Source organism: Aeromonas sp. 600527, from assembly GCF_049175415.1.
GTDB classification, from domain to species: domain Bacteria; phylum Pseudomonadota; class Gammaproteobacteria; order Enterobacterales; family Aeromonadaceae; genus Aeromonas; species Aeromonas veronii_A.
The window spans coordinates 53,413-110,723 of the sequence record NZ_JAAKVA010000009.1 but is presented as its reverse complement, the minus strand read 5'-3'; the positions used below and the strand labels follow the sequence as shown (position 1 = coordinate 110,723).

Here is a 57,311-nt window from a genome sequence, read left to right as displayed (position 1 = left end):
GTTGGCAAAGAGGTCGCCGCCTCTTTGGCGGCCAGCCCCTTGAGATCGTCCGGAGTGCCGAGCGCCAGCAGCTTGCCGCGATAGATGAGGGCGATGCGGTCGCAATACTCCGCCTCATCCATAAAGTGGGTGGTGACCAGTACGGTGACGCCGTGGTCGGCCAGCGCGTTGATGTGCGACCAGAACTCGCGCCGGGTCACCGGATCGACCCCGGAGGTGGGCTCGTCGAGAAACAGCAGCGGCGGCTCGTGCAGCAGGGCGCAGGCCAGCGATAAGCGCTGGCGCAGGCCGAGCGGCAGGGATTCCGCCTTCTGATCGAGCCAGGGGGCGAGGGCAAAAGCGGTCACCATGGCATCGATCCGCGTCTGCTGGTGGCGGCCGAACAGGCCGTAGATACCGGCGAAGAAGGAGAGGTTCTGGGCCACGGTGAGCTGCTTGTAGAGGGAGAACTTCTGCGCCATGTAACCGAGGCGCTGACGTGCCGCCGAGGGGCTGTGGGCCAGATCGATGCCGGTCACCAGCGCCTGCCCCTCGCTCGGGCGCAGCAGGCCGCACTCCATCTTGAAGGTGGTGGACTTGCCCGCCCCGTTGGGGCCGAGCAGGCCGAAGATCTCGCCGCGGCGCACCGCAAAGCTGACATCATCGGTGGCGGCGAAATCGCCGAAGCGCTTGGTGAGGTGGCGCGCCTCGATCACTGCCTCGGGAGAGACCCCCTGCGGCAGTTCGGCTTCCCGCATCCCGGCCGCCAGACTCGACTCTCCGCCGGGGCCGCCACCGAGCAGGTCGATAAAGGCATCCTCCAGCCGGGGCTGGGCCGGTTGAAAGGCGCCGTTGGCGAGATGCAGCTCCGCCAGCGGCGGGGGCGTCATGCCCGGGTGCAGCAGCAGGCGAACCCGCTCCCCCGCCACCGCGCCATCCATCACCGCCGGGTGAGCCAGTGCCCGGCGCAGCAGGGCGCGCCGCTCGCGGCCATCCAGTTGCCCCGCCTCCAGCAGCCAGCAGCGGCTGGCCATGGCCCCCATCAGAGCGGCTGGCGTGCCACTGGTGCGCACCTCGCCATCTGCCATCAGCAGCACGTGGTCGCACAGCTCCGCCTCGTCGAGATAGGCGGTGCTCCAGAGCACCGTCATCCCCCCCTTGGCCAGCTCGCGCACCATCTGCCAGAGGGCGCGGCGGGAGATGGGATCGACCCCGACCCCAGGTTCGTCCAGCAGCAGCACATCCGGGGTGCCGAGCAGGGCGCAGGCCAGCCCGAGTTTCTGCTTCATCCCGCCAGAGAGCTTGCCTGCCGGCCTTGCGGTGAAGCGGGCAAGATCGGTGAAGGCGAGCAGCCGCGCGAAGGTGGGCGTGCGTTCGGGCTCCAGTACGCCGCGCAAGTCAGCGTAGAGGGTGAGGTTCTCCAGCACGCTGAGATCCTCGTAGAGGCCGAACTGCTGGGGCATGTAGCCGAGGCGCTGGCGCAGCAGATCCCCCTCGCTTACCGGATCCAGCCCCAGCACCCGGATGGTGCCCGCTTCGGGGATCAGCAGACCGGCCAGCAGGCGCAGCAAAGTGCTCTTGCCCGCGCCGTCGGGGCCGACCAGCCCGGTGATGCCGCCAGCCGGAATGGTGGCCGAGATGGCGTTGAGGGCGACCCGCTCGCCAAAGCGTTTGGTGAGCCCCTCAAGGGAGATGGCGCAGCTCATGGCACCAGCCTGACGGTGACCGGCATCCCCTGGCGCAGGGCCGGGTCGGGGTCCTGCACCACGATGCGCAGCCGGTAGACGAGGTGAGTGCGCAAGTCAGGCGTCTCCACCGATTTCGGGGTGAACTCGGCGGTCGGCGAGACAAAGCCCACCACCCCGTGATAGGGCTGATCAGGCCGCGAGTCGGTGGTGAGGGTGACTTTGGCGCCGCTCGGGAAGTGGCCGAGCCAGGGCTCCTCCACATAGGCGCGCACCCAGACCGGCGCGGTCAGGGAGAGGTTGAAGGCGGTCGCTCCACTCTGGACCATGCTGCCGTTCTCGATGGCGCGACTGATGATGATGCCATCGCTGGGGGCGGTCAGGTTGGCATCTGCCAGCGCCAGTTCGGCACTGGCGAGCGCCGCTTTGGCCCCTTCCAGCTGGGCATCGGACTGGGCAATCTCTTCCGGGCGGTAGCCGGTTTCGAGCTGGGCGAGCTGCTCGCGGGCGGAGCGCACTTGTGCCTGGGTCTGATCTCGCTGGGAGCGGGCGGTATCGAGCTGACCGCGGGAGATGGCGCCGGTGGCTGCCAATGCGCTCTGGCGGCGCCACTGCTGGTCGGCTTCCAGTGCAGCGGCTTCGGCGGCGGCCAGTGCGGCCCGGGCGCGGTCGGTCTCTTCGCTGCGATAGCCTTTGTGGATCAAGGTGTTGGCGGCGGTGAGCGCAGCCAGATTGGCGCGGGCGCTGTCGCGGCTGTGGGTGAGGGGAATCGGATCGAGGCGGGCCAGCAGTTGACCGGCTTTTACCCTATCCCCCTCATCGACCAGCACCTGATCGACGCGACCGCCGACTCGAAAGGCCAGATTGACGTCGCGAATATCGACATTGCCGTAAAGGATGGAGCCGTCGGCGGGGCGCCCCTGCCACCAGAGGTAGCCACCGATAACGGTTAGCAGCAGGGCCACGATTGCAATGCGTTGCTTCATACCGTTTCTCCTTGAAGAGGACACTGCAACCAGAAGTAACCACTGAGAGCGGCCAGCAGCAGAGCTGCCATCGCGATGCGTTGTTTCATGCAGCGTCTCCTTCTTTGATGTCGGTGGGGCGCAGGCCGCGCAGGGCCCATACCAGCCGCTGTCTGGCGGCCTCGGGGTTGTCTATCTGGCTCAGAAACGGGGCGGCCTGTTCGGGCAGCCAGCCGAGCTGACGATCGCTGCCGGCGATCACCAGCGGCAGGCCGACCGACCCCATGATGAAGATCATCAGCTGGAGCGGGTGACCCGCGACCAGCGACCCTTCCGCCTGTGCCATCCGTACCTGCTCGATCAGCAGCAGGGGATGACGGCGCGGCAGGCTGAGCAGAAAACGCTGGGCCGCCCCTTCGCCTGCCAGCGCATCGCCAAACAGGTGGTTGATAAAGCCGCGCTGGCGCGCCACCAGCCCGATCAGCGCCTCCATGGTCGCCTCGAACATGGCGATGGCAGAGGGGTAGGAGCCTTTGGCTGCCACCGATTTGAGCTCGTCATAGAGGGGGGCGTACCAGAGCTCGACCAGCTCGTCGATAAAGGCGTCGCGGTTGCCGAAGTGGTAGACGAAGGAGCCGAGGTTCACCTCGGCCGCCGCCGCCAGCTCGCGTACCGTCAGGCCGCGCAGCCCCTTCTCGGTGGCGATGGCGAGGCCGGTATCGAGCAGTTTCTGCCGGGTTGGATTCATCTTTCTGGTTCCTGCTGCACAGATTTCGATCTGATTTATACATATGTATAAATCAACCGCACAGAAGTAGACAGATCTTTTTATGAGCAAATTTCAGCAGAGATGAAAAACGGCGGGCGTTCGAAAGAGATGGTTTGAAAACGTCTTTGGATTAAATGGGTTGTCGCAGATAAGGGTCAGAATTCGGGCGATGGGGGTGAGATGGAGGAGGCGATTGAGAAATAAAAACGCCTCCGCGAAGGGAGGCGTTTTATCGGGAGGGGCGCGTTTACAGAATAAAGCGGCTCAGATCCTCATCCTCGACAAGCGCACCGAGGTGGGCGTTGACGTAGTTGGTGTCGATGACAAAGGTCTCGCCGGACTTCTCGGAGGCGTCGTAGGAGATATCTTCCATCAGGCGCTCCATCACGGTGTGCAGACGACGGGCACCGATGTTCTCGGTACGCTCGTTAACCTGCCACGCCGCTTCGGCCAGACGGCGGATGCCATCCTTGGTGAACTCGATATTGACCCCTTCGGTGGCCATCAGCGCCTTGTACTGATCGGTCAGGGAGGCGTTCGGTTCGGTCAGGATACGCTCGAAGTCATCGGTGGTCAGTGCGGTCAGCTCGACGCGGATCGGCAGACGGCCCTGCAGCTCGGGGATGAGATCGGACGGCTTGGCGATCTGGAAGGCGCCGGAGGCGACAAACAGGATGTGGTCGGTCTTGACCATGCCGTGCTTGGTGTTGACGGTGCAACCTTCAACCAGCGGCAGCAGGTCGCGTTGTACCCCTTCACGGGAGACATCGGGGCCCGAGCTCTCGCCGCGCTTGCAGATCTTGTCGATCTCGTCGAGGAAGACGATGCCGTTGTTCTCGACCGCAGCGATCGCTTTCTGCTTCAGCTCTTCCGGATTGACCAGACGGGCCGCTTCCTCTTCGATCAGCGCCTTCATGGCCTCTTTGACCTTGATCTTGCGCTTCTTCTTCTGGTTCTGGCCCAGATTCTGGAACAGCCCCTGCAGCTGGTTGGCCATCTCTTCCATGCCCGGCGGGGTCATGATTTCGACGCCCATCGGGGAGGCGGAGAGCTCCAGCTCGATCTCCTTGTCATCCAGCTGACCTTCCCGCAGTTTCTTGCGGAAGATCTGGCGGGTGTTGGAGTTGTCGGCTTTCTCTTCCTCACCCCAGGTGTTGCGCGGGTTGGGCAGCAGGGCGTCGAGAATGCGCTCTTCGGCGGCTTCCTCGGCGCGGTATTTCATCTTCTCCATCTCGGTTTCGCGCACCAGCTTGATGGCGGCATCGGTCAGATCGCGGATGATGCTGTCCACTTCCTTGCCGACATAGCCCACTTCGGTGAACTTGGTCGCTTCCACCTTGATGAAGGGGGCGTTGGCCAGCTTGGCCAGACGACGGGCGATCTCGGTCTTGCCGACACCGGTCGGGCCGATCATCAGGATGTTTTTCGGGGTCACTTCATGGCGCATCTCTTCGTTGAGCTGCATCCGGCGCCAGCGGTTGCGCAGGGCAACGGCAACGGCGCGCTTGGCATCGGCCTGACCAATGATGTGACGATCCAGCTCGTGGACGATTTCTCTCGGGGTCATCTCGGACATGATGGTGTTCCTGTATCCGGGGCGGGCAGTGCCCACCCCTTGGGAAATTGGGTTTGGCTGGTGGCCTTATTTGGCGGCGTAGTCCAGCACTTCGATGGTGTGGTTGCCGTTGGTGAAGACGCAGATGTCGCCCGCAATCTTGAGGGACTTCTCGACAATGCTCCTGGCATCCAGCTCGGTGTTTTCCAGCAGGGCGATGGCGGCGGACTGGGCGAAGTTGCCGCCGCTGCCGATGGCGATGAGATCGTGCTCCGGCTGGACCACGTCACCGTTGCCGGTGATGATGAAGGATTTGTGTTCGTCGGCCACGGCCAGCAGCGCTTCAAGGCGGCGCAGGGCGCGATCGGTGCGCCAATCTTTGGCCAGCGCCACGGCGGCGCGCTCCAGATTACCCTGATGGGCCTGCAGTTTTGCTTCGAAACGCTCGAGCAGGGTGAAGGCGTCGGCAGTACCGCCAGCAAAACCTGCCAGCACCTTGCCGTTATAGAGACGATGAACCTTGCGGGCGTTGCCCTTCATGACGGTGTTGCCAAGAGAGACCTGGCCATCGCCACCGATGACGACCTGACCGTTGCGGCGAACTGAAACTATGGTAGTCACTTTACTTACCTCGCTTGAGCCGAATAACGGCCTGACTGTGCATGGCAAGAAAGATGGGGATGGCAAACGGGCTTTTCAACCCTGCCTTTGGTCGGGATAAACGGGGTAGCAATCAGGGTGGGTGCGAGTGACATCAAAAGAACAGGGCCGGGTGTTGCCACCCGGCCCTGCGTCATCGGTAATCGGATTACCCTTTCTTGGGAATGCAGCCGCTGATGCCGGAGCTCTGCAGCTTGCCGTTGGCCGCGTCGGCGGCCGCCTTGCCGTTGAAGGGGCCCACCATCACCTTGTAGACGGTGCCGTTGGCCGTGTTGACCACCTGCAGGCTGGAAGAGAGACCGGCGGTGAAGGCGATACGTGCCTTGAGCGACTCTGCGGAATCCTGCGAGCGCAGAGCCGCGCACTGCATCATATAGCGACTGCTGTCGGCGGCTGCGGTCTGGGCTGGTGGGGTAGCCGCTTTGGCCTTGGCTGCTTCGGCCCGCTCCCGCTCCAGCTCGGCACGGATCTCCCGCTCCATCCGTTCCCGTTCGGCCTGGCGATCGATCACCTGTTCCCGAGCGCTGGCAACGGGCGCACCGTTGTCAGGCGTTGTCGCCGGATTGGTCTGATAGGGTTTGGACTGGCCGATGGGCGTCCCCGGTTGGGGAATGTCGGTCGGTACCGGTTGCGGCAGCTTTTCCGGCTGCAGGGTCAGAGTATCGGCGGGGGGCGGTGGCAGTACGCCCGGCTGGGGCGGTGGCTCGATAACATCAACCTGCTTGTTCTCAAGCCGTTCGATGTAGCTCCACTTCTCCTGTGGCAACCCGTTGTTCTGTGGTTTTGGCTTGTTGGCCTTTACCTGCTCTTCGATGGTGGGGGCGTCGCTGCCCTTGCCATTGATCATGTAAAGGAAGCCACCAAAGCCTGCCAGCAGTGCCACGACCAGCAGCACTGGAATAACAGGAAAGCGGCGAGGGGCCGCTTTCTTGGTATTGCGGCCACCCGCCCGACGTCGCGGGCGGCTGCCGACATAATCCCGGGTTGCCATCTATTACATGCGCTCCAGGGTATGGATGCCCAGTACGCCGAGGCCCAGTTTCAGTACCTTGGCGGTGGCGGCGCACAGCAGCAGACGGCTCTGACGGGTTGCCTCGTCCACGCCATCCTTGTTGATCGGGCAGGCTTCATAGAAGGTCATGAAGTTGCCGGACAACTCGTACAGGTAGGTACAGAGCAGGTGCGGCATGCCTTTGTCTGCCACGCAGTTGACCGCGTCGGAGAACTGGATCAGCTTCTGGGCCAGCACCTCTTCGGCCTCTTCGTTCAGGGTCACGTTGCCGGTCAGCGTCTCGGCATCGATGTTGGCCTTGCGGAAGATGGACTGGATACGGGTGTAGGCGTACTGCAGGTAAGGGGCAGTGTTGCCTTCAAACGACAGCATCAGATCCCAGTCGAAGATGTAGTCGGTAGTACGGTTCTTGGAGAGATCCGCATACTTGACCGCGCCCATGGCGATGGCATTGACCACATTGGCCTTCTCTTCGGCAGAGAGGTCGCTGTTGCGGCTCTCCAGCAAGGCTGCGGCGCGCTCTTCCGCTTCGTTCAGCAGGTCAACCAGCTTGACGGTACCACCGGAGCGGGTCTTGTAGGGACGACCATCCTTGCCCAGCATCATGCCGAAGGCGTGGTGCTCAAGCGGTACGGATTCCGGCACATAGCCCGCCTTGCGGGTGATGGTCCAGGCCTGCATCAGGTGCTGGTGCTGACGGGAGTCAATGAAGTACATGACACGGTCGGCGCCCAGGGTTTCATAACGGTATTTGGCACAGGCGATGTCGGTGGTGGTGTAGAGGAAACCGCCATCGCTCTTCTGGATGATGACGCCCATGGCCTCACCATCCTTGTTCTTGAACTCGTCCAGGAAGACAACGGTGGCGCCTTCGCTCTCGACCGCCAGCCCCTTGGCTTTCAGGTCGGCAACGATCTCCGGCAGCATGTCGTTGTACATGGACTCGCCCATGATGTCCTTGTTGGTCAGGGAGACATTCAGGCGGTCGTAGTTGATCTGGTTCTGTTCCATGGTCATGTCGACCAGCTTCTTCCACATGGTACGGCAGTACTCATCGCCGCCCTGCAGCTTGACCACGTAGTTACGGGCGCGCTCGGCGAAGGCTTCGTCTTCGTCGTAGCAACGCTTGGCCTGGGTGTAGAAGGCTTCCAGATCCTTGAGCGCCATGTCGCTGGCGTGTTCGTTGGACATCTTCTCCAGATAGGCGATCAGCATGCCGAACTGGGTGCCCCAGTCGCCGATGTGGTTGGCACGGATCACTTTGTGGCCGAGGAATTCCAGCGCGCGTGCAGCTACGTCACCGAGTACGGTGGAGCGGATGTGGTGCACCGCCATCTCTTTGGCCACGTTGGGGGCGGAGTAGTCCACCACCACGGTTTGTGGCGCGGGCAACCGTACGTTGGCGTTGGCAGAGGTCACCATGGCCTCGACCTGACCGGCCAGCCAGCGCTGGTCGAAGAAGAAGTTGATGAAGCCGGGACCGGCGATCTCGACCTTGGCGATCAGGTCGGAGGCAGGCAGGTGCTCGATGATGGCCGCTGCCAGCTCACGGGGATTCTTGCGGGCCGGTTTGGCCAGCAGCATGGCCAGGTTGGTAGCCAGGTCGCCGTGAGCTTTTTCCTTGCATCGGTCTACTTGCACGCGGGCTTCCAGGTCCGCCGGCAGGACGCCTGCTGACTTGAGATTGGCTACCGTTTGTTCAAGTAGATGATGAATATGCTCTTTCATAACTGACCACCAAGGTTGCGCGTCGAAAAATGACTGATATATAAGGGCGTGAATTTTACCCGCATCGGCCCAAGAAAACTATAGGGATGACCCGCCGCTCGCTGTCGGGCGGATATTTCACTGCGTTTGGCGCCATATTCCAGAATATTGGGCGGAAATTACGGTGCTTATCCATTTCTACTGCATATCGAAGCGGCTTGTCCAGGCTATTTTCCCCTGATTGTTAAGGGTTTTTCCTTTCCGCTGACGGGAATGATCTCCTCCCTCTGGCCCGGCGTATCAACAGAGGTTCCCAACCGAGGAGTTTGCGATGCGACTGGCGCTGTTTCCCCTATCTGCTCACCTGCTGCCAGGCGGTGTCATGCCGCTGCGGATCTTCGAACCGAGATACCAGCGGATGATCGCCGAGGCGGGGGAGTCCGGCTTTGCCCTCTGCATGGTGGACCCTCGCCAGCCCGACGCCCTGCGCAACATGCTGCCCATCGCCACCCGGGTTACCATCATCGATTTCGACCGGCTGCCGGACGGCATGCTGGGGATCACGGTGCAGGGGGTGGAGCGGGTGCAGATAGAGGATCTGTGGCAGGAGCAGGATGGCCTGCGTATCGGCGAGGTGACGCCGCTGACGGCCTGGCCGCCCCGCCGGCTCCATCCCGATCAACTGCCACTGGTTGATGCGCTGCGGGAGGTGTTTGCCGATTATCCCGACTATGCCGCCCTCTATCCTGCCCCCTGCTGGGACGATGGCAACTGGGTGGCCCAGCGCTGGCTGGAGGTGTTGCCGATCCCCCCCGAGCAGAAGCAACTGCTGCTGGCTGCCGCCGACAATCAGCCCGCCATCGCCCTGCTCAAGGGGGTGCTGGTGGCCAGCCACTGATTTTTTCTGACCCGCTGATCCGCCAGCGCCGCAGCGCCGTACCAGTCATCACCACAGCATGTTCGACAGCACACCAAAGGGATGGCGCAATGGCATATACTGGCCAACCACACTCGACCATACGCAGGACCTCGCCCGTGATGGATAACCCGGATGGCGACCTCAAATCTCTGCTGATCAGGGTGGCTGAGCAGGCCGACAAGGCTGCTTTTGCCCGCCTGTTCCAACACTTTGCGCCGCGCATTCGCAGCTATGGCCTGCGCCACCTCGGCAGCGAAGCCAACGCCATGGAGCTGGTGCAGGAGACCATGCTGCTGGTGTGGCAAAAGGCGCGCCTCTACCACCCTGACAAGGGAGCGCCGACCACCTGGATTTACACCGTGATGCGCAACCAGTGCTTCGACATGCTGCGCCGTCGTCGCGCCAGCAAGGAGGATCTCTGCGCCGAGGAGCTGTGGCCCGTGCTGGAGTTTCAGGCCGAAGAGGAGCATCTGAGCGGGGGTGAGGATGCGGTGCTGACCCGTCAGATGGCCCACTATCTGGGCACCCTGCCGGAGCCGCAACAGCAGGTGGTGCGTGGCATCTATCTGCAGGAGTTCTCCCAGCAGGAGCTGGCGGAGCGACTCGGCGTGCCGCTCGGCACCATCAAGTCCCGCCTCAGACTGGCGTTACAGAAATTGAAAGAGCAAGTGGAGCAAGGCCATGATTAAAGCCCATCCGACCGACCCTATGCTGCGCGCCTTCGCCGCCGACGAGCTCCCTCTGCCGCTGGCGGTGGGGCTCTCCGCTCACTGTGAACTCTGCCCCGATTGTGCTGCCCGACTGAAGACATTCGAAGAGGAGCTGGCGCAGCAATATCTTGCCTCGCCAACAGAGCCCGAGGTGGACTCCCGCGATGACGTGGGACTGGACGCCGGATTCGACGCCATGCTGGCGGATATTCTGGCGCAGCCGCTGGCAGAGCCCCTCTCCGAGCCAACACATGACCAGCCCCGAGCCCAGCCCGGCGAGCTGGAGGTGGCCGGTCACGCCTACCGTTTGCCGCGGGTGTTGGCTCGCTACCGTTCGCCCAAGTGGCGCCATATCGGGGCCATTCGTCAGCAGAGTCTGCCGCTGGACGAGATGGGGGCTCGCGCCAGCCTGCTCCATATCGAAGCGGGCGGTCGCATCCCCGAGCACACCCATCAGGGCTATGAGCTGACCCTGCTGCTGGCTGGCAATATTCAGGATGGCGATACCCTTTACAAGGCGGGAGATTTCATCTGGCGCGATGCCAGCCACTCCCACAGCCCGCATACGCCGGACGGTTGTCTCTGCTACACGGTGCAGGATGCGCCGGTGCAGTTCACCAAGGGGCTGTCGCGGCTGCTGAACGGCATCAGCCAGCACCTCTACTAAGCACTCTGACGCCATAGAAAAAGGGACCAAGTTGGTCCCTTTTGTCATTTCATTGCAGGCTGCCTGTCAGGCGACAAACACCAGATAGACGGCGAATGCCACGATAAAGCGGTAGATGGCGAACGGGATAAAGTCGATGCGGCGGATCAATGTCAGGAAGGTCTTGATCGCAAACATCGCTACCACGAAGGCGGTGATAAAGCCCACTGCAAACATCGGGAAGTCGGCCATCGAGAGGAAATCGCGGCTCTTGTAGAGATCAAGCCCGCTGGCCGCCACCATCATGGGCACTGCCATGATGAAAGAGAACTCGGCGGCGGCGTGACGGCTGATCCCCATCAGCATGCCACCACTGATGGTGGCGCCGGAGCGTGAGAAGCCTGGCCACAGCGCCAGACACTGGAACAGACCGATGCCGAACGCCTGTTTGTAGCTGATGTCATCCAGAGTTTCGGCTGTAACGGCGGGGCGGAACTTCTCGGCGATGATGAGCAGGATGCCCCCCGCGACCAGTGCGTACATTACGGTTTGTGGGCCAAACAGGTTGGCCTTGATCCAGCTGTGGATGGCCAGACCGACCACGATGGCGGGCAGCATACCGAGGATGACATGCACCAGCGACAGGGTGGCGTGATCCCGGGACTGCTTCTGGCCGAAGTGGATGCCAATCAGGCCAAACAGGCGGCGCCAGAAGACGGCGACCACGGCGAGGATTGAGCCAAGCTGGATCACCACTTCGAAGGTGGCGGCCTTGGGCCCTTCAAAGCCCAGCAGATGGCCGACGATAATCATGTGGCCGGTGGAGGAGACGGGGAGGAACTCGGTCAGCCCCTCGACGACGCCCAGAATAAAGGCGACCAGCAGGCTATAAGTGTCAGTCATCGAACAGAATCCTTGCTACGTTGATGCAAAAACGTCCCGGAAGGAGCTCGGGGCGGCTTATCTTGCTCGAATGTTGCTGGCGCTGCTACGGAAAAATTGTGAAACCTTTAAGTCAGTCGCGGATAAAACGGTAGCGGGTCTGATGGTGATAGCGCTCGCCCGGCAGCAGCCAGGGGTTGCCCAGCTCGGGGCGATTGGGGCTGTCCGGCAGCTGTTGTGCCTCAAGACAGAAGCCGTCGTGATCCCGGTGCGCCAAACCCTGGCGATTCGGGGTATTGGCCAGCCAGTTGCCGGTATAGAGCTGCAGCGAGGGCTGGTTGGTGTAGACCTCCATTGCCAGCTGTCTGTCACCCGATACCACGCGAGCAGCCCACTCCTGCGGCGGGCCGTTTAGCACAAAGGCGTGGTCGTATCCCTTGGCTTGTTGCTGCTGGGGATGGCTCAGCCAATCCAGCCCGACAAGGCGCTCTTGGCGCAGATCGAATGGCCCCTCCACCGGGGTGATGGCGATCGGCAAACCGCTCGGGTCGGTCGGCAGGAAGTGGTCGGCATTGATGCTGATGAGGTGGTCACGCACATCGCCGCCGTCGGGTTTGTCATCGAGATTGAAGTAGGCGTGGCTGGTGAGGCTGACCGGCGTAGCGGCATCCGTGCTGGCGATGAAATCCACCACCAGATCGCTCTGCTCCAGCCGGTACTCCAGGGTTACCCGCAGATTGCCGGGAAAGCCCTGATCCCCCGCCCGGGAGAGCAGCACCAGCTTGACCCGATCCGCTTCCAGCTCTTTGATTTGCCACCGCTGGCGATGAAAGCCCGCCTGCCCGCCATGCAGGCAGTTGGGTGCCTGATTGGCATCCAGCGGCCAGCGCTGGCCATCGCGTAGCAGCTCGGCGCCGCCGATGCGGTTGGCAAAACGTCCCGCCACCGCGCCCAGCCACACCTGTTGGGCTGGATAGGCGTTGTCGGCACAACCCAGCAGCACTTCGCGCCGTTTGCCCGCCACCGGCAGGGTGAGGGATGTGAGGGTGGCGCCGAAGTCGAGGCCGCGCAGGCGCAGCCCCTCCTCGTTTTCCAGTTCGAATGGTGTCATGGCTCTGCTCATAGCTTGCCTGCACCGGCGCTGGCAGAGCAGACGTAGCAGTCAGCCTTGAGGCCGAAGCGGGTCGGATACTCGGCTTCAACCGCGGCGATCACCTCGGCCACCTTCTCGGGGCGCAGCAGGGCGACCACGCAGCCGCCGAAGCCGCCGCCAGTCATCCGTACGCCGCCTTCGGTGCCGATCCTGGCCTTGATGATCTCCACCAGACCGTCGATGGCGGGCACTGTGATTTCGAAGTCATCGCGCATGGCGGCGTGTGAATCGGCCATCAGCTCGCCGAGACGAACCAGATCCCCTTGTGCCAGCGCATCGGCGGCGGCCAGGGTGCGGGTATTGTCGCCTACCACGTGGCGCGCTCGGCGGTAGCAGACCTCATCCAGTCCTGCCTTGCCTGCTTCGAGAGCCGCCAGATCGAGATCGCGCAGCGCCTTGACCCCGTAGTGGCGGGCGGCCGCTTCGCACTGCTGGCGACGGGTGTTGTATTCGCTGTCTACCAGACCGCGGCGCACATTGGAGTTGACGATCAGCACCGCCAGATCGGTAGGCATGGGGATGAGGCGGGTCTCCAGCGAGCGGCAGTCGAGCAGCAGGGCGTGATTGGTTTTGCCGCTGGCGGATATCATCTGATCCATGATGCCGCAGTTGCAGCCGACGAACTTGTTCTCCGCCTGCTGACCGTTGAGGGCGATCTCCGCTTGGTTGATATCGAGCCCCAGCGCCTCCTTGAAGGCCTGACCGATGGCCACTTCCAGCGAGGCGGAGGAGGAGAGCCCAGCCCCCTGCGGCACGTTGCCGGAAACCACCAGATCGAGGCCGCGCAGGGCATAACCGCGCTCCTGCAGATATTTCACCACGCCGCGGATGTAGTCGCTCCAGCGCTGGCTGGGGTGGTGCTCGATGGGCTGGTCGAGGTCGAACTGGTCGCGCTGGTTGTCGTAGTCGGCGGCGATCACCTGTACTTGCCGGTCATCGCGCAGGCCGATGGCAACGCAGGTCTCGTAGTCGATGGCGCAGGGCAGTACGAAGCCGTCGTTGTAGTCGGTATGTTCACCGATGAGGTTGACGCGGCCGGGGGCGCGCACCAGCAGATCGGGCGCTTTGGCAAATTGCTCGGCAAAAACGGTGCTGACGCGTTGGCTCGGGGTCATAGGGCCTCCTCATTGGTTTGATTGGTCTGGTTGTAGTGAATGGGGCTCAGCGCGCGCAGCCGCTCGGCGGCCTGCTCCGGAGTCAGGTCGCGCTGGGTTTCGGCCAGCATCTCGAAGCCGACCATGAATTTGCGTACGGTGGCGGAGCGCAGCAGGGGCGGATAGAAGTGGGCATGCAGCTGCCACGCCTCGGGGCAATCCGATTTGGGCGGCGCAAAGTGCCAGCCCATGGAGTAGGGGAAGCTGCACTCGAACAGGTTGTCGTAGCGGCTGGTGAGCTCCTTGAGCGCCACCGCCAGATCCTGTTGCTGGGCCTTGGTCAGGTTGAGCATGGAGGGGACGTGCGCCTTGGGCAGCAGCAGGGTTTCGAACGGCCAGGCGGCCCAGAAGGGAACTACGGCGAGCCAGTGCTCGGTCTCAACCACAATGCGCGAGCGATCCGCCAGCTCCCGCTCCACATACTCCAGCAGCATGGGACGGCCATGCTCGGCCAGCCAGTCACGCTGGTGCTGCTCTTCGCGGGCGATCTCGTTGGGCAGGAAGTCGCTGCCCCAGATCTGGCCGTGGGGGTGCGGGTTGGAGCAGCCCATGACGGCCCCTTTGTTTTCAAAGACCTGCACCCACTCCCACTGGGCCGACAGCTCGGCGACCTGATCCATCCAAGTGGTGATCGCCCCTTCGATGGCGGGCAGCGGCAGCTCGGGCAGGGTCTTGCCGTGATCCGGCGAGAAGCAGATCACCCGGCTGGTGCCGCGGGCGGCTTCCAGCTTCAACAGGGGATCGCTGGCACTATCGGCGGCCGGGGTATCTTGCATCAGAGCGGCGAAGTCGTTGGTAAAGACGAAGGTGCCCTTGTAGTCGGGGTTGATGTCGCCAGTGACCCGGGTGTTGCCCGCGCAGAGGAAGCAGTCGGGATCGTGGGCCTGTTTGGGGGCCTGACTCACCTTCTCTACCTGTCCCTGCCAGGGGCGTTTGGCCCGGTGGGGGGAGACCAGCACATACTGGCCGGTCAGCGGGTTGAAGCGGCGATGGGGATGATCGACGGGGTTGAACATCATCTCTCCTGAATAAGGTATTGAAAAATAAGGTCGTCTATTAACAGGGAGCAGGCAGGCCTACTCCTCGTAACCGTTCGGGTTGGCGGATTGCCAGCGCCAGCTGTCGGCGCACATGGCGTCTATGTCCCGGGTTGCCTGCCAGCCCAGCTCGCGCTCGGCCTTGGCCGGATCGGCCCAGCAGGCGGCGATGTCGCCCGGGCGGCGCGGTTCGATGCGAAACGGCAGCGGCTTGCCGCAGGCATTGGAGAAGGCGGCGACCAGCTGCAATACGCTCTGGCCCTGGCCTGTGCCCAGGTTGTAGGTGTGCACGCCACCCTTGCCGGCGCAGTGTTGCAGTGCCTTGACGTGCCCCTCGGCGAGATCCATCACGTGGATGTAGTCGCGCACGCCGGTGCCATCAACAGTTGGGTAATCGTTTCCAAAGACCGACAGGCAGTCGCGACGGCCGATGGCGACCTGAGTGATATAGGGCATCAGATTGTTGGGAATGCCTTGTGGATCTTCCCCCATAGTGCCCGACTCGTGGGCGCCGACCGGGTTGAAGTAGCGCAGCAGGATCATGCTCCAGTGCGGCTCGGCCAGCTGCAGATCCTCGAGGATCTCCTCGATGATCAGCTTGGAGCGACCGTAGGGGTTGGTAGCGCTGCGGGGGAAATCCTCACGGATCGGCAGACTGGCGGGATCGCCGTAGACGGTCGCCGAGGAGCTGAACACCAGATTGTGCACCCCGGCCCGTTTCATCGCCTGCAGCAGGGTGAGGGTGCCGCCGAGGTTGTTCTCGTAGTAATCCAGTGGAATGCGGGTCGACTCGCCGACCGCCTTGAGGGCGGCAAAGTGGATTACTGCGTCGATCTGCTGCTCGGCGAAGATCCGGTCCAGCAGGGCGGCATCGCGAATATCCCCTTGATAGAACACGGGTTGCTGGCCGCTGATAGCGGCGACTCGAGTCAACACGCTGCGCTTGCTGTTGCAGAGGTTGTCCACCACGACTGGGGTCATGCCTGCGGCTTGCAGGGCCAGAGAGGTATGGCTGCCGATATATCCGCAGCCGCCGGTGACCAGAACCTTCATCTTGCTCTCCACTGAAAATGACGCTGCAAGCAGTCTAGCCGAGGGGTTGGCTTGCAAACTGTGAACTTGCTTGCAAAACAGTGTAAACGATTACACAATTTTTGTGATCGCTTCTCTGGCAGATCGTGCGTTATCCCCTGTTTTCAATGGGGTTGGTCGGTATAATGGTCCATCTGTCGCAGAGTGAAATAAGTGAAAACAGCATGAGTACCATCAAGGATGTCGCCCGTTTGGCCAATGTATCGGTGGCAACGGTTTCACGGGTGATGAACAACTCCCCCAAGGCCAGCGCCGCATCTCGCGAAGTGGTGCAGAAGGCCATGGCCGAACTGGGCTACACCCCCAACGCCAACGCGCGGGCACTGGTCAGCCAGACCTGCGACACCATGGGGGTAGTGGTCGGTGACGTGGCGGATCCCTTCTTCGGCGCACTGGTGAAGGGGGTCTCCGGCATCGCCGTCGAGCAGAACCTTCACCTGCTGATGGGTAACGGTTTTCACAAGGCGCGTCAGGAGCGTGAAGCGATCGAGCTGCTGATCGGCAAGCGTTGCGAGGCGCTGGTGGTGCACAGCAAGGCGCTGAGCGACGAGGAACTGTGCGATTACGCCATGCGGGTGCCCGGCATGGTGTTGATCAACCGCGATATTCCTGCCCTCAAGGGGCGCTGCATCGCCCTCAACAACCGGCTTGGTGCGGCCACGGCAACTCGCCACCTGATCGAACTGGGTCACCGCCATATTGCCTTTATCAGCTCGGATCACGCCATTGAGGATGCCACCTTGCGCCTGCAGGGTTATCAGGATGGACTGATGGAAGCGGGTCTGGCAGCCGATCCCGAGCTTATCGAGAGCGGCACGCCGAACGAGGAGGGGGGCGAGCGCGCCATGCTCAACCTGCTGGCCAAGGGGCTCAAGGTGACCGCCGTGGTAGCCTATAACGATGCCATGGCGGCGGGCGCCATCTCAGTGCTGGCGGATAACGGCCTGCGAGTGCCGGAGGAGGTCTCGGTAGTGGGCTTCGATGACATCATCTATGCCAGATATTTGCGCCCCAAGCTCTCCACCATGCGCTATCCCATCGAGCTGATGGCGGCCCAGGCGGCCAAGCTGGCCATTCAGCTGGCGGCGGGGGAGAGTGACGCGACCCAGAGCCGGATCTATACCCCCACCCTGATCAATCGCCACTCGGTGGCACCGGTTCGGGCCGGATAGCCCCCTTTTGCGGCCCTGTTCGGGGCCGTTTCTTGCACAGTTATTGTTTTACCTATTTTTAATCATTTTTACTCCGCTTTACTTAACAAAATTGGTGTAATCGTTTACATCTGTGTGAGCGAGATCGCCGTTCCCTGCGTCATACTTCTCTAGACTGAATACGTTTTCCAATCAGCAGGGAGAGAGTGAATGCTCAGGGAGATAGTGGCGCGTCAGGATTGGCAGACTCAGGCCATTACATCGGTAAACCGGCTGGCTGCCCATACCCCCATGTTCAGCTGGCGCAGCGAAGCGGATGCCAGGGGGGATCTGGCCTCTTCCTCCCGTCTCTTGCTCGATGGCGAGTGGCGCTTCTCCTTCTTTGCCGCTCCCGAATTGGTGCCCGAGAGCTGGCTGGCGCAGGATCTGGTGGATGCTTGCCCCATTACAGTGCCGGGCAACTGGCAGCTGGATGCCGCCTATCCAGCTGCGCGGCCGCTCACCGATGGCCCCATCTACACCAATATCAAGTACCCCTTTCCCTGCGATCCACCCCGGGTGCCGGCAGAGAACCCCACCGGTTGCTACTCCCGTGAGTTCGAACTGCCCTCCGACTGGCTGGCAAGCGGCCAGAGCCGGATCATCTTCGACGGGGTTAGCAGTGCCTTCCACCTCTTCTGCAACGGCCGCTGGGTAGGTTACTCTCAGGACAGCCGGCTGCCCGCCGAATTCGATCTGACCCCATATCTGCAGAGCGGTCGCAACCGGCTGGCGGTGCTGGTGCTGCGCTGGTCCGATGGCTCCTATCTGGAAGATCAGGATATGTGGTGGCTGTCGGGGATCTTCCGCTCCGTCAGCCTGCTGCACAAACCGTCCCGCCATCTTATGGATATGCGGGTGACCCCCGAGCTGGACGCCTGCTATCGGGATGGCCGTCTCAAGATTGCCCTGCAAGCGGCCAATGGGGCCGGTCTGTCGTTAGAGGCCAATCTCTATGACGGTGGCGAGCGCGTCGCGACCCTGCGCCAGCCGATAGGCTCCCAAGCCATTGATGAGAAAGGGGCTTATGACGATCGCGCTGAGCTGGAGCTCGATGTGGCTGCGCCGCGCAAGTGGAGCGCCGAGACGCCCCATCTCTATCGCCTGACCCTGACCCTGCTGGACGAGCAGGGCAAGGCCATCGAGAGCGAGGCGTGCGATGTGGGCTTTCGGGTAGTGGAGATCCGTGGTGGCCTGCTGCGGGTCAACGGTCAGCCGCTGCTTATTCGTGGTGCCAACCGTCATGAACACCATCCCGCCAAGGGTTATGCCATCGATCGCGCCACCATGGAGCGGGATCTGCTGCTGATGAAGCGGCACAACTTCAATGCGGTGCGCTGTTCCCACTATCCCAACCACCCCGACTTCTATCGCCTCTGCGATCGACTCGGTCTCTATGTGGTGGACGAGGCGAATCTGGAGACCCACGGCATGACCCCCATGGGGCGGCTGGCGCGGGATCCCGCCTGGAGCAACGCCTTTCTGGAGCGGGCTACCCGCATGGTGGCACGGGATTTCAACCACCCCTCCATCATCATCTGGTCGCTGGGCAATGAGTCGGGGTACGGCCCGGCCCACGATACCATGTATGGCTGGATCAAGCGCAGCGATCCAAGCCGTCCGGTGCAGTACGAGGGGGGCGGGGCCGATACCCCGGCCACCGACATCATCTGCCCCATGTATGCCAGAACCCATCAGGATCAACCCTTCCCGGCGGTGCCCAAATGGGCGCTGGCCAAGTGGATCGGCCTGCCTGGCGAGCACCGGCCGCTGATCCTCTGCGAATATGCCCACGCCATGGGCAACAGTCTGGGGGGCTACGCCCACTATTGGCAGGCGTTTCGCGATCATCCACGTCTGCAAGGCGGGTTTGTCTGGGATTGGGTCGATCAGGGGCTCGACAAATACACCGCCGATGGTCGCCACTACTGGGGCTACGGCGGCGACTTCGGTGATGTGCAAAACGATCGCCAGTTCTGCTGCAACGGCCTGCTGTTCCCGGATCGCACCCCCCATCCAGCCCTGTGCGAGGCAAAGCGTGCCCAGCAGCCGTTCCGCTTCACTCTGCTTGAGCACACCCCGTTGCGGGTGCGGATCGAGAGCGAATACTTGTTCCGCTCCACCGATAACGAGCGGCTTTGCTGGCAGCTGTGCGAGAACGGCCATGTGCAGCAGCAAGGGGAGGTTTCCCTCATGCTGGTGCCGCAAGGGGTGGTCGAGTTGACCCTGAGCGAGGCGTTGCCCACCTTTGCGGCAGGCTCACTGGCCTGGCTCGATCTGGCCATCGTTCAGCCACAGGCCACCCTCTGGTCGCAGGCGGATCACAAGGTCGCCCGTCAGCAGTTCACCCTGCCGACCCCCCTTGCCCTGCCTGCTCCTGCCGCTGCCGCCACCCTGAGCGAACAGCCGGATGGCTGGCGGATCACTGCCGCCAACAGCCAGTGGTGGCTCGACAAGCAGAGCGGCCGTATCACCAGTTGGCAAAAATTGGGGCAGGAGCAGCTGCTGGCGCCGATCATGGATCACTTCTACCGAGCGCCGCTCGACAACGACATCGGCACCAGCGAAGCGGATCACGCCGACCCCAACTCCTGGATTGCCCGCTGGCAGGGCTGTGGTCTCGGTCAGTGGCAGCACCGCTGTCTGGGGCTCGCGGTCGCCGGAGGGGATATCCGTGTCAGCCATGGCTACTTCCACCGCGATGAGCTGCTGCTGGTGAGTCACTGGCATCACCGCTTTACCGACGATGGCGCCATGAGCCTGGAGATAGAGACCGAGCTGGCGCAGGTGCTGCCTTCGCTACCGCGGATCGGTCTGTTGCTCCATCTGGCCGAGGTACCGGCGCGAGCAGAATGGCTGGGGCGTGGCCCTCATGAGAACTATCCGGATCGCCTGTTGGGCGCCGATCTGGGGCGCTGGAGTTTGCCGCTGGAGGCGATGCATACCCCTTACATCTTCCCGAGCGACAACGGCTTGCGCTGCGATACCCGCCAGTTGCAGTTGGGCAGCACGACGGTGAGCGGCAGCTTCCATTTCAGTGCCAGCCGCTTCAGTCAGCAACAGCTGGCCGCTGCTCGTCACCAGAGCGATCTGGTGGCAGAGGAGGGGCTGTGGGTCTGTCTCGATGGTGCTCACATGGGAGTGGGCGGAGATGACTCCTGGAGCCAGAGCGTGCGTCCCGAGTATCAACTGCTCGAGCATCGTTACCGTTGGGGCTGCACCCTTCGTTGAGCCATTTTGACAACAGGCCAGTAACGACTAGCCTCAATGCTGTGGAAATGATTGAGTCTCAAAACTGATTTTTATTCATATGCATTTGAAAAATAAAAACAAAGTTTCAATGTAACAGAGTGTAATCGTTTTCATTTTGTCGTCATGATCACAGAAGAAATGACAACAAACTGATTACATTGATTGGCGCTTGCTCAATTGCTCGCCACCCTACAACACAGATAGACACATCGGAGCACACATAATGAAAAAACTGACCACAGTTGCCGCCCTGCTGATGGGCATGATGGCTGGAGCCAATGCCCAGGCTGATACCCGTATCGGGGTGACCGTTTACAAATATGACGACAACTTCATGGCGGTCGTGCGCAAGGCCATCGAAAAGGAGGCTGCAGCCACTCCGGGGGTGGAGCTGCTGATGAACGACTCCCAGAACGACCAGTCCAAGCAGAACGACCAGATCGATGTGCTGCTGGCCAAAGGGGTGAAGGCGCTGGCCATCAACCTGGTTGACCCGGCGGCGGCGCCGGTGGTGATTGAGAAAGCCCGTGGTGAAGATATCCCGGTTGTCTTCTACAACAAGGAGCCGAGCGCTACCGATCTGGCCAGCTACGACAAGGCCTACTACGTGGGCACCGACTCCAAGGAGTCAGGGATCATCCAGGGTCAACTGATTGCCAAACACTGGAAAGCCCATCCGGAGTGGGATCTGAACAAGGATGGCGTGATCCAGTTTGTGTTGCTGAAAGGGGAGCCGGGCCATCCAGATGCCGAAGCACGTACCTCCTACGTGATCAAGACCCTGAACGACGGTGGCGTCAAGACTGAGCAGCTGCACATGGATACCGGTATGTGGGATACCGCCATGGCGAAAGACAAGATGGACGCCTGGATCTCCGGCCCCAACGCCAACAAGATCGAAGTGGTCATCGCCAACAACGACGGTATGGCAATGGGTGCAGTCGAATCACTGAAAGCCCAGGGCAAGACCGCCATTCCGGTGTTCGGCGTCGATGCGCTGCCGGAAGCGCTGGCCATGGTCAAGAGTGGTGCCATGGCGGGTACCGTGCTGAACGATGCGGCCAACCAGGCCAAAGCTACCTTCGAGCTGACCAAGAACCTGGCTGAAGGCAAACCGGCCGGTGAAGGCACCAAGTGGAATATCGTCGACAAGGTAGTACGTGTTGCCTACGTCGGTGTGGATAAAGACAACCTGTCCCAATTCGAGTAATTCCCTCCTCCAGGGCAAGGGAGATCCCCTTGCCCTTTTTTCAACCAGATGTGATGGCTGATATGACAACACAGCAACAATCAGAATGGCTGTTGGAGATGATTGACGTCAGTAAGAGCTTTCCCGGCGTCAAGGCACTCGATAATGTCAATTTACGGGTCCGTCCTCATTCTGTGCATGCGTTGATGGGCGAGAACGGAGCGGGAAAATCCACACTGCTCAAGTGCCTGTTCGGCATTTACGAGAAGGATCAGGGCAAGATCTTCTTCAAGGGGCAGGAGATCAACTTCACCTCCTCGAAAGAGGCGCTGGAAAATGGCGTCTCCATGGTGCATCAGGAGCTCAACCTGGTGTTGCAGCGTACCGTGATGGACAACATGTGGCTCGGCCGCTACCCCACCAAGGGGTGGTTTATCGACCACGGCAAGATGTATGACGACACCAAGCGCATCTTTGATGAGCTGGATATCGACATCGATCCCAAGGTGAAGGTCGCGACCCTGTCGGTCTCCCAGATGCAGATGATCGAGATCGCCAAGGCGTTCTCCTACGATGCCAAGATCGTCATCATGGACGAACCCACCTCCTCCCTGACCGAGAAAGAGGTGAACCACCTCTTCAAGATCATCAACAAGTTGAAGGATAAGGGGTGCGGCATCGTCTACATCTCTCACAAGATGGAGGAGATCTTCCAGCTCTGTGACGAGATCACCATATTGCGGGATGGCCAGTGGGTGGCAACCCAGCCGCTCAAGGGCATGACCATGGATCAGATCATCGGCATGATGGTCGGCCGTGAACTGACCCAGCGTTTCCCGGAAAAGACCAACCAGCCGAAAGAGGTGATCCTCGAGATCGAACACCTGACGGCGAAGAACCAGCCCTCCATTCAGGACATCACTTTCAACCTGCACAAGGGGGAGATCCTCGGCATCGCCGGACTGGTCGGGGCCAAGCGCACCGATATCGTCGAGACCCTGTTCGGTATTCGCGATCGCAGCCAGGGCAGCATCAAGCTGCACGGCAAAGAGGTGGCCAACCACAACGCCCACGAAGCGATCCGCAACGGCTTTGCGCTGGTGACGGAAGAGCGCCGCTCCACCGGTATCTACTCCCGACTCGATATCGCCTTCAACTCCCTGATCGCCAACATGGACAGCTACAAGGGCTCCATGGGGCTGCTCAGCGACAACAAGATGAAGAGCGATACCCAGTGGGTGATCGACTCCATGCGGGTCAAGACGCCGACCCAGCAGACCCAGATCGGTTCCCTCTCCGGGGGCAACCAGCAGAAGGTGATCATCGGTCGCTGGCTGCTGACCCAGCCGGAGATCCTGATGCTCGACGAGCCCACCCGCGGCATCGACGTCGGGGCCAAGTTCGAGATCTACCAGCTCATCCTGGAGCTGGCGAAGAAGGACAAGGGGATCATCATCATCTCGTCAGAGATGCCGGAATTGCTGGGGATCACCGACCGCATCATGGTGATGAGCAACGGCCGGGTCGCCGGGATCGTCAATACCAAAGAAACTGACCAGAGCGAGATACTGCGCCTGGCATCTCTGTACCTCTAGAGACAGGAAGACATTTATGGAGTCGGCTAAAAATTTCAATCTGATGCAGGCGCTCAAGGAAAACGCCATCTATCTGGTGCTGCTGGTGCTGCTCATGGTCATCGTGATCCAGGAGCCCTCCTTCCTGAGCCTCACCAACTTCAGCAACATCCTGACCCAGTCCTCGGTGCGGGTCATCATCGCGCTGGGGGTGGCGGGCATCATCATCACCCAGGGGACGGATCTCTCGGCAGGTCGTCAGGTCGGTCTGGCGGCACTCATAGCAGCCACCATGTTGCAGGCGCTGACCAACGTCAACAAGGTGTTCCCGACGCTGGGGGAGGTGCCCATTCCTGCGGTGATCCTGCTGGTGTGTGTGGTGGGTGCCCTGATTGGTCTGGTCAACGGTCTCATCGTGGCCTACCTGAACGTTACCCCGTTCATTACCACCCTGGGCACCATGATCATCGTCTACGGTATCAACTCCCTCTACTTTGACTCGGTAGGGGCCTCGCCGGTGGCCGGGTTTGATCCCCGCTTCTCCAGCTTCGCCCAGGGGTTTATCCGGATAGGAGGATTCAAGCTCTCCTATCTCACCTTCTACGCGGCCATCGCCAGCGTCTTTGTCTGGGTGCTGTGGAACAAGACCCGCTTTGGCAAAAACATCTTCGCCATCGGTGGCAACCCCGAGGCGGCCAAGGTCTCCGGTGTCAACGTAGCCGTCAATTTGGTGATGATCTATGCGCTGGCTGGGGTCTTCTACGCCTTCGGCGGCATGCTGGAAGCGGGCCGGATCGGCAGTGCCACAAACAACCTGGGCTTCATGTACGAGCTGGATGCTATCGCAGCGTGCGTGGTGGGCGGCGTGTCGTTTGCTGGCGGGGTGGGAACGGTTGCGGGTGTGATCACCGGCGTACTCATTTTCACTCTGATCAACTATGGTTTGACCTATATCGGGGTCAGCCCTTACTGGCAGTTCATCATCAAGGGCGGCATCATCATTCTGGCGGTGGCATTGGATTCCATGAAGTACGCCAAGAAGAAATAACGATTGGCAGAGAGGGTTGACGTTGCCAGCCCTCTCTTCTGGAGGGAACCCATGCCATTCAAGGTCAAGATTTACCTCTTGCTGCTACTGGCCATTCTGGTCACCATCGGCACCGCCGGGCTCAGCGTCAACCACTTCATCAGTGGCTACATTCGCACTCAAGCCACCCACAACATCAACGAACAGATCACTCTGGTCAAAGAGAAGCTGGCCAGCGACATCAATCAGAAAATCCTGCTGGCCGCCAACCTCAACTTCGGGGTGACCAACGTCAAGAAGACCCTGCAAGAGACTGGCTTTCACAACATCGTCAAAGTGATCGGCGACATGGCATTCGACGTGAGCGGCGTCATCAACGACAGCGCCAGGGTCGATGCCCTGCGCAAGCTGATCCCCGCAGCCAACAACCAGATTACCGTCAGCCCGCTGCAACAGGTGGATGGCAAGCCGGTTATCACCATTCTGGTGCCGCGCGGCGCCGATTCCGCCTATCTCTACTATCTCGACATGAGCGAGTTCAAGAGCCTGCTGGCGAAGATGAGTGGCGAGGGGCGCTACTTCTCGTTGGCCGACAGTCAGGGCAACAGCCTATATGACAGCAAGCCGCAAGGGGAGAGCGAAGCGCGCCCCAACCAGCTGGATATTCGCGGTAACAGCTGGACCCTGACCGGCTACATCGATCTTGACTATATCCGTGCCATGACCCGGTCACTCAACGGCCAGATCATCATGGCGCTGTTTGGTGTGGCGATAGTGGTGATGGTGCTGGCAATGCTGGCGCTCAACGTGGCTTATCGACCCATTGTTTCGTTACGGGATCTGGTGCTGGAGCTCTCTCGCGGCAGCGGCGATCTCACCCGCCGGTTGGCGGTGACCAGCAAGGATGACCTGGGCCAGATCTCGGCCGGGATCAACCGTTTTATCGAACGCTTGCAGGAGATGATGGGGGAGGTGCAACAGGCGAGCGGCCAGCTCAACAGCGGCATCGAGGGGCTGGCCAGCCAGACCGGCGCCGCCCAGTCCCTATTGGCGGACCACGTGCGCGAGACCGAGCAGGTGGTGACCGCCATCAACGAGATGAGCCGCACCGCGGTCTCCGTCTCCGAGAGTGCGGCCTGCACCGCCCAGCTTACCGGCCAGAGCCAGCAGCTGGCGAGCCAGTCCCGCCAGGTAGTGGATCAGGCGATGGCCAGCGTGATGGCGCTGGTGGACGAGGTGGAGGAGACCGCCCGTTCCATCGAGGCGATGCAGCAGGATGTGCAGCAGATTGGCTCTGTATTGGGGGTGATCGGCAGCATTGCCGAACAGACCAACCTGCTGGCGCTCAACGCCGCCATCGAGGCGGCTCGCGCCGGGGAACAGGGTCGTGGCTTTGCGGTGGTGGCGGATGAGGTACGCTCGCTTGCGGCCCGTACCCAGAAGAGCACTGCAGAGATCCAGACCATGCTGGCCAGCCTGCAGCGGGGCACCCGGACTGTGGTGGAGGCCATGGGCAACACCAAGCAGAGCTGTCAGGGGGCTGCCGAGAACACCACTAAAGTCAACGAGTCGCTGGATCTGATGGCGGGGGAAGTGGTGGAGATCAATGATCTCATCAGCCATATCGCCACGGCAGCGGAGCAGCAGAGTGCGGTGGCTGAAGAGATCAATCGCAACATGAGTGCCATTGCCGAAGTGATCCGCCAGCTGACCCACAATGGCGAAGCGACGGTTGCCAGTTCCGCCGCGATGCAGCAAACCTACGACCGGCTGCGGGAGATCGTGGGCCACTTCCGACTGGAGTAAGGTCAATGTTGAGCCAATAACAAAACAGGGCCATCCGGCCCTGTTGTTGTTTTCCTGTCTGCCTTAATCAATCGGCCTTGCGACGCAGATAGACCCCGGCTTCCATGTGATGGGTCCAGGGGAACTGGTCGAACAGGGCGAAACGGGCGATCTCGTGGGTTTCGCCCAGCACGGTCATGTTGGCCTGCAGGGTTTCGGGGTTGCAGGAGATGTAGAGGATGTTGTCGTACTCCTGTACCAGCTTGACGGTCGCATCGTCGAGACCGGCGCGGGGCGGGTCGACGAAGATGGTGTTGCACTGGTAGCTCTTGAGATCGACCCCCTTGAGGCGGTTGAACTCCCGCTCGCCACGCATCGCCATGGTGAACTCTTCGGCCGACATGCGCAGGATGATCAGGTTGTCGACGCCGTTGGCGGCGATGTTGAACTGGGCGGAGTCGACGCTTGGCTTGGCGATCTCGGTGGCCAGCACCTTGCGGAAGTTCTGCGCCAGCGCGATGGAGAAGTTGCCGTTGCCGCAATAGAGCTCCAGCAGGTCCCCTTCGCTCCCCTTGGTCACATCCAGCGCCCAGGCCAGCATTTGCTCGTTGATGGCGGCGTTGGGCTGGGTGAAGCTGTTCTCCACCTGCTTGTAGATGAGCTGGCGACCCGCCACGTTGAGCTGTTCGATGACGAAGTCATCCCCCAGACAGATCTTCTGCTTGTGGGCGCGGCCAATCAATTGCAGCTCGAACCCCTTGGCGCGCAGATCGGCCTGCAGCACTTCGGCGGCTTGTTGCCATTCGGCCTCCAGCTTGCGGTGATAGAGCAGGCTGACAATGATCTGGCCGGACTGGGTGGAGAGGTAGTCGATCTGGAACAGCTTGCGGCGCAGCACCGGGTGTGGGCGCAGCCCCTCCAGCAGCAGCGGCATCAACTGGTTGATGAGGCGGCTGGCGGTGGGGAAGTGGTCTATCTTGATGATCTCTTTGGTCGCCGGGGCATACATGCAGTGGAAGAGGTCATCCCCTTCGTGCCAGATGCGAAATTCGGCGCGCATCCGGTAGTACTCCGCCGGCGAGCTGTGCACTTCCAGCGCCGGGAGGGTGAAGCCGGCAAACAGCTCGGTGAGGCGAGCGCGCTTTTCGTCGAGTTGGGCCTGATAGTCGGCCGCGGTTCTAGGCGCCGGAGCGTTCGCGGAAGGCTGTTGGGACTGGGTCATAAATACCTCACATGCACACCGGCCGGGCCGGGTCGAAATCGGGGGAAGGCAACAGGCCACCCAAAGGGGCCCGATTTTAAAAGCCAGCCGCAGATTGTCCAGTATTTTGTGGTCAAGAAGTGTTCAGTCAGGCCGATAGCTGATCTACAGGCATGGTGGGAGGACACATTATGCAGATCGAAGGCGTGGGCGCAGCCCAACCCAAGGGAGTGGGTGTTTCTCCCAAATCGCCCCAACCGGCGGAGCAGAAACAGGTCAAGAGCGAGGAGGAGGTCTCCTTGCACAAGCCGCCCAAGTGGGCGCAGGTGCTGATCCAGCAGGCGTTGCAGTTCTCGCTGGAGATCAACGGCCAGGGCTATCAGGCGCCGAAGATGAAAGAGCCCGAGGAGATCACCCCGGAGACCCTGTTCGACTTCCAGTCGGTGGCGGACAACGTGCTGCAGTTTGTGACCGGGCGGCTTGGTGCCGCGCGGGCCGATGGCAAATCCGACGACGACCTGACCGGGATGATGGAGCAGGCCCGCAAGGGGGTCGACAAGGGCTTTGAGGAGGCGAAGAAGCAGCTCGGCAAGTGGGCGACTGACAACGACGATATCAAAACCGGTATCGATCAGAGCTACAAGCTGATCCAGAAAGGGCTCGAGGAGTTCGAGAAGGAGTTCTTCGGCAAGGTCTCCCCGACCGACATGGGGCAGGCCGAGATGGCCAGCCGCCAGCAGGGCTATCTGGAAATCCAGACCAAGGATGGCGACAAGGTGGTGCTGCGCTTCAACGACAGCTGGCAGACCAAGTCCCAGAAGGATGAGAGCGGCAGTCAGTTCAGCCTCAAATCGAGTCAGAGCTTCAGCTTCTCACTGGAGGGGGATCTCAACAGCGACGAGATGGAGTCCATCGGCAAGCTGGTCAAGGGGATCGACGAGCTGGCGGGGAACTTCTTCTCCGGCAACTTCGAGGATCTGCTGGATAAGGCGAATGAACTGAAGCTGGACGACAGTCAGCTGGCCTCCTATTCCCTCAAACTCAAGCAGAGCGTCAAGTTGAGCCAGACCTATCAGGGGGCCAGCTCCCTGCAGGATCTGCTCAAGCCGTTTGCCGACTATCTGCCCAAGCTGGATCAGGTACAGAAGCAGGCAGATACCCTGCTGCCGGAGTCCCAGCAACAGGCGCTGACCCCGGCAGTGCTGGCCGCTCGCGGTCAGAGCGATCCGGCACAGATCAGCAGCTTCACCAACTTCAACCAGCGCATGCTGGAGGCGCTGCGGATGATCGGCCAGTTCCAGCTGTCCACCGAGCCCGCCAGTAAGAACGCCTGAGCCACAGCGCGTAACGCAAGTAATGAGCTGCCGTTTGCCAGCCCTTCCCGGGGCTGGCAAACTGGCCTTTTCTCCAATCCGGTTGCCCCATGAACCCCAAGAAGCCAAGAGACAAGCGCGAGCTCTGCTACCCCTTTATCTTTGAAAGCTCGCTCAAATGTGATTTTGAAATCGCCACCGACGAGCTCTGTTGTCAGGTTGGGGCCGTGCTGTCACACCTTGCGCCGGATGCGGATACCCGGCCCGTGATGGCGGATCTCGCGGCGTTGCAGCGGCTTATCTACAACCTCAACGGCTCGGTACGCGGCAAGCTGGGGATCTTCGACGCAGATCTTGAGTGGCTCAAGGCCCGTTACGACCACTACAACGAGGCAAGTCGCGGTAGCGTCACCGGTTTTGTGCTGCCACAGGGGCCGCAGCCCATTCCAACCCTCCATCTTTGCCGCTGTGGCAGCAAGAAGGTGGTGCGGCTGCTGGTGCGGCTGGAAGAGAGCGAGGTGGCCTTCGATCCCATTCTCTATCGCTTCGCTAACCTGCTGGCCAACTTCTTCTTCGTGCTCACCGTCTACCTCAAGCAGCGCTGGCAGGTGCCGGAAGTACCCTACGTCAGCATCAATTACTGATGTCGGCAGGCAAAGAGCCGAACGCCATGGTGGATTGAACGGAATAAAAAACCGGAGCCTTGGACTCCGGTTTTGTTTTTCAGCGCGTAAGTTGTTCGCTCAGCTGGAGATCAGTACCCGGGCCGAGTTGGCCGGGATGGTGAGCTGCAATTCGCCTTGTACTACTTCGAACTTTTCGCCGTTGAAGGCGTCTGTGAAGCGGCTGGCCGGGCTCGCGGTCTGCCACAGGGGCAGGCTGATGGTGCGCGGCTCGCTCGGGTGACGGTTGCAGGCCACCACCACCTGATCGCTTTGCAGGGTACGGGCGAACACATAGCTGTGGGGCCCGGCGTAGAGGGTCTGGATATCGCCACGGCGCAGGGAGGGGCGCTGGCGGCGGATCTGGATCAGCCGACGATAGTGGTCGTGCAGCACGTGATCCCAATCAGTGGTATCCCACGGGAAGCAGCGGCGGCAGTCCGGATCGTTGCCGCCGGAGAGCCCTACTTCATCGCCGTAGTAGATGGAGGGCACACCGATATAGGTGAGCAGCAGGGTGGCGGCCAGCTGCATCCGCTGCTTGTCTTCACCCAGCAGGTGGAGGAAGCGGGCGGTATCGTGGCTGTCCAGCAGGTTGAACTGGGCCAGCTGGTTCTTGAACGGGATATGGGCCCGCGCCAGCTTGAGCCAGCGATCCAGCTCTTCGGCGCTGATCTTGATGGGGTGGTAGGCGATATCTTTGCCGGCCAGGAAGGCGCGGACCGGATGGGCGAAGCCGTAGTAGTTCATGGCGCCGTCCTCCTGATCCCCCTGTAGCCACTGGCTCGCCTCGAAGAAGTGCTCGCCCAGCACGTAGGCGTCCGGGTTCTCCTGCTTCACCGCGCCGCGAATGGCGCGCACGTGGCCGCTGTTGCCCTCGGCGGTGCCGCGCTCACCCAGCATGTGGATGACGTCGAAACGCCAGCCATCGATCTGGTAGGGGGCGCGCATCCAGTAACGGAGGATGGCGTCGTCAGCCCGATAGACGGCGTCCTGTACCTTCTCGCAGGAGAAGTCGAGCTTGGGCAGGCTGCGAATGCCCTTCCAGCTGACGTAATCCCCTTGTTTGTCAAAGGTGTAGAAGCTGCGCCACGGGGAGTCCGGGTTGCTGTTGGCCCCCAGCGGCGGACAGAACCAGGGGTGTTCGGTTGAGGTGTGGTTGACCACCGCATCGAGAATGATCTTCATGCCGCGCTGGTGCAGATTGCGGGTCAGCTCGGCGAACTGTTCGTTGCTGCCGAGATGGGCATCCACCTTGAAGTAGTTCTGGGTGTCGTACTTGTGGTTGCTCGGTGAATCGAAGATGGGGTTGAGGTAGAGCGCCGTCACCCCGAGGGATTGCAGGTAGTGCAGCTTGGCATCGATCCCCGCCAGATCCCCACCATAGAATTCGCAGGCGCTGTGGCCCTCTTCGTGACGGCTGACCGGCTCGCCCCACGCCTTGCTGATCACAGCCTTGCCACGGTACTCGTACTCGTGATGCTTGACGCTGAGGGACGGATCACCGTTGCAGAAGCGGTCGGGAAAGATCTGGTAGAACACCTGATCCTGCACCCAGGCCGGTGGCTGGTGCAGGCTGTTGAAGCGAAAATGCTGCTCCCGTGGCGGCATGGACGCGCTGACACCCGCCCCGTGCAGCCACCACTGCTCCTCGTCGGTGAGGCACTTGAAGCTGTAGAGGTGGATATCCTGTCCTTTGCTGAGCGGCAGTGTCCCTTGCCACACCTGTAGCCGGTCGCGAGTCGAGATCGCCGTCATCGGGATCAGGTACTCCTCGTTATCCGGCTCGTGGCGCAGCCACACCTCGCGGATTGGCGAATCCAGCTCGCTAAAGAGGGTCAATCGCAGTGCGTCGGCGCTCTCTTTGAACCAGGGCGCCACCTGGGGATGAAACAGAAACGGATGGGTCATGATGCTTATTGAGTCAGAAGATCGGCAAGGGCATTACCCTGTTCATGCAGTGTTTCGAGCTGGCCTGCCAGCGACTTGGGATCCAGTCCCAACTGGTCGGCGAGCGGTTTCGGGAAGCGGGCGATGATGGCCTGGGCAGGCACGCCCGCGTTCCAAGCGAAGGAGATAAAGACCGCCAGACGGATCAGCACCGCCTCCTTGCTGACCGGATCGTGGGAGAGCGGGTCAAGCTGCTGGGAGATGGCATCGACGAAGGCCTCGGAGAGGTTCCAGCGCCGCGCCAGCTCGGCACCAAGCTGGGCATAGTCATAGCCCAGCATCTCGCGCTGGGCCTCGACCCGGCTGCTACCGTTCTGGATCGCCATGTTGATGAGCTCGGCCTCTTCCGGCAATGTGCTCTGGATAAGCAGCTCGCCGATGTTGTGGATCAACGCGCAGGTGAAGGCGGTCTCGGGGTCGAGCACCTTGGCCTCTTGGGCCAGGGTTCGGGCTATGGTGGCGACCTGGAAGGTCTCGGTCCAGAACTTGTTCTTGTCGAAGCTGGGCGGGGCCTTGAAGGTGCCGATGATGCCGGAGGCGACCACCACGGAGCGAAGCCGGTTGAAGCCGAGCCGGATCACCGCCTGTTCGATGGAGGTCACTTCGTTGCCCCGGCGCAGGGCAGCCGAGTTGGCCATCCGCAGCACCTTGACGCTGATCACCTGATCCATGGCGATCTTGGCCGCAATCTCGTCGATGCGGGCATTTTCGTCGTTGAAGCTCTGCATCAACTCGTGCAGCAGCTTGGGAATAGTGGGAAGTTGTTTGATCTTGTCAAACAGGCGATCCATCGACATGGCTGAGGCAGCCTCCATTGCGAACTCTGCCTCATATTGTGCCACAGCCGGACAACATGTTCCTGTTTGTGATGCGGCTTTGTGAGCGTTAGAACACCCAGTCGCGCAAGGTGTATTCCAAACGGTGCTTTTTGCCTTGCAGGATCAGGCTCTGGCTGGTGCCGCTCAAGGTCGCCCCCTCGGTAAGGGTGGTCAGTACGGCCTGTTCTATGGTGTCCAGCGGCGGCATACAGGCCATTTCAGTACTGCCCAGACTGGTGACCCACAGCTTGTCATCTTCCAGATGGCCCTGACCGAAATAGCGGTTGCAGCCAGCGATGCCGTTGACGGTGAAGTGTTCGCCGATCTCGAAATCGGGGGGATTATCGCGGGGGGCCTCGATCGGTTCGCCATCCAGTTTGCTCAGAACCCAGTGGTGGTGTTGCAGATCTTGCTGAACAAAGGCGGTCGAGCTGCAGCCAGCGAGTAGTAACAGGGGGATCAGCAACAAAAAGGGCAATCTGGGCATGAGGGGGGCTCCGGTTGGGGGAGCGTCAAGAATACCCTTTTTGGGCAGTCGGGAGCAGGGCGGGAGAGGGAGCGACCGACCGCTTCTGTCGCCCCTTGTCCCGCACGACTGTCGCTTAATGGCAACACCTTGGTTATGTTGCCATCGATTTACGCTATCTCAGGGCTCAGTTGGCAAACAACCGCTCGGCATAACGGGCAAGCCCCGCGGCCACCGAGCCGAAGTCATCGCCACCCTCAAGCGGGATGGTCGGCAGCTTCTGGCGGATAAAGCTGGCGATCAGCGGCGAGCGGGCACTACCGCCGGTGACGAAGATGCGATCCGGCTGCACACCGGCGGCGGCAATCGCTTCGTCCATCAGCTCGCCAATCTTCTCCAGCAGCAGGGCCGAGGCGTTGGCCAGCTGTTCGCGGGTCAGCTCCGCTTCCAGCCCTTTTTCCAGCTCGGCCAGCGACTGGCGATTGAGTTCCTGCTCCGAGAGGGCGATCTTGCCCTGCTCGGCACGCCACACCAGCTGGTGGCTCAGCTTGTGGGCCCGCAGGTTGGCCAGACGCCCCAGCTTGCTGCCGGGTTGGCTGTCGAGCTGCAGATCCTGCAGCTGGCGGGCGGTGTCGAGGCTGTAGAAACGGCTCTGGGCGCTGACGTCGTTGATGGCTGCCGCATCCCAGAACAGCGGGTGGGGCAGCGGCTTGCCGGTCTTGAGGGTTTCGTGCATGCCGAGCAGCGGCATCATCCCCTCCACCGTCAGGCGGATATCGAAGTCGTTGCCGCCGATCCGCTGGCCGCTGTGGCCGAGCAGATCGCCGCTGCGATCCAGCTGATCGCGGTAGCTGGGGCCCATCCGTAGCATGGAGCAGTCGGTGGTACCGCCGCCGATATCCACCACCAGTACCACGGCGTCTTCGGTGAGGCGCGCCTCGAATTCAAACCCGGCGGCCACCGGTTCATAGAGGAACTCCACTTGCTCGAAACCGGCCAGACGGGCCGCCTCGGTCAGGATGGCGATAGCTTGCTGGTTGCTCTCTTCCCCCGCCAGACCCTGGAAGTTGACCGGACGGCCGATCACCGCCTGGCGGATAGGGGCGCCGAGCTGTTGCTCCGCCTGCTGGCGAACGTGGAGCATCATGGCGCAGACGATATCTTCAAACAGGGCGATCTGGGGGGCCTTGAGGCCATAAGCGCCGAGGAAGGATTTCGGCGATTTGATGTAGTAGCCGTCGTCCGGCTCTTCCAGATAGCGCTCCAGCGCGGCACCGCCAAAGCTCAGCTCGTCGATCAGTCCCTCTTCGCGCATCTGGCGGCGAACCATCTGGGCACGGGTGACCACGGGGCCACGCAGCTTGAGGTACTCCGCCTGCTGGGCGGGGGCCAGCCCTTCGGCCAACAGACCGGCGATAGCATCCCGGTGGGGGGCATGCAGGGTGGAGGGGAGATAGCGGGATGCGCCAAGATTCAGCAGCCTGGGGCTACCTTGTTCCATCACGGCCACGGCACAGTTGGAGGTGCCGTAATCAAATCCGATAAACATGGGCGCCAGACTCCTGAATAAAAAAGGGGGGCTAGCCTACCCGAAGGCGCCGGGTCTCACAACCCGGCACCCGGGATATTGAGGGAGCAGGGGAAAATACACAGGGGGGAGTATGTCGGTGCGGAAAACAGAGGGAATGGCTCCCTCTGTTGTTCATGGCTACGGGGGCGAGAGGATTACTCCACTTCGTTGTCGCAGCGGCCCTGGCTCTCGATGGCGCGGATATTGCTGAGGGTGGTATCGGCGATGGCGTGCAGTGCCTCGCGGGTCAGGAATGCCTGATGGCCGGTGAACAGCACGTTGTGGCAGGCGGACAGACGGCGGAACACGTCATCGGTGATCACTTCGTTGGACTTATCGGAGAAGAAGAGATCCTCTTCCTCTTCGTAGACGTCTAGCCCCAGCGCGCCGATGCGGGAGGTCTTGAGCGCCTCGATGGCGGCGTTGGAGTCGAGCAGGCCACCACGACTGGTGTTGATGATCATCACCCCGTCCTTCATCTTGGCGAACGCCTCCTTGTTCAGCAGGTGGTAGTTCTCTTTGAACAGCGGGCAGTGCAGGCTGATGATGTCGGATTGGCGGAACAGGGTGTCGAGATCCACGTACTCGGCCCCCAGCTCGATGGCTGCCGGATTCTGGTACGGGTCGTTCACTAGCAGGCGAACCCCGAAGCCCTTTAGGATGCGCAGGGCGGCCAGACCGATCTTGCCAGTACCGATAACACCGACCGTCTTGCCATGCATGTTGAAGCCGACCAGCCCTTCCAGCGAGAAGTTGGCATCGCGGGTGCGCTGATAAGCCTTATGGATGCGGCGGTTGAGGCACATCATCATGCCGATGGCGTGCTCGGCGGTCGCCTCGGGGGAGTAGGCAGGCACCCGCACTACTTTCAGCCCCAGCTCTTTGGCGGCGGCCAGATCCACGTTGTTGTAACCGGCGCAGCGCAGGGCGATCACCCGGGTGCCGTTGGCAGCCAGTTCAGTCAATACCTCGCGATCGGCGTCGTCATTGACGAACAGACACACCACCGGGAAGCCGTGAGCCAGTCGGGCCGTTTTGGCCTCCAGCCGCACATCGAAAAACTCTAGGTCGAAACCGTACTGGCTGTTGGCCTGGTTGAAATGCTCTTTGTCATAGCTCTTGGTGCTGAATACGGCGACTTTCATGGTATGTGCTCCGTAGTATGTGTGTCGTCAAATTACAACAAAATGGGTCGGCCATCACCGGACAAACCGACTGGTTATTGTCCCCACGGCATGATGGGAACGGCGCTGACTGCACTCTTGTACGAACCATCCACCAGTTTGGTGCTGTAGGTCAGGTAAACCAGCGCATTGCGTTTCTTGTCGTAAAAACGCACCACTTTCTGCTCCTTGAACACCAGCGAGGTGCTGACATCGAACACCTCTTCCCCTGCCTTCAGCTTCTCGGGCAGGGTGATGGGGCCGATCTGGTGGCACGACAGGGAGGCGTGGGAGGGATCTTCCGCCAGTCCCAGCCCGCCCTTGACGCCACCGGTTTTGGGGCGAGCCAGATAGCAGGCGACGCCGTTAATGCGCGGGTCGTCGAACGCCTCGACCAGGATCTTGTGGTTCGGGCCAAACAGCTTGAAGGCAGTGCTCACTTCACCGACCGGGTCGGCCTTGTCGGCCAGCGCCGGGCCGGCAAACAGGGCTCCCAGCAGCAGGGGCAGGGCGCGGCGAAGGGTGTTATTGCTCGTGTGGCGATGTGTCATGGTCTCTCCTGTTGGTCCTCCTCAGTAGGGAAGGCGCACGTGACGATAGAGGCTGGCAAGCACCCAGGCGGGGCCGATCAGCAGAAATTGCAGGTCGGCGAGGAAGGAGGGGCGCTTGCCCTCGATCTTGTGGCCGACAAACTGGGCTATCCAGAGCAGCACGAACCCTGCCACTGCGGGCCACAGCAGCGGCCCCTGCCACTGGTGGCAGAGCCACAGTCCCAGCGCGGTCAGCCCGGTCATCCCCGCGAACAGCGAAAACGACAGCTGCAGATAGAACAGCAACACCGGAATGGCTGCCACTGCCGCCCAGTTGAGGGGCTCTGGCAAGGGGCCGTGTGGCAGACACCAGAGCAGTGCCAGCGAGCAGAGATAGATGCCCGGTACCGCCAGCTTGTGGATGGCGACGTTGACCGGATGGCGATAGCTCTGGCCGTACTCCTCAAACCACTCCCGGATTCCCTTCATGGCAACTCCCTGGCGTACTGTGCTCACGCAGCCCGACCCTCATGGTCAGGCGCTCGGGATGCTTATCCCTGCGGTGGATAATCCCAATATTGGGCCGGAATGGATTTTAGCAACGGGGTCATGTCCGGATTGGGCAGGGCGATGGTGACCCGTTGATCGAGGTTGGCGCTGGCAAGCGCTTCACGGATCTTGGGGTTTTCATGGAAGAACTTCATAAAGCTACCATCGGCATAGGCCCGCTCCAGCCCGGTCTGAATCGCTTTGGCCAGCTTGGGGTATTCGGGGCTGACGAAGAAGAACTGGGCGAAGGGGTAGCGGATCAGCAGGTGCTGCTCGATGGCGAGGTTGGGATACTGCGCCACCAGCTCGCTGCGCTCCGCGAAGATCTCCACCATGGCGCGCGGGAAAAAGTCCAGCTTGTCGCCGTCGTTGATGAGGCGAAACAGATTGCTGTAGCGACCGGAGTAGGTCGGGATGCCGGCATTTTCGAGCACCTTGTTGTCGGCCCAGCCGACCCCTTGCGCCGCTTTCATTTTTTTCAGGTCAGCCAGGGTATTGATTTGGTTGAATTTCTCCTGAGCATCGGCGTGGATGAAGGACAGCCGCAATCCTTCCAGCCCGCGAAACAGCGGAATGGGGATGGCAATCAGGGAGGATTCGAGTGCGCTGGAGGTGCCCATCCAGAAGACGTTGATGGTCTTGCCCTTGCTCAGCTGTTGCTGGAGGGTGAACTGGTTGAGGTCGAGTTCGACAGGCTGGATGCGAAAGGGTTGTCCGGAGCGGGTCAGCGCCAGTTCCAGCAGTTTGAGCTGGTACTCCTGATCAAGATTGTTGACTGGACGGCTGGGAACCTTGACCGTCAGAACCTGTGCTTGTGCCAGCAGTGGCAGGCACAAACACAGTTTGATGAGCCATTTCACTCTCTATTCTCCTGTAGATTCCGGAAGGTGTCCGGAGTCTAACAGAACTTGTCACCATCTTGCTGCGAGGCGTTGTGCAAGGTTTGAGCGCAGGCCCTGCCTTGGTGGCGTCTGTTGCACCAGAATGGCGACAGTTCTTCGAAGAATCAGGCGACGCGGCGGAACACGTGGGTATCGTTAAATTCCTTGGTGCTCTGGCATTCGACGCAGAAACGGGACTCGGGACGAGCTTGCAGCCGCTTGAGAGAGATCTCGTCACCGCAAGATTCACAGTAACCGAAATCTCCATCGTTCATTCGCTTCAATGCACCTCTCAGCTTGCGCAGGTGCAGCTTGTCGTGCTCGATGCGGTTCAGCTCCAGACGGCGGGCTTCCTCGATACTGGCACGGTCAATTTCATCGGCCATCTCGTTGGTGTCGGTGGCGATGGCCTGGCTGGCCTGGGAATTCAGGCGCTCTTCGAGCTCGGCGATCTGCTGCTCGATCTGCCCCTTGTAAAAGGCCAGTTGGTCTTCAGTCATGAAATCACACATACGATTTACTACCAGTCAGTTTACTAACCCAATTATCCCTGTTTATGGGGGCTGTCTGCCTACAGACCAAGCCCTTCTCGTCTGATTTGCACCGTTTCCATGCAAGAGAGTGCAAATCAGGGCGGGCCTTGTACCAAAAAAATGCAGCCAAGCAAAGCAAATAGGATAAGGATTGTGCGTCCTTGCAAAAAAATGGCCCCGTCAGAAGGAGATTCGCCCCTTTTTTATCCGTTATTGGCATTGGCCTTGCAGAGGGTTGATTGGCACGTCGAGTGTTTAGTATTTGGTGCCGACTTGGTCATTATATGCGCCGTTATTTATAGTTTTTTAAACACCATAGCTTGACATTACCCCTGATAGCGGGCTTTCATGGTGGTGCTGATTACAATTTGATAACAAGGGTGTTCCATATATTAGACACCCTTGCCAATGGCAACCGTAGAGTCGGGGTTTAACATGGACAGTATCAAGGGCTGGATGGAGAGCAATCGCATCACGGAAGTGGAGTGCCTCTTCCCTGATTTCACCGGTAACGCCCGGGGCAAGATCATCCCAGCCAACAAGTTTTTGCGAGAAGGGGGCATGCGTCTGCCCGAGGTGATCTTCACCCAGACTGTGACCGGCGAATATCCGGATGACGACAGCATGATCGATCCGCTGGAGCGGGACATGCAGCTCTATCCCGACCCCAACACCATTCGTTTTGTCCCCTGGGCGCTGGAGCCAACCGCTCAGGTTATCCACGACTGTTACGACGTCAACGGCAAGCTGATCGACATCGCGCCGCGCTCCGTGCTGCGTCGGGTTCTGTCATTTTACGAGGCGCAGGGCTGGAAGCCGGTGGTGGCTCCCGAGTTGGAGTTTTATCTGGTTACCCGCAACGAAGACCCAGACTATCCGCTGATGCCGCCGGTCGGTCGCAACGGCCGCCCTGAGACCGCCCGCCAGTCGTTCAGTATCGATGCGGTCAACGAATTCGACCCCATCTTCGAGGACATGTATGACTACTGTGAAGCGCAGGAGCTGGAGGTGGACACGCTGATCCACGAGTCGGGTGCTGCCCAGATGGAGATCAACTTCCTGCACGGAGATGCCATCGATCTGGCGGATCAGGTGTTCCTGTTCAAGCGCACCATGCGTGAGGCGGCTCATCGCCACGGTATTTATGCCACCTTTATGGCCAAACCGATGAGCAACGAGCCAGGCTCCGCCATGCACATCCACCAGAGTCTGGAAGATATGAATGGCCGCAACCTGTTTGGTACCCCGGATGGCGGCAACTCCGAACTCTTCATGCATTTCATCGCTGGTCTGCAGAAGTACACACCGGCGGTGACCGCCCTGCTGGCACCCAACGTCAACTCCTATCGCCGCCTCACCTTCGGCGAGAGTGCGCCACGCAACGTCCAGTGGGGTGTCGAGAACCGCACCTGTGGTCTGCGGGTCCCCTTCTCCGACCCGAGTGCCCGCAGGGTGGAGAACCGCTTCGCCGGTGCCGATGCCAACCCTTATCTTGCTCTGGCCGCCACCCTGGCGTGTGGCTACCTCGGCATGATGGAGAAGCTGGAGCCCATGCAGGAGATGAAATCCAGCGCCTACGATCTGCCCTACAGTCTGCCCCGTTCACTCGAAGAGGCGCTCAGCCATCTCGAACAGTGCGAGCCCATCAAGGAGATGCTGGGGGAGCGCTTCACCCGCGCCTTTGTCGCGGTCAAGCGCAAGGAGTACGAGACCTACTTCGGGGTGATCAGCCGCTGGGAGCGTGAGTTCCTGCTGCTGAACGTCTGACCCGGATGCGTGCCAGCCACGCATCGTCCGACCCGGGGAGGCTAGCTGCCTCCCCAGCCTGTACAACCGGTGAGACGGGATGGGGATGCCCTGCCCGCGACCGCTTGCGGGTGCAAGTGGTGGTCGCCGTCCCGGTTGAAGGGGACGACCATTTTTCGCTTTAGTAGAAGAAACCGGGGAGCAAGCCTTGCCGCAGACCGCCCGAGAGTGGCTGTGAGCATGTCGGACATTCCCCACTAATTGATAAAAATCCTGCCAAATCGAAGGAACCGAGGAGCAACAAATGCAGCATACCACCCGTGAGTGGCAGCAACTGGATGCCAGCCACCACCTGCACCCCTTTACCGACTTTCAGGCCCTGAACAAGAAGGGCTCGCGCATCATTACCAAAGCCAGCGGTGTCTATCTGGAAGACTCCGAGGGCAAACGCATTCTCGACGGCATGGCGGGCCTGTGGTGCGTCAATATGGGCTATGGCCGCCAGGAGCTGGTGGATGCCGCTACCCGCCAGATGCAGCAGTTGCCCTACTACAACCTCTTCTTCCAGACCGCTCACCCGCCGGTGATCGAGCTGGCGACCCTGCTGGCCGAGGTGACGCCAGCCCATCTCAACCACGTCTTCTTCACCGGCTCCGGCTCCGAGTGCAACGATACCGTGCTGCGGATGGTGCGCCACTACTGGGCCAGCAAGGGTCAGCCTGACAAACAGGTGATCATCAGCCGCCACAACGCCTATCACGGCTCCACCGTGGCGGGGGCGAGTCTGGGTGGCATGAAGGGGATGCATGCCCAGGGCGGCCTGCCCATTCCCGGCATAGTGCACATCGATCAGCCCTACCACTTCGGTGAGGGGCAGGGGATGAGTGCCCACGAGTTCGGGCTGGAGCGGGCCCGTCAGCTGGAGCAGAAGATTCTGGAGCTGGGGGTGGACAAGGTGGCTGCCTTTATCGGCGAGCCGATCCAGGGGGCGGGCGGCGTCATCATTCCGCCTGACAGCTACTGGCCGGAGATCCAGCGTATCTGCGATCACTACGGCATTCTGCTGATCGCTGACGAGGTGATCTGCGGCTTTGGCCGCACCGGCCACTGGTTTGCCAGCGAAGGGTTTGGCATCAAGCCGGACCTGATGTGTCTGGCCAAGGGGATCACCTCTGGCTATCTGCCACTTGGTGCCGTCATGGTAAGCGACCGGGTCGCCAAGGTACTGGTGGAGGAGGGGGGCGAGTTCAACCACGGCTTCACCTATTCGGGTCACCCGGTCTCTTGCGCCGTTGCGGTGGCCAATATCCAGCTTATGCAGAAAGAGAGCATAGTTAAGCGAGTGCATGATACTATCGGCCCCTATTTGCAGCGCCGCTGGGCGGAGCTGGCCGATCATCCTCTGGTGGGAGAAACCCGAGGCAAAGGATTGGTCGCCGCGCTGGAAATCGTTGAGGACAAGCAGACCAACCGGCGTTTCCCTGCTCAGGCAAATGCGGGGATGACTTGCCGGGAGTTCTGCTTTAACAATGGCTTGGTGATGAGGGCGGTAGGCGATACCATGATCATATCGCCCCCCTTGGTCATCACCGAGGAACAGGTTGATGAATTGGTCGATCTGGCCAGGCGCAGTCTGGATCTGACAGCCGCAAAGCTGAAGGGTTGAGGTGGGTCGGGCAGGTTGGCATGCGCATACAATTTGCTTAGGAGACAAGGATGATGTCTTTCAAAACAGGAGTGATCGCTGCCTCTGTGGCTCTGGTCATGGCAAGTGCCGGAGCAATGGCTGAAGAGAAGGTGCTGCACGTCTACAACTGGAGCGACTACATAGCGCCGGATACCCTGGATAACTTCCAGAAGGAGACGGGGATCAAGGTGGTCTATGACGTGTTCGACAGTAACGAGGTACTGGAAGCCAAGTTGCTGGCGGGTAGTTCGGGCTACGACATCGTGGTGCCATCCAACCCCTTCCTGGCCAAGCAGATCAAGGCGGGCGTGTTCCAGAAACTGGACAAGTCCAAGCTCTCCAACTGGCAAAATATGGATGTCGACCTGCTCAAGGCGCTCGAGCCGAGTGATCCGGGCAACCAGTACTCCATCCCCTATCTGTGGGGCACCATCGGCTATGCCTACAACGCCGAGAAGGTGAAAGCCGTGCTGGGGGCCGATGCCCCGGTCAACTCCTGGGATCTGGTGTTCAAGCCGGAGAACATGGCCAAGTTGAAAGAGTGTGGCGTCTCCTTCCTCGATTCACCGACCGAAATGCTGCCGGCTGCCCTGCAATATCTGGGCTTCAAACCGGATAGCCAGAAACCGGCCGACCTGAAGAAGGCTGAGGAGTTGTTCCTCTCCATCCGTCCCTATACCGCCTATTTCCACTCCTCCAAGTACATCTCGGATCTGGCCAACGGCAACCTCTGCGTCGCGGTCGGTTACTCCGGTGACTTGCAGCAGTCCAAGGCGCGGGCAGCCGAGGCCAAGAATGGCGTCGCGCTCACCTACACCATTCCGAAAGAGGGGGCGGGCAGCTTCTTTGACATGATCGCCATTCCGGCGGATGCCAAGAACGTCGAGGCGGCCCACACCTTCATCAACTACCTGATGAAGCCCGAGGTGATCGCCAATATCACCAACGTGGTGCAGTTCCCGAACGGCAACAAGGCGGCGACCCCGCTGGTGGATGAGGCGATCCGCACCGATCCGGGTATCTACCCCGATGCGGCAACCCTGCAGAAGATCTACACCTTCCCGGATCTGCCGGCCAAGGTGCAGCGTGTGATGACCCGCAGCTGGACCAAGATCAAGTCTGGCAAGTAAGTAACGAATGCCCCTCCCGGTCCGCAGTTCGGCCGGGAGGGTAGTGATGCCATCCATCCGGATGGGCCGCGCGAATGGATGCGCAGACGGTCAACCACTGAAACAGGAGAACTGACACCGTGAATACAACCAGATTGCTAACCATAGCGCTGACCATGGGATTGGCGAATGTGGCCCAGGCTGCCCCTGTGCTGCACTTCTACAACTGGTCTGACTATATCGGCGAGACTACCCTCAGCGATTTCCAGCAGGCGACCGGGATCAAGACCGTCTATGACGTGTTTGACTCCAACGAGACCCTGGAAGGCAAGTTGCTGACGGGGCGGACCGGTTACGATTTGGTGGTGCCCTCCAATAATTTTCTGGCCAAGCAGATCAAGGCGGGAGCCTTCCAGAAACTGGATAAATCCCTGCTGCCCAATCTGGCCAACCTGGATCCCGTGCTGCTCAAGCAGCTCGACAAGGTGGATCCGGGTCATCAGTACGCGGTGCCCTATCTGTGGGGGACCAACGGCATCGGCTACAACGTCGACAAAATCAAGGCGGTGCTGGGAGTCGACAAGATTGACTCCTGGGCCACCATCTTCGAACCGGAAAATATGGCGAAACTCTCTCGCTGCGGCGTCGCCTTCCTCGACTCTGCCGACGAGATGATCCCTGCTGCCCTCAACTACCTCGGGCTCGATCCCAACAGTCATGCGACGGGGGATATCAAGCAGGCCGAGGCGCTGCTGCTCAAGGTGCGGCCCTATGTGGCCTACTTCCACTCCTCCAAATACATCGGCGATCTCGCCAATGGCGACATCTGCGTGGCGGCCGGTTTTTCCGGCGACATCCTGCAAGCCGCTGCCCGCGCCGATGAAGCTGGCAAGGGGGTGAAAATTGCCTACAGCATTCCGAAAGAGGGGGGCAATCTCTGGTTCGACATGATGGCGATCCCGTCCGATGCCACCAATGTCAAAGAGGCGCACGCTCTCATCAACTACGTCCTGCAGCCCGAAGTGATCGCCAAGGTCAGCGACTATGTGGGCTACGCGAATCCCAACTCAAGGGCGGGCGAGTTTATGGATGAGGCGGTGCGCAACAATGAGGAGGTTTATCCCCCTCAAGCCGTGCTGGAGCGACTCTATGTGCAGGAAGCACATCCCCGCTCGGTGCAGCGTCTAATCACCCGGAGTTGGACCAAGATCAAGTCCGGTACCTAACCTTGGTGCCCGTTCGGGGGCGCCAAATCGCTTTTATGGATCGGCCGCAAGGCCGGTATCACGTTGGGGAGTTTGGTAATGGCGATAGCCTCCAGTGCCTACAAGAAAGCCCTCGAGGGCAGTCAGCAGCGCAAAGAAGTGCTGGTGAAAATTGATCGGGTAAGCAAGCAGTTCGACGAAACGCTGGCGGTCGATAACGTATCTCTCAATATTCACAAGGGGGAGATTTTCGCCCTGCTCGGTGGGTCCGGTTCCGGCAAATCGACCCTGCTGCGGATGTTGGCCGGTTTCGAGCGCCCGACCGAGGGGCGGCTGTTCCTCGACGGGGTCGACATCACCGACATGCCCCCCTATGAACGCCCCATCAACATGATGTTCCAGTCCTACGCCCTGTTCCCCCATATGACGGTGGCCCAGAACATCGCCTTTGGCCTCAAGCAGGATGGCCTGCCCAAGGCCGAGATCGATGCCCGCGTGGAGGAGATGCTCAAGCTGGTGCAGATGACCCAGTATGCCCGCCGCAAACCGCATCAGCTCTCCGGTGGCCAGCGCCAGCGGGTGGCGTTGGCTCGCTCGCTAGCCAAGCGTCCCAAGTTGCTGCTGCTGGATGAACCCATGGGGGCGCTCGACAAGAAGCTGCGTTCCAAGATGCAACTGGAGCTGGTGGAGATCATCGAGCGGGTCGGGGTTACCTGCGTCATGGTGACTCACGATCAGGAAGAGGCCATGACCATGGCGGAGCGGATCGCCATCATGCACCTCGGCTGCATCGAGCAGATCGGCAGCCCGATGGATATCTATGAGACCCCGGCCAGTCGGCTGGTGTGCGAGTTCATCGGCAACGTCAACCTGTTTGACGGCCTGCTGGTGGAGGATGAGCAGGACCACGCCACCATCGCCTGCGCCGATCTGGAGCAGCCCATCTATGTGGGCCACGGCATCAGCTCCCGCGCCGAAAACAAGAAGGTGACCTACGCCCTGCGGCCGGAAAAACTGCTGATGAGTCTGCAAAAGCCGGAGGAGATCGAGCACCCGGACTTCAACTGGACCAAGGGTGAGGTCTATGACATCGCTTATCTGGGCGGTCACTCGGTTTATCACATTCAGCTGCCCTCGGGCAAAATCGTTCAGGCTTTCATCGCCAATGCCGAACGCCACGGCAAGCGGCCAACCTGGGATGACCAGGTGTTCCTCTACTGGGAAGATGACAGCGGCGTGGTGCTGCAATCATGAAGTTCTTGCAACGACTGAAGCGGGTTGGGGGGCGCCGACTGGTGATCGGCATCCCCTTCTTCTGGCTGTTCCTCTTCTTCCTGCTGCCCTTCGTCATCGTGGTGAAGATCAGTTTTGCGGAAGCGGATGTGGCGATCCCGCCTTACACCGATGTGGTGAGCTGGGCCGACAGTCAGCTCACCATCCTGCTCAATATGGGCAACTACCTGCTGCTGCAGGAGGATGAGCTCTATATCGCGGCCTATCTGGGCTCCCTCAAGATGGCCTTCGTCAGCACTTTGCTCTGCCTGCTGATTGGCTATCCGATGGCCTACTCCATCGCTCGGGCCAACAAGGAGACCCAGACCGTTCTGCTGCTGCTGATCATGATGCCGACCTGGACCGCCATTCTGATCCGGGTCTATGCGTGGATGGGGATCCTCAGCAACAACGGCCTGCTCAACAGCGTCTTGCTGGGGATCGGGGTGATCGACGAACCGCTGCAGATCCTCAACACCAACCTGGCGGTCTATATCGGCATCGTTTACTCCTACCTGCCCTTCATGGTACTGCCGCTCTACGCCAATCTGGTCAAGCATGACCAGAGCCTGCTGGAGGCTGCTTCCGACCTGGGGGCCCGCAACCTGACCCGTTTCTGGCAGATTACGGTGCCGCTCTCCAAAAACGGCATTATCGCCGGCTGCATGCTGGTGTTCATTCCGGTGGTAGGGGAGTTCGTTATTCCGGAAATGCTGGGCGGCCCGGAGACCCTGATGATCGGCAAGGTGTTGTGGCAGGAGTTCTTCAACAACCGCGACTGGCCGGTTGCCTCTGCGCTGGCGGTAGTGATGCTGGCGGTGCTGATTATTCCGATCATCCTCTTCAACCGTAACCAGGCCAAAGAGCTGGAGGGCAAGGCATGATGAAGCGTTTCGGTTTTGCCAAACTGATGCTCTGGCTGGGGCTGCTGTTTATCTACCTGCCCATGATCATCATGGTGGTCTACTCCTTCAACGCCTCCAAGCTGGTGACGGTGTGGGGCGGTTGGTCACTCAAGTGGTACTTCGGCCTGCTCGACAACAAGCAGCTGATCGGGTCTGTGTTCCGTTCGCTGGAGATCGCCTTCTACACCGCGATCGCCGCGGTGGCGCTGGGGACGGTGGCAGCCTTCGTGCTGACCCGAATTCCCCACTTCCGTGGTCGCACCCTGTTCGGCGGCATGGTGACGGCGCCGCTGGTGATGCCCGAGGTGATTACCGGTCTGTCGCTGCTGCTGCTGTTCGTGGCGATGGCCCAGCTGGTGGGCTGGCCCGCCGAGCGGGGCATGCTGACCATCTGGATCGCCCACACCACCTTCTGTACCGCCTACGTGGCGATCGTGGTGTCGGCGCGGTTGCGGGAGCTGGATCTCTCCATCGAGGAGGCGGCGATGGATCTTGGCGCCAAGCCGTGGAAGGTGTTCTTCCTGATCACTATCCCGATGATCGCCCCCTCGCTGGCGGCAGGCGGCATGATGTCGTTCGCCCTGTCGCTGGATGATCTGGTGCTGGCGAGCTTCGTCTCCGGCCCGGGCTCGACCACCTTGCCGATGGAGGTCTTCTCGGCGGTGCGGCTAGGGGTGAAACCCGAGATAAACGCGGTGGCCAGCCTGATCCTGTTGTCGGTATCGCTCTTTACCTTCGGCAGCTGGTATCTGATGGCCAGGGCGGAGAAGCGCCGTCGTGCCGAGATCGCCATGACCACCCAGATGCAGGCCGTCGTCTGACGCCATGATAAGATCCGCCTACTCTCGTCAACCTGGAGGATGAGTATGCGGATCTCCCTTTTTAGCGGTCGTGGCACCGAGCTGGTGCCCGGCCTCACCAGCGCCATTCACAAGCAACCGATCTCTGCACCAGTTCGCTGTACCTTTGCGGGTCTGGAAGGGGATGAGCAGTGTGACCTGCGCCACCACGGTGGCCCGGATCGGGCGCTCCACTACTATCCTGCCGATCACTATCTCTGGTGGCAGACCTGGCAAACCGCACTGGGCTTGCCTGCGCCACGTACACCCTGGCAACCTGCCGCCTTTGGCGAGAACCTCTCCGGTATCGGGCTGACCGAGGCGCAAGCCTGCATTGGCGATGTCTATCGACTCGACGAGGCGCTGATCCAGATAAGTCAGCCAAGATCCCCCTGCTTCAAGCTCAACCAGCGCTTTGGCTATGGCCAGATGTCCCAGGTGATGCAACTGAATGGCCGTTGTGGCTGGCTGCTGCGGGTGCTGGAGGAGGGGATGGTGTCGCCGGAGTCGGCCATGGAGTTGGTGGACAGGCCTTACCCAGAGCTGACGGTGAAGCGTACGGCTGATATCCTGTTCAATCAGGTGCGCAATGAAGCTGATCTGCTGATGTTGCTGGAGAATCCGGCCCTCTCCCCCAACTGGCGCCAGCATGCAGCCGACTGGCTGGAGCATGGCACTGTGGCTGACTGGCAGCGCCGTCTGCTGGGGCCGGCATCCCTGCGCCTGGCCTGACGGCCGGTTGCCGGAATGTCACCAGCTGGCTGCAGTCCGGTAAACGGGTGAAAAGAGTGCTGAATAGTTGAGCGAACAGCACTTTTTTTCCTGCAAAATGCAAAAAAGGCTTGTGTCAGGTCTGGGCTTTCGGTAAATTCCCGTCCCGCAGACATCGGTGTGTAGCGCAGCTTGGTAGCGCACTTCGTTCGGGACGAAGGGGTCGGAGGTTCGAATCCTCTCACACCGACCAAATTTGAAAAGGCCGCTCAATAGAGCGGCCTTTTTGCATTTTCCTTCCAGTTACTCGGTTTTTCATTAGCTGCTGACCTGTTACCTGGCCAAGTGATCTGACTTGATGTATGCAGGGTCGAAGCAAGCCCACAGACATTAAAAGGGCCACCGCTCGGTGGCCCATCGGTGGAGTCTGATCCTGACTCCGGCACTCTAGATTGTGGCAATCTCGCTATGGGTCTTGTCTATGGTGCCCTCCTTGCGCGCCAGGCGCTTACTCAGATATGCCAGTGCTGATGCCGCAAAGCCTTGAAACTGTGTTGAGGCAGCAAGGCCGCGTGCTTGGGGTACTCACTAATGAAATGTTCTATTCCCTCCATCAGTTGTGCACGTAATGAAATAACGGGCTCATGCCAGGCTTGCAGGCATAGATGGCCGGGGATCAACTGCTCCTGATAATCTTCCAGCAGCTGTTCTGGCCAGGGTTCAATACCGGAATTGCGTTGCAGCAAATAGTGGGCGGCGGGTTCACGGGCATAAATGAACTGAATTTGGGCCAGATCGCGTTGGCATAGCGTTTGACTGTTGATATGACAGGTCAAATATTTTCCCGTTTTCAGATCCAGAAAGTGACCGCGTTGCCGACAGGGAACGATGCGATACCAAGGCAGGGGTGAGGAGAGAGAATACCCCTCAAGCTCCTGTTCCAACCAGTGGCGACACTCGGGTGTCTGCACCTCGTCGAGCATGGACTCGAGCTGTGTCAACAAGGCTCTGGATGGTTTGATGGCCAGTTTCGCACTCATCGCCTGCAATCCTCCCTCTGCACACAATCCCGACTATCAGTATGGACCTTGTTCGGCCAGAGGGGGTAAGGAATCTAATGATTAAAAGTGGATTAGCCGCGTGGTTTTTATGCACTAACTTGGTTCAACCCACCAGATAGGTACCGGTGCCGAAGGCGATGTGGGTGCCCTCTTCGTTGTGCAGCTCCATCCGGGCGACGGCCACCTTGCTGCCAGCCCGGATGATGTGGGCGGTGGCGATAAACTCGTTGCCGCGCCCTGGGCGCAGGTAATCCACCCGCAGATCTATGGTGCCGAGGCGGGCGAAGCGCTCCTTGAGATAGCTGGGGGAGAACTCCTCCAGCTCGTCGATGCAGGATGCGGCGACTATCATGCCGCCCGCCACATCCAGCAGCGTGGCGGTGACGCCGCCGTGCAGGATGTTGTGGAAGGGGTTGCCGATCAGCTTGTCGTCCATCTTGATGCGCAACTCCACCTTGTCGAAGTCGTAGTGGGTCACCTGCATGCCGATCAGCTTGTTGAACGGCATCTTCTCGGCAAACAGGTTGGCAATGCCACTGAGCGCCATCTTCTTGAGCATCTGTTTCATTCTCTGATCCCAATCCTTGTCATCAAAGCCGAGTAAAAACTCCAGCCAGTCTGCAACAGTTCCTTAACAGTCGCAATGGCAGGTTTATTGTGGGCGGCGGCTGCTTTAGAATGGCGACCCCAAAGGAGAGCCCATGACCGCGATTGCCGAAACCCTGCCAGATCCTCAGCCAGAGAGTCCGCTTGCCCTGCTGCAGGCGGTCTTCGGCTATCAGCAGTTTCGGCCGGGTCAGCTCGAAATCATCGAGCAGATCGTCGCGGGGCGCGATGCGCTGGTGCTCAAACCCACCGGTGGCGGCAAGTCGCTCTGCTACCAGATCCCGGCACTGCTGCGGCCAGGGCTCGGGGTGGTGGTCTCTCCCCTTATTTCGCTGATGAAGGATCAGGTCGACAGCCTGCGCGCCAACGGCGTAGCGGCGGTCTATATCAACTCGGCCCTGAGTCGGGAGGAGATGATCCAGAACTTCGCCGCCATGCGTCGCGGTGAGATCAAGCTGGTCTATGTCTCCCCCGAACGACTGTTGCAGCACGAGTTTATGGATCGGCTGGCCGAGCTGCCGCTCGGGCTGTTCGCCATCGACGAGGCGCACTGTGTCTCCCAGTGGGGCCACGATTTCCGGCCTGAGTATGCGGCGCTGGGGCGACTCAAGCAGTGGTTCCCGCAGGTGCCGGTGGTAGCGCTTACGGCCACCGCCGACGAGGCGACCCGCAGCGACATGCTGCACCGCCTAGAGCTGAACGATCCCTTCATCCACACCGCCAGCTTCGATCGTCCCAATATCCGCTACAGCCTGGTGGAGAAGTTCAAGGCGGCTGAGCAGCTGCTGCGCTACGTGCAGAGCCAGAAGGGCAACTGCGGCATCGTCTACTGCTCCAGCCGCAACCGGGTGGAGGAGGTGGCCGAGCGGCTATCCCGCCACGGCTGCAAGGCGGCGCCCTATCATGCGGGGCTGCCGCTTGAGCAGCGCCAGCAGACGCAGGATGCTTTCCTCAAGGATGACATCGAGATAGTGGTGGCGACGGTGGCGTTCGGTATGGGCATCGACAAGCCCAATGTGCGCTTCGTGGTGCACTACGACATTCCGAAGAACATCGAATCCTACTATCAGGAGACCGGTCGCGCCGGGCGCGATGGTACCCCCGCAGAGGCGCTGCTGCTCTACGATCCTGCCGACATCGGTCGGGTGCGCCGCCTGCTCGACAACATCGAGAATCCCCAGCAGTTGCAGGTGGAGCAGTACAAGCTCAACGTGATGGCGGCCTTTGCTGAGGCGCAGACCTGCCGCCGTCAGGTGCTGCTCAACTACTTCGGCGAGTACAACGACAAGCCGTGCGGCAACTGCGATATCTGTCTCGATCCGCCCAAGAGCTATGACGGCACCGAAGATGCCCAGAAAGCACTCTCCTGCGTTTGGCGGGTGGGGCAGAACTTCGGGGTGGGCTATGTGGTGGAGGTGCTGCGCGGTTCCCTCAACCAGCGCATCAAGGATCACGGCCATGACAAGCTCTCGACCTACGGCATCGGCAAGGATCAGAGCCATGAATACTGGATGAGCGTGATCCGCCAGCTGATCCACAAGGGGCTGCTGACCCAGAACATCACTCGCAATCTGGTGTTGCAGCTGACCGAAGCGGCCCGCCCTGTGCTGCGTGGTGATGTGAAGCTGGAGCTGGCGGTGCCCCGCCTGCAGCCTATCTCCAGCCGCAAGGAGAAGCGCAACGGCCTGCTCGATAACGCCAACTACGACAAACGGTTGTTCAAGGAGCTGCGAGGCCTGCGCAAGCAGATTGCCGAGGACGAAGAGGTGCCGCCCTACGTGGTGTTCAACGATGCGACCCTGGTTGAGATGGCTCAACTGATGCCGATGACTGAAGACGAGATGCTGGCCATCAACGGTGTCGGGCACCGCAAGCTGGAGCGCTTTGGCGAAGCTTTTATGGATCTGATCATCGACTACTGCCGGCGGTAGGGTCGATTAGGCTGCCTAATCGACCACGGTAAGCGCGGCTCGGAAGAACCAAGGGTTAGACGCGAGGTTATTTCAGGCTGGCGTAGAAGGCGGCCAGATTGTCGATATCCGCATCGGTCAGCGGCGCCATGAAGGGGTCCATCAAGGGCTCTTTGCGAGTGCCATCCTTGAACGCTTTCAACTGTTTCACCAGATAGGCGGCATTCTGACCCGCCAGATGGGGATAGTTGGGGATCATCGCCTTGCCTTCCACGCCGTGACAGGCGGCACAGACCGCCGCTTTGGCTTTGCCGGCTTCAATATCGGCAGCCTTGGCCTGATGACCCCACGCCAGTGCCAGCAAGGGCAGGGCATATACCCATTTTTGCATCTTCTTCTCCTTGAATTGAAAAATGATGGTTGCCAGTGAGCACAAGCATGGCTGACGGCAGTATAAAGAGTGACACGAGCATACGCAGGGACGAATGGCACAACCATGAAGCTGATCAACACTTTTGCGACCGAGTTGCCCTGGGCCTGTGAACCCGTGGTCCCCCAGCCGCTGCAGCAGCCCCGGTTGCTTCATCTCAACCGGGCTTTGCTGGATGAGTTGGGGCTGGGAGGCGTCAGCAAGGCTGACTGGATCGCCTGTTGTGGCGAGGGAAAAGTGCTGCCAGGCATGCAGCCGGTAGCGCAGGTCTATGCGGGCCATCAGTTCGGGGGTTATAGCCCCCGGCTTGGAGATGGTCGCGCGCTGCTGCTGGGTGAGCAGCTGGCGCCGGATGGGCAGCGCTGGGATCTGCACCTGAAGGGGGCAGGAAAGACGCCGTTTTCCCGTTTTGGTGACGGCCGCGCCGTGCTGCGCTCCAGCATCCGCGAATATCTCGCCTCCGAGGCGCTCCATGCTCTCGGCATCCCGACCACCCGTGCGCTGGTATTAGTGGGGAGTCAGGAGCCCGTTTATCGCGAACAGGTGGAGACGGGGGCGACCGTGCTGCGCACCGCCCCCAGCCACGTGCGATTCGGTCATATCGAGTATTTCGCCTGGAGCGGGCAGGGGGAGAAGATCCCGCTGGTTATCGATTATCTGCTGCGCCACCACTTCCCCGAACTGGAGAGTGGTGCCGAACTGTTTGCCGAAGTGGTGCGCCGCACCGCGCGGCTGATTGCCAAATGGCAGGCGGCGGGCTTCTGTCACGGGGTAATGAATACCGACAACATGTCGCTGCTCGGCCTGACGCTGGATTACGGCCCCTACGGCTTTATCGATGCCTACGTGCCGGACTTTGTCTGCAACCACTCGGATCCGGCGGGCCGCTACGCGCTGGATCAGCAGCCTGCGGTCGGTTACTGGAATCTGCAAAAACTGGCGCAGGCGCTGGCTGGCCATGTAGACGGTGATGCGCTGGCTGCTGCGTTGGCCCAGTACGAGCAGCAGCTGATGCTGCACTACTCCGAGCTGATGCGGGCCAAGCTCGGACTGGCAGTGTGGGAGGAGGATGACCCGGCGCTGTTCCGCGAGTTGTTCCGATTGCTGGCGGCCCACAAGGTGGATTACCACCTGTTCCTGCGCCGTCTCGGTGAGGTGACGCAAGAGGGGGCGTGGCCTGCGTCTCTGCTGGCCCTGTTGTCTGGACCAGGTGTTTGGCAGGCGTGGCTGGAGCGCTATCGGGCGCGGCTAATGCGCGAAGGCAGCGAGGATGCCGTGCGCAAGGTGCAGATGGATGCCATCAATCCCAAGTATGTGCTGCGCAATGCGCTGGCCCAGCAGGTGATAGACGCCGCCGACGCAGGGGATATGCAGCCGTTCGAGCGGCTGTTCGCCGCCTTGCAGCGTCCCTTTGATGAACAACCCGAATATGAGGATCTCGCCACCCCGACTCCGGCATGGTATTGCGGTGGTGAGCTCTCCTGCAGTAGCTGAGAGACAGGGAATGAGTTGGCAAATCAAACAGGTAGATAGCGAAGCTGGCGTAGTGACGCTGGATTGTCCGGCACTCGACTGGGACACGTTCCCGCTGTTGGCGCAGGCCTTGCTGCGAGAGTGGGAGCTGCAGCCGCTCGAGCAGGATGCGGGGGCCGACCGCCATAGCTGGTTGCTGGTGTTTGAAGGGAGCCAGTTTCGGTTGGAGTACGAACACTACAGCGGCTGCTGGCTGGAGGCGGTGCGCCCGGCGGATCGGGAGGCGCTGCTCTGGCTCGCCAGACAGCACAAGGTGTGACTATCGCCTGCAAGGCCTGCTCTGCCGCTGGCCAACCTGGACAAGCGTAATCGCATAAAGATTGAACTATCGGTTTGGGGGCGTATAATCTCGCCCCTCGATTATCGCCAATGGTGGCGATATGGGTTCCCTAACCCCATTAACCAAAAAGGTCACAAGATGAATTTGACCCCTGCGCAGTACCAAACGGCGCTCGTTCGCCTGTCGTTGTTCCACATCCTGATCATTGCCAGCAGCAACTATCTGGTGCAGCTGCCGATCACCGTGTTTGGCTTCCATACCACCTGGGGTGCGTTCAGCTTCCCGTTTATCTTCCTGGCGACCGACCTGACAGTGCGGATCTTCGGTGCCGGTTTGGCACGCAAGATTATCCAGACCGTGATGCTGCCAGCGCTAGCGGTCTCCTATGCGCTCTCCGTGCTCTTCTTCGAAGGGAGCTTCCAGGGCGTTGGTCATCTGGCCGAGTTCAACCTGTTCGTAGCGCGTATCGCGCTGGCCAGCTTTATGGCCTATCTGGTAGGGCAGTTCATGGATGTGGTGGTGTTCAACCGCCTGCGTCTGCTCAAGCAGTGGTGGATTGCACCTGCGGCCTCCACCCTATTCGGTAATCTGGTCGATACCATCGCTTTCTTCAGTGTGGCCTTCTGGCGCACCACAGATCCTTTCATGGCAGAGCACTGGGTCGAGATCGCAACCGTCGATTACGTATTCAAGTTGCTGATAAGCCTTGGTTTGTTCGTGCCGCTCTACGGTGTCTTGTTGCGCTACCTCAGCCGCAAGCTGGTGGGCGAGGCCGGATTATCCAGCCTGCAAACGGCCACCCGGCAAGCCTGACCAGATTGACCACCCTTCGCGGTGGTCAATTTTTTTGCACTTTCTGCAAATAGCGCTTGCCTAGTTAAATGAGAATGATTATTGTTAACTTGTTTTCCGGGAAAGACTTCATTCGTTCCAACGTGATGGACTTCTTGTGAAGGCACGACATTGCTCACATTGCTTCCAGTTAAGGGCCAGTTTATCTGGCCCTCTTTTTTTGTCATTTTTCAGCAAGTTGCAGGCATAAAAAACGGGAGCCAAGGCTCCCGTCGTCACGCTGTCTGTGGCTTACTCGATATCGAGTGCCTCGGGGGAGAGGATCACCCCTGTGGTATCGGCGTAGAGGTGGTCGTCAGGCAGGAAGGTCACGCCACCGAAGTTGACCGGCAGATCGGTCTCCCCTACATCCTTGCTGTCGGCACCGACCGGAATGGCTGCCAGTGCCTGAATACCGATATCCAGATCTTCCAGAATATCGACTTCGCGGACGCAGCCGTAGCAGACAATCCCTTCCCAATCGTTCTCGGCCGCCGTGGTGGCGATGTCGCTGTCGATCAGAGCTCGGCGCATGGAGCCACCGCCATCGATCAGCAAGACGCGTCCCAGCCCGTTCTCTTTGACGAGTTCACGGATAAGACCATTCGATTCGAAGCATTTGACGGTGGTGATGACGCCGCCGAAAGAGGCGCGGCCGCCGAAGGAGCAGAGCATGGGTTCAAGCACATCCACCATGTCCTGATAGATGTCGCACAGTTCAGAAGTATTGTATTCCATAGTGTCAAATCCACGGCTGGAAACAGGTGCAACCAGTATAAGGAGTGGGTGTGGCATTTCAATGAATATTCCTTGCACAGATCACCTGTCGCCGCTTTTCTGCATAAGCTCAATGCAGTTCACTGCCAGTTTGCGAGAGGTCCATCGTGCTTATCCGTCATAAGTTGATCCTGAATACCGTGCTGGTTGCCGTTGCCATGCTGGTACTGAGCGGCCTGTTTATCTACTCCAGCCAGGTACACCGTCACCTGACCGAAGCCCAGCGCAATATCGACCAGCTGGAGATCGCCATGCTCAACTTGCGCCGGGCCGAGAAGGATTTTCTGATCCGCAAGGATATGACCTTCGTCGAGCGCTTCAATCAGGGGCTGTCAGATTTTCACCAGCACAATCGGGAGCTGGTGACCGATGACAATCTGGCGGCCGTCGAGGGGGAGCTGACCAGACTGGATCAGCAGATCAGCGGTTATGGCAAAGCCTTCAACGATCTGGTGGCCCAGCAGCAGAAGATTGGTCTGGGGCCGGAGGAGGGGCTCTATGGCAAGCTGCGGGCGGCGGTGCATGAGGTGGAGAATGGGCTCAAGCAGCTGGATCAGCAGGGGTTGCTCATCACCATGTTGCAGTTGAGGCGGGCGGAGAAGGACTTCATGCTGCGCTCCGACATCCAGTATCTGGAGCGTTTCGAGACCTTGCACAAGAGTTTTCAGGATAGCCTTGCCACTTTGCCGGAGGCGGATCGCGGCAAGCTGGAGCAGGCCAGCAAGCAGTACCGGCAGGACTTTGTGGCGTTGGTGCAGGGGATGCAGGTACTGGGGCTGAAAGAGGATGAAGGGCTGCGCAACCAGATGCGGGATCTGGTGCATCAGACCGAACAGGGGTTTGCCGCCGTCGATCAGCACATTGTCGCTGAGCTGGAGCGGCAGAGCGCTCGCCTCAACAGCCTGATGCTGGTCTGTGGCGGGGTGATTGTTGTGCTGATCGGCATCATGAGCGTGTTGCTGGGGCGCAGCATCGACCGTCCCATTACTCAGGTGAATGACACCGTCAACCGTATTCGTCAGGATAATGACCTGCGCCTGAAGATAGATCTGCGCGGGGCAGATGAAATGGCCCAGCTGGCAGGCAATCTCGACGTGATGCTGGGTGGGTTTCGCGATCTGATCGGCGATGTGAAGCAGAGCGTGCACACCCTGACTGAAGCGGCGGATCACCTCTCGGCCAACGTCAAGCGCACCAGTGAAGGGGCGGCGCGCCAGCTGCAGGAGACTGATATGGTGGCGACCGCGTCCACCGAGATGGGCTCCACCATCGAAGAGATCGCCCGCAACACCGAGCAGGCGGCCAACAATGCGCAGGCGACCAACAACAAGGCGATGGAGGGGCGGACTGCGGTCGAGAACACTGTCGAGCAGATCCGCTCGCTGGCGGACAATCTGGAGAGCTCATCCCGCGAGGTGAGCCAGCTGCAAAAAGAGAGCGAGACCATCGGCTCCGTGCTTGACGTGATCCGTGGTATTGCCGAGCAGACCAACCTGCTGGCCCTCAACGCAGCCATCGAAGCAGCCAGGGCAGGGGATCAGGGGCGCGGCTTTGCGGTAGTGGCCGATGAGGTGCGCAATCTGGCCATCCGTACCCAAAAATCGACCCAGGAGATCGCCGGCATCATCAGCTCGCTGCAGAAACAGACCGGCAGCATCGTCGAGGTAATGGCGACCTGCCGCGAGCAGGGTAACCGCAGTTCGGATCAGGCCAGTACCGCAGGGGAGTTGCTAGGGCAGATCACTCAGGATGTTACCCACATCATGGATATGAGCACCCAGATTGCGGCAGCCATCGAACAGCAGAGTCTGGTGGCCAACGAGGTGAACCGCAACGTCAACAACATCCGCGACATCGCCCAGGAGTCGAGCATCATGGCGGAGGAAAATGCGAGATCCAGCGAGGGCCTCAACGAGCAGGCCCAGCTGCTCAACAAGGCGGTGGCAAAATATCGGGTTTAGTGAGCAGACTGGCATCCTTGTGAGGTTTTTGCACCAGAGTGGCAATGATTTGATCGTAATGGCTGTTATTGGGGTAATTCGCTCATATAATCGCCGCCACTATGATGATTCGGAAGGATTCGATGGCAAAGTTGTTGGTGGCCGTATTCGGGCTGCTCTGTTCCTGTCTGGTGTTGGCAGGTTCGGCGCCCCAGGCTACCCCACTCAAGCCCGGTATGGAGCCGCTACTCAGCTGGTTCAACGGGGCCTTTACGAGCCGGGAGCAGGCCAGTTACGACAGTCGCTTTACCAGTGCCGAGCTGCGCCTGATGGAGATCTGGTCCGGCTATCAGGGCTATCGCTGGGTCTATGCCGAGCAGTATCTGAGCATGCGCTCCATCCGCCCCTTTCGCCAGCGTATTTATCGCTTCTCACCCGCCCCTGACGGGCGGATCCTGATGGCAGAGCTGACCATGCCCCGAGCCACCGATTTTGCCGGTGCCTGGCATGATCCCGCCCTGCTCGACAGCCTGACCCCGCAGCAGCTCTCCTTGCGCCACGGTTGCGAGATCTGGTTGACCCGTACCCCCTCCGGCGAATATGCCGGTCACACCCGGGTGGGCCACTGCTCCACCGATTTTGGCGGTGCCACGACGCTGGTGCAGCATATCTGGATTGGCCCCGATAGCGTCAGATTGCTGGATCGCGCCTATGACAACGCAGGGAGTCCGCGTTGGGGCAGCCCGGGTGAGGGCTATGTCTATTTGCGTCGTTCCAAAGGATTTGGCCAGTAGGGGCGAGTGCGTCTGGCTGCGGGAACATGAAGGATGAAAAACAGGGATCGTAAAAAAGGCGCCCGATGGGCGCCTTTTTCAGAATTCTTCAGAAGTA

Annotated in this window: 51 protein-coding genes and 1 tRNA gene (1 of these 52 running past the window's edge); 26 read left to right on the top strand and 26 right to left on the bottom strand. The window is 60.5% G+C overall.

Annotated elements, in window-relative coordinates; translation table 11 throughout:
* From G5154_RS12975 to argS, 7 genes are all read right to left on the bottom strand, one after another.
* On the bottom strand, nt 1-1,685 hold the 5' portion of the coding sequence (locus G5154_RS12975) for an ATP-binding cassette domain-containing protein (protein WP_421251017.1). Its footprint begins 85 nt before the window's first position; the window shows 1,685 of its 1,770 coding nt (coding positions 1-1,685); the start codon lies at nt 1,683-1,685; its stop codon lies off the left edge, out of view.
* The gene (gene hlyD, locus G5154_RS12970; protein WP_421251018.1) at nt 1,682-2,650 is read right to left on the bottom strand and encodes a secretion protein HlyD; all 969 of its coding nucleotides are present in this window, start codon (nt 2,648-2,650) and stop codon (nt 1,682-1,684) included. The genes G5154_RS12975 and hlyD overlap by 4 nt, the downstream gene beginning before the upstream one ends.
* A gap of 85 nt (nt 2,651-2,735) precedes the next feature.
* Nucleotides 2,736-3,377, bottom strand: a complete 642-nt coding sequence (locus G5154_RS12965; protein ID WP_421251019.1) for a TetR/AcrR family transcriptional regulator — start codon at nt 3,375-3,377, stop codon at nt 2,736-2,738.
* Between the two features lie 268 nt (nt 3,378-3,645).
* Nucleotides 3,646-4,974, bottom strand: a complete 1,329-nt coding sequence (hslU, locus tag G5154_RS12960) for an HslU--HslV peptidase ATPase subunit (RefSeq protein ID WP_421251020.1) — start codon at nt 4,972-4,974, stop codon at nt 3,646-3,648.
* 66 nt (nt 4,975-5,040) lie between these two features.
* Nucleotides 5,041-5,574 (bottom strand): ATP-dependent protease subunit HslV, encoded by a 534-nt coding sequence (gene hslV, locus G5154_RS12955; RefSeq protein WP_042018387.1) that lies wholly within the window; start codon nt 5,572-5,574, stop codon nt 5,041-5,043.
* 187 nt (nt 5,575-5,761) lie between these two features.
* Nucleotides 5,762-6,604: an SPOR domain-containing protein gene (locus G5154_RS12950; RefSeq protein ID WP_159157858.1), complete on the bottom strand. Its 843-nt coding sequence runs from the start codon at nt 6,602-6,604 to the stop codon at nt 5,762-5,764.
* A 3-nt stretch (nt 6,605-6,607) separates the two neighbouring features.
* Entirely contained in the window at nt 6,608-8,353 is a 1,746-nt protein-coding gene (gene argS / locus G5154_RS12945; RefSeq protein ID WP_421251021.1) for an arginine--tRNA ligase, read from the bottom strand.
* Between the two features lie 310 nt (nt 8,354-8,663).
* On the opposite strand from argS, the gene G5154_RS12940 reads away from it, so the two are divergent.
* The 3 genes from G5154_RS12940 to G5154_RS12930 all read left to right on the top strand — a co-directional run bounded on the left by G5154_RS12940 (nt 8,664) and on the right by G5154_RS12930 (nt 10,628).
* Nucleotides 8,664-9,230, top strand: a complete 567-nt coding sequence (locus G5154_RS12940) for an LON peptidase substrate-binding domain-containing protein (RefSeq protein WP_040069721.1) — start codon at nt 8,664-8,666, stop codon at nt 9,228-9,230.
* 140 nt (nt 9,231-9,370) lie between these two features.
* Nucleotides 9,371-9,940, top strand: coding sequence for a sigma-70 family RNA polymerase sigma factor (locus G5154_RS12935; protein WP_005342561.1), 570 nt, complete (start codon nt 9,371-9,373; stop codon nt 9,938-9,940).
* Complete coding sequence (locus G5154_RS12930; protein ID WP_040069719.1) at nt 9,933-10,628, top strand: ChrR family anti-sigma-E factor; 696 nt, start codon at nt 9,933-9,935, stop codon at nt 10,626-10,628. The genes G5154_RS12935 and G5154_RS12930 overlap by 8 nt, the downstream gene beginning before the upstream one ends.
* Nucleotides 10,629-10,694: 66 nt before the next feature.
* Here G5154_RS12930 and bacA read toward each other — a convergent pair whose 3' ends face one another.
* The 5 genes from bacA to galE form a co-directional block, all read right to left on the bottom strand.
* Complete coding sequence (gene bacA, locus G5154_RS12925; protein WP_421251022.1) at nt 10,695-11,510, bottom strand: undecaprenyl-diphosphate phosphatase; 816 nt, start codon at nt 11,508-11,510, stop codon at nt 10,695-10,697.
* A 112-nt stretch (nt 11,511-11,622) separates the two neighbouring features.
* A complete protein-coding gene (galM, locus tag G5154_RS12920; protein WP_421251023.1) occupies nt 11,623-12,612 on the bottom strand; it encodes a galactose-1-epimerase in 990 nt (329 codons plus the stop codon).
* Complete coding sequence (galK, locus tag G5154_RS12915; protein ID WP_421251024.1) at nt 12,609-13,757, bottom strand: galactokinase; 1,149 nt, start codon at nt 13,755-13,757, stop codon at nt 12,609-12,611. Before galK ends, galM begins: the two co-directional genes overlap by 4 nt.
* Entirely contained in the window at nt 13,754-14,812 is a 1,059-nt protein-coding gene (locus G5154_RS12910; RefSeq protein ID WP_245097545.1) for a UDP-glucose--hexose-1-phosphate uridylyltransferase, read from the bottom strand. Before G5154_RS12910 ends, galK begins: the two co-directional genes overlap by 4 nt.
* Before the next feature lie 60 nt (nt 14,813-14,872).
* The gene (galE, locus tag G5154_RS12905; protein WP_421251025.1) at nt 14,873-15,886 is read right to left on the bottom strand and encodes a UDP-glucose 4-epimerase GalE; all 1,014 of its coding nucleotides are present in this window, start codon (nt 15,884-15,886) and stop codon (nt 14,873-14,875) included.
* Between the two features lie 203 nt (nt 15,887-16,089).
* Here galE and G5154_RS12900 point away from each other — a divergent pair, with 203 nt between their 5' ends.
* The 6 genes from G5154_RS12900 to G5154_RS12875 all read left to right on the top strand — a co-directional run bounded on the left by G5154_RS12900 (nt 16,090) and on the right by G5154_RS12875 (nt 25,963).
* Nucleotides 16,090-17,097 carry a substrate-binding domain-containing protein gene (locus G5154_RS12900; protein WP_088868202.1) on the top strand — a complete coding sequence of 336 codons (1,008 nt, stop codon included), beginning with the start codon at nt 16,090-16,092 and terminating at the stop codon, nt 17,095-17,097.
* A 189-nt stretch (nt 17,098-17,286) separates the two neighbouring features.
* Nucleotides 17,287-20,346, top strand: coding sequence for a beta-galactosidase (locus G5154_RS12895; protein ID WP_421263941.1), 3,060 nt, complete (start codon nt 17,287-17,289; stop codon nt 20,344-20,346).
* A gap of 244 nt (nt 20,347-20,590) precedes the next feature.
* Nucleotides 20,591-21,577 carry a galactose/glucose ABC transporter substrate-binding protein MglB gene (gene mglB / locus G5154_RS12890; protein WP_139473043.1) on the top strand — a complete coding sequence of 329 codons (987 nt, stop codon included), beginning with the start codon at nt 20,591-20,593 and terminating at the stop codon, nt 21,575-21,577.
* A 53-nt stretch (nt 21,578-21,630) separates the two neighbouring features.
* The gene (gene mglA, locus G5154_RS12885; protein ID WP_042081798.1) at nt 21,631-23,151 is read left to right on the top strand and encodes a galactose/methyl galactoside ABC transporter ATP-binding protein MglA; all 1,521 of its coding nucleotides are present in this window, start codon (nt 21,631-21,633) and stop codon (nt 23,149-23,151) included.
* Between the two features lie 16 nt (nt 23,152-23,167).
* On the top strand, nt 23,168-24,178 hold the full coding sequence (gene mglC / locus G5154_RS12880; RefSeq protein WP_005342585.1) for a galactose/methyl galactoside ABC transporter permease MglC: 1,011 nt from the start codon (nt 23,168-23,170) through the stop codon (nt 24,176-24,178).
* Between the two features lie 51 nt (nt 24,179-24,229).
* Nucleotides 24,230-25,963 (top strand): methyl-accepting chemotaxis protein, encoded by a 1,734-nt coding sequence (locus G5154_RS12875; RefSeq protein WP_421251027.1) that lies wholly within the window; start codon nt 24,230-24,232, stop codon nt 25,961-25,963.
* Between the two features lie 67 nt (nt 25,964-26,030).
* On the opposite strand, the gene trmA is transcribed toward G5154_RS12875, so the two are convergent.
* On the bottom strand, nt 26,031-27,164 hold the full coding sequence (trmA, locus tag G5154_RS12870; RefSeq protein WP_421251028.1) for a tRNA (uridine(54)-C5)-methyltransferase TrmA: 1,134 nt from the start codon (nt 27,162-27,164) through the stop codon (nt 26,031-26,033).
* Between the two features lie 170 nt (nt 27,165-27,334).
* On the opposite strand from trmA, the gene G5154_RS12865 reads away from it, so the two are divergent.
* The gene (locus tag G5154_RS12865; protein ID WP_421251029.1) at nt 27,335-28,477 is read left to right on the top strand and encodes a DUF5610 domain-containing protein; all 1,143 of its coding nucleotides are present in this window, start codon (nt 27,335-27,337) and stop codon (nt 28,475-28,477) included.
* Nucleotides 28,478-28,566: 89 nt separating this feature from the next.
* Complete coding sequence (locus G5154_RS12860) at nt 28,567-29,100, top strand: ATP--cob(I)alamin adenosyltransferase (RefSeq protein WP_421244467.1); 534 nt, start codon at nt 28,567-28,569, stop codon at nt 29,098-29,100.
* A gap of 99 nt (nt 29,101-29,199) precedes the next feature.
* Here G5154_RS12860 and malZ read toward each other — a convergent pair whose 3' ends face one another.
* From malZ to G5154_RS12815, 9 genes are all read right to left on the bottom strand, one after another.
* Entirely contained in the window at nt 29,200-31,029 is a 1,830-nt protein-coding gene (gene malZ, locus G5154_RS12855) for a maltodextrin glucosidase (RefSeq protein ID WP_421251030.1), read from the bottom strand.
* Between the two features lie 5 nt (nt 31,030-31,034).
* Nucleotides 31,035-31,883: an HDOD domain-containing protein gene (locus tag G5154_RS12850; protein WP_005342597.1), complete on the bottom strand. Its 849-nt coding sequence runs from the start codon at nt 31,881-31,883 to the stop codon at nt 31,035-31,037.
* A gap of 70 nt (nt 31,884-31,953) precedes the next feature.
* Nucleotides 31,954-32,373: an META domain-containing protein gene (locus G5154_RS12845; RefSeq protein WP_005342599.1), complete on the bottom strand. Its 420-nt coding sequence runs from the start codon at nt 32,371-32,373 to the stop codon at nt 31,954-31,956.
* Nucleotides 32,374-32,539: 166 nt separating this feature from the next.
* A complete protein-coding gene (gene yegD, locus G5154_RS12840) occupies nt 32,540-33,901 on the bottom strand; it encodes a molecular chaperone (RefSeq protein ID WP_288729754.1) in 1,362 nt (453 codons plus the stop codon).
* A 176-nt stretch (nt 33,902-34,077) separates the two neighbouring features.
* A complete protein-coding gene (locus G5154_RS12835; RefSeq protein ID WP_421251031.1) occupies nt 34,078-35,067 on the bottom strand; it encodes a 2-hydroxyacid dehydrogenase in 990 nt (329 codons plus the stop codon).
* A 74-nt stretch (nt 35,068-35,141) separates the two neighbouring features.
* On the bottom strand, nt 35,142-35,636 hold the full coding sequence (locus G5154_RS12830) for a CreA family protein (RefSeq protein ID WP_421251032.1): 495 nt from the start codon (nt 35,634-35,636) through the stop codon (nt 35,142-35,144).
* A gap of 21 nt (nt 35,637-35,657) precedes the next feature.
* A complete protein-coding gene (locus tag G5154_RS12825) occupies nt 35,658-36,104 on the bottom strand; it encodes a DUF962 domain-containing protein (protein WP_421251033.1) in 447 nt (148 codons plus the stop codon).
* Between the two features lie 62 nt (nt 36,105-36,166).
* Entirely contained in the window at nt 36,167-37,024 is an 858-nt protein-coding gene (locus G5154_RS12820; protein WP_421213191.1) for a hypothetical protein, read from the bottom strand.
* A gap of 146 nt (nt 37,025-37,170) precedes the next feature.
* Nucleotides 37,171-37,557, bottom strand: coding sequence for a TraR/DksA family transcriptional regulator (locus G5154_RS12815; RefSeq protein ID WP_005342611.1), 387 nt, complete (start codon nt 37,555-37,557; stop codon nt 37,171-37,173).
* A 456-nt stretch (nt 37,558-38,013) separates the two neighbouring features.
* On the opposite strand from G5154_RS12815, the gene G5154_RS12810 reads away from it, so the two are divergent.
* The 9 genes from G5154_RS12810 to G5154_RS12770 all read left to right on the top strand — a co-directional run bounded on the left by G5154_RS12810 (nt 38,014) and on the right by G5154_RS12770 (nt 47,305).
* Nucleotides 38,014-39,345, top strand: a complete 1,332-nt coding sequence (locus G5154_RS12810) for a glutamine synthetase family protein (RefSeq protein ID WP_005342613.1) — start codon at nt 38,014-38,016, stop codon at nt 39,343-39,345.
* A gap of 283 nt (nt 39,346-39,628) precedes the next feature.
* On the top strand, nt 39,629-40,990 hold the full coding sequence (locus tag G5154_RS12805) for an aspartate aminotransferase family protein (protein ID WP_421251034.1): 1,362 nt from the start codon (nt 39,629-39,631) through the stop codon (nt 40,988-40,990).
* Nucleotides 40,991-41,043: 53 nt separating this feature from the next.
* Nucleotides 41,044-42,141, top strand: a complete 1,098-nt coding sequence (locus G5154_RS12800) for an extracellular solute-binding protein (protein ID WP_346202364.1) — start codon at nt 41,044-41,046, stop codon at nt 42,139-42,141.
* A 119-nt stretch (nt 42,142-42,260) separates the two neighbouring features.
* Nucleotides 42,261-43,346, top strand: coding sequence for a polyamine ABC transporter substrate-binding protein (locus G5154_RS12795; protein ID WP_005355476.1), 1,086 nt, complete (start codon nt 42,261-42,263; stop codon nt 43,344-43,346).
* A 78-nt stretch (nt 43,347-43,424) separates the two neighbouring features.
* Nucleotides 43,425-44,579, top strand: a complete 1,155-nt coding sequence (gene potA, locus G5154_RS12790; RefSeq protein ID WP_005340704.1) for a polyamine ABC transporter ATP-binding protein — start codon at nt 43,425-43,427, stop codon at nt 44,577-44,579.
* A complete protein-coding gene (locus G5154_RS12785) occupies nt 44,576-45,481 on the top strand; it encodes an ABC transporter permease subunit (RefSeq protein WP_421251035.1) in 906 nt (301 codons plus the stop codon). Before potA ends, G5154_RS12785 begins: the two co-directional genes overlap by 4 nt.
* Nucleotides 45,478-46,323 carry an ABC transporter permease subunit gene (locus tag G5154_RS12780; RefSeq protein ID WP_374880156.1) on the top strand — a complete coding sequence of 282 codons (846 nt, stop codon included), beginning with the start codon at nt 45,478-45,480 and terminating at the stop codon, nt 46,321-46,323. The genes G5154_RS12785 and G5154_RS12780 overlap by 4 nt, the downstream gene beginning before the upstream one ends.
* 45 nt (nt 46,324-46,368) lie before the next feature.
* Nucleotides 46,369-47,073: an MOSC domain-containing protein gene (locus G5154_RS12775; protein ID WP_421251036.1), complete on the top strand. Its 705-nt coding sequence runs from the start codon at nt 46,369-46,371 to the stop codon at nt 47,071-47,073.
* Between the two features lie 155 nt (nt 47,074-47,228).
* A tRNA-Pro gene (locus tag G5154_RS12770) sits at nt 47,229-47,305 on the top strand.
* 259 nt (nt 47,306-47,564) lie between these two features.
* On the opposite strand, the gene G5154_RS12765 is transcribed toward G5154_RS12770, so the two are convergent.
* Nucleotides 47,565-48,092 carry a hypothetical protein gene (locus tag G5154_RS12765; RefSeq protein WP_005356927.1) on the bottom strand — a complete coding sequence of 176 codons (528 nt, stop codon included), beginning with the start codon at nt 48,090-48,092 and terminating at the stop codon, nt 47,565-47,567.
* Nucleotides 48,093-48,216: 124 nt separating this feature from the next.
* Nucleotides 48,217-48,681, bottom strand: coding sequence for a thioesterase family protein (locus G5154_RS12760; protein ID WP_042054246.1), 465 nt, complete (start codon nt 48,679-48,681; stop codon nt 48,217-48,219).
* A gap of 133 nt (nt 48,682-48,814) precedes the next feature.
* Between G5154_RS12760 and recQ the strand changes: the two genes are divergently transcribed.
* Nucleotides 48,815-50,650: an ATP-dependent DNA helicase RecQ gene (gene recQ / locus G5154_RS12755; RefSeq protein WP_005355462.1), complete on the top strand. Its 1,836-nt coding sequence runs from the start codon at nt 48,815-48,817 to the stop codon at nt 50,648-50,650.
* Nucleotides 50,651-50,717: 67 nt separating this feature from the next.
* Here the strand turns inward: recQ and G5154_RS12750 are convergent, their stop codons facing one another.
* Nucleotides 50,718-51,020 (bottom strand): c-type cytochrome, encoded by a 303-nt coding sequence (locus G5154_RS12750; RefSeq protein ID WP_005340687.1) that lies wholly within the window; start codon nt 51,018-51,020, stop codon nt 50,718-50,720.
* 105 nt (nt 51,021-51,125) lie between these two features.
* Here G5154_RS12750 and G5154_RS12745 point away from each other — a divergent pair, with 105 nt between their 5' ends.
* The 3 genes from G5154_RS12745 (at nt 51,126) to G5154_RS12735 (ending at nt 53,685) form a co-directional block, all read left to right on the top strand.
* Complete coding sequence (locus G5154_RS12745) at nt 51,126-52,553, top strand: protein adenylyltransferase SelO (RefSeq protein WP_421251037.1); 1,428 nt, start codon at nt 51,126-51,128, stop codon at nt 52,551-52,553.
* A gap of 10 nt (nt 52,554-52,563) precedes the next feature.
* On the top strand, nt 52,564-52,851 hold the full coding sequence (locus tag G5154_RS12740) for a DUF3630 family protein (protein ID WP_203119861.1): 288 nt from the start codon (nt 52,564-52,566) through the stop codon (nt 52,849-52,851).
* Nucleotides 52,852-53,010: 159 nt separating this feature from the next.
* Entirely contained in the window at nt 53,011-53,685 is a 675-nt protein-coding gene (locus tag G5154_RS12735; protein WP_005340680.1) for a 7-cyano-7-deazaguanine/7-aminomethyl-7-deazaguanine transporter, read from the top strand.
* A gap of 270 nt (nt 53,686-53,955) precedes the next feature.
* Here G5154_RS12735 and rraA read toward each other — a convergent pair whose 3' ends face one another.
* On the bottom strand, nt 53,956-54,441 hold the full coding sequence (rraA, locus tag G5154_RS12730; RefSeq protein WP_005340678.1) for a ribonuclease E activity regulator RraA: 486 nt from the start codon (nt 54,439-54,441) through the stop codon (nt 53,956-53,958).
* Between the two features lie 146 nt (nt 54,442-54,587).
* Between rraA and G5154_RS12725 the strand changes: the two genes are divergently transcribed.
* Nucleotides 54,588-56,441, top strand: coding sequence for a methyl-accepting chemotaxis protein (locus G5154_RS12725; protein ID WP_421251038.1), 1,854 nt, complete (start codon nt 54,588-54,590; stop codon nt 56,439-56,441).
* Between the two features lie 122 nt (nt 56,442-56,563).
* Nucleotides 56,564-57,214, top strand: coding sequence for a chromophore lyase CpcT/CpeT (locus tag G5154_RS12720; RefSeq protein WP_421251039.1), 651 nt, complete (start codon nt 56,564-56,566; stop codon nt 57,212-57,214).
* The last annotated feature ends 97 nt before the right edge of the window (nt 57,215-57,311 follow it).

Bases quoted from the DNA above. Each gene is read 5' to 3' on its own strand.
- hlyD (WP_421251018.1), bottom strand. From the start codon at position 2,650: ATGAAGCAACGCATTGCAATCGTGGCCCTGCTGCTAACCGTTATCGGT.
- G5154_RS12965 (WP_421251019.1), bottom strand. From the start codon at position 3,377: ATGAATCCAACCCGGCAGAAACTGCTCGATACCGGCCTCGCCATCGCC.
- hslU (WP_421251020.1), bottom strand. From the start codon at position 4,974: ATGTCCGAGATGACCCCGAGAGAAATCGTCCACGAGCTGGATCGTCAC.
- G5154_RS12950 (WP_159157858.1), bottom strand. From the start codon at position 6,604: ATGGCAACCCGGGATTATGTCGGCAGCCGCCCGCGACGTCGGGCGGGT.
- argS (WP_421251021.1), bottom strand. From the start codon at position 8,353: ATGAAAGAGCATATTCATCATCTACTTGAACAAACGGTAGCCAATCTC.
- G5154_RS12940 (WP_040069721.1), top strand. From the start codon at position 8,664: ATGCGACTGGCGCTGTTTCCCCTATCTGCTCACCTGCTGCCAGGCGGT.
- G5154_RS12935 (WP_005342561.1), top strand. From the start codon at position 9,371: ATGGATAACCCGGATGGCGACCTCAAATCTCTGCTGATCAGGGTGGCT.
- G5154_RS12930 (WP_040069719.1), top strand. From the start codon at position 9,933: ATGATTAAAGCCCATCCGACCGACCCTATGCTGCGCGCCTTCGCCGCC.
- bacA (WP_421251022.1), bottom strand. From the start codon at position 11,510: ATGACTGACACTTATAGCCTGCTGGTCGCCTTTATTCTGGGCGTCGTC.
- galM (WP_421251023.1), bottom strand. From the start codon at position 12,612: ATGAGCAGAGCCATGACACCATTCGAACTGGAAAACGAGGAGGGGCTG.
- galK (WP_421251024.1), bottom strand. From the start codon at position 13,757: ATGACCCCGAGCCAACGCGTCAGCACCGTTTTTGCCGAGCAATTTGCC.
- G5154_RS12910 (WP_245097545.1), bottom strand. From the start codon at position 14,812: ATGTTCAACCCCGTCGATCATCCCCATCGCCGCTTCAACCCGCTGACC.
- galE (WP_421251025.1), bottom strand. From the start codon at position 15,886: ATGAAGGTTCTGGTCACCGGCGGCTGCGGATATATCGGCAGCCATACC.
- G5154_RS12900 (WP_088868202.1), top strand. From the start codon at position 16,090: ATGAGTACCATCAAGGATGTCGCCCGTTTGGCCAATGTATCGGTGGCA.
- G5154_RS12895 (WP_421263941.1), top strand. From the start codon at position 17,287: ATGCTCAGGGAGATAGTGGCGCGTCAGGATTGGCAGACTCAGGCCATT.
- mglB (WP_139473043.1), top strand. From the start codon at position 20,591: ATGAAAAAACTGACCACAGTTGCCGCCCTGCTGATGGGCATGATGGCT.
- mglA (WP_042081798.1), top strand. From the start codon at position 21,631: ATGGCTGATATGACAACACAGCAACAATCAGAATGGCTGTTGGAGATG.
- mglC (WP_005342585.1), top strand. From the start codon at position 23,168: ATGGAGTCGGCTAAAAATTTCAATCTGATGCAGGCGCTCAAGGAAAAC.
- G5154_RS12875 (WP_421251027.1), top strand. From the start codon at position 24,230: ATGCCATTCAAGGTCAAGATTTACCTCTTGCTGCTACTGGCCATTCTG.
- trmA (WP_421251028.1), bottom strand. From the start codon at position 27,164: ATGACCCAGTCCCAACAGCCTTCCGCGAACGCTCCGGCGCCTAGAACC.
- G5154_RS12865 (WP_421251029.1), top strand. From the start codon at position 27,335: ATGCAGATCGAAGGCGTGGGCGCAGCCCAACCCAAGGGAGTGGGTGTT.
- G5154_RS12860 (WP_421244467.1), top strand. From the start codon at position 28,567: ATGAACCCCAAGAAGCCAAGAGACAAGCGCGAGCTCTGCTACCCCTTT.
- malZ (WP_421251030.1), bottom strand. From the start codon at position 31,029: ATGACCCATCCGTTTCTGTTTCATCCCCAGGTGGCGCCCTGGTTCAAA.
- G5154_RS12850 (WP_005342597.1), bottom strand. From the start codon at position 31,883: ATGGAGGCTGCCTCAGCCATGTCGATGGATCGCCTGTTTGACAAGATC.
- G5154_RS12845 (WP_005342599.1), bottom strand. From the start codon at position 32,373: ATGCCCAGATTGCCCTTTTTGTTGCTGATCCCCCTGTTACTACTCGCT.
- yegD (WP_288729754.1), bottom strand. From the start codon at position 33,901: ATGTTTATCGGATTTGATTACGGCACCTCCAACTGTGCCGTGGCCGTG.
- G5154_RS12835 (WP_421251031.1), bottom strand. From the start codon at position 35,067: ATGAAAGTCGCCGTATTCAGCACCAAGAGCTATGACAAAGAGCATTTC.
- G5154_RS12830 (WP_421251032.1), bottom strand. From the start codon at position 35,636: ATGACACATCGCCACACGAGCAATAACACCCTTCGCCGCGCCCTGCCC.
- G5154_RS12825 (WP_421251033.1), bottom strand. From the start codon at position 36,104: ATGAAGGGAATCCGGGAGTGGTTTGAGGAGTACGGCCAGAGCTATCGC.
- G5154_RS12815 (WP_005342611.1), bottom strand. From the start codon at position 37,557: ATGTGTGATTTCATGACTGAAGACCAACTGGCCTTTTACAAGGGGCAG.
- G5154_RS12810 (WP_005342613.1), top strand. From the start codon at position 38,014: ATGGACAGTATCAAGGGCTGGATGGAGAGCAATCGCATCACGGAAGTG.
- G5154_RS12805 (WP_421251034.1), top strand. From the start codon at position 39,629: ATGCAGCATACCACCCGTGAGTGGCAGCAACTGGATGCCAGCCACCAC.
- G5154_RS12800 (WP_346202364.1), top strand. From the start codon at position 41,044: ATGTCTTTCAAAACAGGAGTGATCGCTGCCTCTGTGGCTCTGGTCATG.
- potA (WP_005340704.1), top strand. From the start codon at position 43,425: ATGGCGATAGCCTCCAGTGCCTACAAGAAAGCCCTCGAGGGCAGTCAG.
- G5154_RS12785 (WP_421251035.1), top strand. From the start codon at position 44,576: ATGAAGTTCTTGCAACGACTGAAGCGGGTTGGGGGGCGCCGACTGGTG.
- G5154_RS12780 (WP_374880156.1), top strand. From the start codon at position 45,478: ATGATGAAGCGTTTCGGTTTTGCCAAACTGATGCTCTGGCTGGGGCTG.
- G5154_RS12775 (WP_421251036.1), top strand. From the start codon at position 46,369: ATGCGGATCTCCCTTTTTAGCGGTCGTGGCACCGAGCTGGTGCCCGGC.
- G5154_RS12765 (WP_005356927.1), bottom strand. From the start codon at position 48,092: ATGAGTGCGAAACTGGCCATCAAACCATCCAGAGCCTTGTTGACACAG.
- G5154_RS12760 (WP_042054246.1), bottom strand. From the start codon at position 48,681: ATGAAACAGATGCTCAAGAAGATGGCGCTCAGTGGCATTGCCAACCTG.
- recQ (WP_005355462.1), top strand. From the start codon at position 48,815: ATGACCGCGATTGCCGAAACCCTGCCAGATCCTCAGCCAGAGAGTCCG.
- G5154_RS12750 (WP_005340687.1), bottom strand. From the start codon at position 51,020: ATGCAAAAATGGGTATATGCCCTGCCCTTGCTGGCACTGGCGTGGGGT.
- G5154_RS12745 (WP_421251037.1), top strand. From the start codon at position 51,126: ATGAAGCTGATCAACACTTTTGCGACCGAGTTGCCCTGGGCCTGTGAA.
- G5154_RS12740 (WP_203119861.1), top strand. From the start codon at position 52,564: ATGAGTTGGCAAATCAAACAGGTAGATAGCGAAGCTGGCGTAGTGACG.
- G5154_RS12735 (WP_005340680.1), top strand. From the start codon at position 53,011: ATGAATTTGACCCCTGCGCAGTACCAAACGGCGCTCGTTCGCCTGTCG.
- rraA (WP_005340678.1), bottom strand. From the start codon at position 54,441: ATGGAATACAATACTTCTGAACTGTGCGACATCTATCAGGACATGGTG.
- G5154_RS12720 (WP_421251039.1), top strand. From the start codon at position 56,564: ATGGCAAAGTTGTTGGTGGCCGTATTCGGGCTGCTCTGTTCCTGTCTG.